The organism is Natrialba aegyptia DSM 13077 (assembly GCF_000337535.1).
In the GTDB taxonomy this organism is placed as follows: domain Archaea; phylum Halobacteriota; class Halobacteria; order Halobacteriales; family Natrialbaceae; genus Natrialba; species Natrialba aegyptia.
Genome location: NZ_AOIP01000053.1, coordinates 1 through 56621 on the forward strand (window position 1 = coordinate 1; position 56621 = coordinate 56621).

General features: G+C 60.4%; 59 protein-coding genes and 3 pseudogenes. 35 read left to right on the forward strand and 27 right to left on the reverse strand.

What is annotated here, in order from left to right; genetic code table 11:
- Positions 1–968, forward strand: a 968-nt coding sequence (locus C480_RS18480; protein ID WP_006667155.1) for an FAD-dependent oxidoreductase, incomplete at its 5' end; no start/stop codon positions are given.
- Between the two features lie 174 nt (positions 969–1142).
- Complete coding sequence (locus C480_RS18485; RefSeq protein ID WP_006667156.1) at positions 1143–2927, forward strand: carbamoyltransferase family protein; 1785 nt, start codon at positions 1143–1145, stop codon at positions 2925–2927.
- 38 nt (positions 2928–2965) lie between these two features.
- Here the strand turns inward: C480_RS18485 and C480_RS18490 are convergent, their stop codons facing one another.
- Positions 2966–3334, reverse strand: coding sequence for a thioredoxin family protein (locus C480_RS18490; protein ID WP_006667157.1), 369 nt, complete (start codon positions 3332–3334; stop codon positions 2966–2968).
- A gap of 128 nt (positions 3335–3462) precedes the next feature.
- Between C480_RS18490 and C480_RS18495 the strand changes: the two genes are divergently transcribed.
- Together C480_RS18495 and C480_RS18500 are read left to right on the forward strand one after the other, a co-directional pair.
- Entirely contained in the window at positions 3463–3954 is a 492-nt protein-coding gene (locus C480_RS18495) for a nucleoside deaminase (protein ID WP_049903993.1), read from the forward strand.
- 341 nt (positions 3955–4295) lie between these two features.
- Positions 4296–5219 carry a sulfite exporter TauE/SafE family protein gene (locus C480_RS18500; RefSeq protein ID WP_006667159.1) on the forward strand — a complete coding sequence of 308 codons (924 nt, stop codon included), beginning with the start codon at positions 4296–4298 and terminating at the stop codon, positions 5217–5219.
- On the opposite strand, the gene C480_RS18505 is transcribed toward C480_RS18500, so the two are convergent.
- From C480_RS18505 to C480_RS18540, 8 genes are all read right to left on the reverse strand, one after another.
- Positions 5216–5881, reverse strand: coding sequence for a cytochrome c biogenesis CcdA family protein (locus C480_RS18505; RefSeq protein ID WP_006667160.1), 666 nt, complete (start codon positions 5879–5881; stop codon positions 5216–5218). The genes C480_RS18500 and C480_RS18505 overlap by 4 nt on opposite strands.
- Positions 5878–6456: a TlpA family protein disulfide reductase gene (locus C480_RS18510; RefSeq protein ID WP_006667161.1), complete on the reverse strand. Its 579-nt coding sequence runs from the start codon at positions 6454–6456 to the stop codon at positions 5878–5880. Before C480_RS18510 ends, C480_RS18505 begins: the two co-directional genes overlap by 4 nt.
- Positions 6457–7143 carry an SCO family protein gene (locus C480_RS18515; RefSeq protein ID WP_006667162.1) on the reverse strand — a complete coding sequence of 229 codons (687 nt, stop codon included), beginning with the start codon at positions 7141–7143 and terminating at the stop codon, positions 6457–6459. It lies immediately after the preceding gene.
- 113 nt (positions 7144–7256) lie between these two features.
- Positions 7257–7520, reverse strand: a complete 264-nt coding sequence (locus tag C480_RS18520) for a DUF7521 family protein (protein ID WP_006667163.1) — start codon at positions 7518–7520, stop codon at positions 7257–7259.
- Positions 7520–7882: a winged helix-turn-helix domain-containing protein gene (locus C480_RS18525; RefSeq protein WP_006667164.1), complete on the reverse strand. Its 363-nt coding sequence runs from the start codon at positions 7880–7882 to the stop codon at positions 7520–7522. The genes C480_RS18520 and C480_RS18525 overlap by 1 nt, the downstream gene beginning before the upstream one ends.
- Positions 7883–8022: 140 nt before the next feature.
- Positions 8023–8517, reverse strand: a complete 495-nt coding sequence (locus C480_RS18530) for a hypothetical protein (protein WP_006667165.1) — start codon at positions 8515–8517, stop codon at positions 8023–8025.
- The gene (locus C480_RS18535; RefSeq protein ID WP_006667166.1) at positions 8514–9062 is read right to left on the reverse strand and encodes a hypothetical protein; all 549 of its coding nucleotides are present in this window, start codon (positions 9060–9062) and stop codon (positions 8514–8516) included. The genes C480_RS18530 and C480_RS18535 overlap by 4 nt, the downstream gene beginning before the upstream one ends.
- 220 nt (positions 9063–9282) lie before the next feature.
- Positions 9283–10011 (reverse strand): HAD family hydrolase, encoded by a 729-nt coding sequence (locus tag C480_RS18540; RefSeq protein WP_006667168.1) that lies wholly within the window; start codon positions 10009–10011, stop codon positions 9283–9285.
- Positions 10012–10549: 538 nt separating this feature from the next.
- On the opposite strand from C480_RS18540, the gene C480_RS18545 reads away from it, so the two are divergent.
- A complete protein-coding gene (locus tag C480_RS18545; protein ID WP_006667169.1) occupies positions 10550–12334 on the forward strand; it encodes a bifunctional metallophosphatase/5'-nucleotidase in 1785 nt (594 codons plus the stop codon).
- A 375-nt stretch (positions 12335–12709) separates the two neighbouring features.
- Here the strand turns inward: C480_RS18545 and C480_RS23220 are convergent, their stop codons facing one another.
- Positions 12710–13078, reverse strand: a complete 369-nt coding sequence (locus C480_RS23220) for a DUF7344 domain-containing protein (RefSeq protein ID WP_152424099.1) — start codon at positions 13076–13078, stop codon at positions 12710–12712.
- Between the two features lie 206 nt (positions 13079–13284).
- On the opposite strand from C480_RS23220, the gene sugE (C480_RS18550) reads away from it, so the two are divergent.
- A complete protein-coding gene (sugE, locus tag C480_RS18550; RefSeq protein ID WP_006667170.1) occupies positions 13285–13608 on the forward strand; it encodes a quaternary ammonium compound efflux SMR transporter SugE in 324 nt (107 codons plus the stop codon).
- Here sugE (C480_RS18550) and C480_RS18555 read toward each other — a convergent pair whose 3' ends face one another.
- Complete coding sequence (locus C480_RS18555; protein WP_006667171.1) at positions 13609–14466, reverse strand: MBL fold metallo-hydrolase; 858 nt, start codon at positions 14464–14466, stop codon at positions 13609–13611.
- 505 nt (positions 14467–14971) lie between these two features.
- Between C480_RS18555 and C480_RS18560 the strand changes: the two genes are divergently transcribed.
- Both C480_RS18560 and C480_RS18565 read left to right on the forward strand, forming a co-directional pair.
- A complete protein-coding gene (locus C480_RS18560; RefSeq protein ID WP_006667172.1) occupies positions 14972–15697 on the forward strand; it encodes a DsbA family protein in 726 nt (241 codons plus the stop codon).
- Positions 15698–15854: 157 nt separating this feature from the next.
- Positions 15855–16397 carry a DUF2243 domain-containing protein gene (locus C480_RS18565; RefSeq protein ID WP_006667173.1) on the forward strand — a complete coding sequence of 181 codons (543 nt, stop codon included), beginning with the start codon at positions 15855–15857 and terminating at the stop codon, positions 16395–16397.
- A gap of 37 nt (positions 16398–16434) precedes the next feature.
- Here the strand turns inward: C480_RS18565 and C480_RS24600 are convergent, their stop codons facing one another.
- From C480_RS24600 to C480_RS18575, 3 genes are read right to left on the reverse strand one after another with little or no spacing between them, the layout of a single operon-like run.
- Positions 16435–16635, reverse strand: coding sequence for a multicopper oxidase domain-containing protein (locus C480_RS24600; RefSeq protein ID WP_083873415.1), 201 nt, complete (start codon positions 16633–16635; stop codon positions 16435–16437).
- The gene (locus tag C480_RS18570) at positions 16565–17122 is read right to left on the reverse strand and encodes a class I SAM-dependent methyltransferase (RefSeq protein WP_006667175.1); all 558 of its coding nucleotides are present in this window, start codon (positions 17120–17122) and stop codon (positions 16565–16567) included. Before C480_RS18570 ends, C480_RS24600 begins: the two co-directional genes overlap by 71 nt.
- A 2-nt stretch (positions 17123–17124) precedes the next feature.
- On the reverse strand, positions 17125–17562 hold the full coding sequence (locus C480_RS18575) for a DUF302 domain-containing protein (RefSeq protein WP_006667176.1): 438 nt from the start codon (positions 17560–17562) through the stop codon (positions 17125–17127).
- Between the two features lie 116 nt (positions 17563–17678).
- On the opposite strand from C480_RS18575, the gene C480_RS18580 reads away from it, so the two are divergent.
- From C480_RS18580 to C480_RS18615, 8 genes and pseudogenes are all read left to right on the forward strand, one after another.
- Positions 17679–17891, forward strand: a complete 213-nt coding sequence (locus tag C480_RS18580; RefSeq protein WP_006667177.1) for a hypothetical protein — start codon at positions 17679–17681, stop codon at positions 17889–17891.
- Positions 17892–18095: 204 nt separating this feature from the next.
- On the forward strand, positions 18096–19442 hold the full coding sequence (locus C480_RS18585; RefSeq protein ID WP_006667178.1) for an FAD-dependent oxidoreductase: 1347 nt from the start codon (positions 18096–18098) through the stop codon (positions 19440–19442).
- 5 nt (positions 19443–19447) lie between these two features.
- Positions 19448–20740, forward strand: a complete 1293-nt coding sequence (locus C480_RS18590; RefSeq protein WP_006667179.1) for a M20 family metallopeptidase — start codon at positions 19448–19450, stop codon at positions 20738–20740.
- 19 nt (positions 20741–20759) lie between these two features.
- Complete coding sequence (locus C480_RS18595; protein WP_006667180.1) at positions 20760–20978, forward strand: YgaP-like transmembrane domain; 219 nt, start codon at positions 20760–20762, stop codon at positions 20976–20978.
- A 7-nt stretch (positions 20979–20985) separates the two neighbouring features.
- Positions 20986–21615 (forward strand): annotated as a pseudogene (locus tag C480_RS24805) (class I SAM-dependent methyltransferase).
- Between the two features lie 101 nt (positions 21616–21716).
- Positions 21717–22873: pseudogene (locus C480_RS18605) on the forward strand (aminotransferase class V-fold PLP-dependent enzyme).
- Between the two features lie 42 nt (positions 22874–22915).
- Entirely contained in the window at positions 22916–24709 is a 1794-nt protein-coding gene (locus C480_RS18610) for a bifunctional metallophosphatase/5'-nucleotidase (protein WP_006667182.1), read from the forward strand.
- Positions 24710–24779: 70 nt separating this feature from the next.
- The gene (locus tag C480_RS18615) at positions 24780–25928 is read left to right on the forward strand and encodes an MBL fold metallo-hydrolase (RefSeq protein WP_049903984.1); all 1149 of its coding nucleotides are present in this window, start codon (positions 24780–24782) and stop codon (positions 25926–25928) included.
- Positions 25929–26094: 166 nt separating this feature from the next.
- Here C480_RS18615 and C480_RS18620 read toward each other — a convergent pair whose 3' ends face one another.
- Positions 26095–26478: a DUF302 domain-containing protein gene (locus C480_RS18620; RefSeq protein WP_006667184.1), complete on the reverse strand. Its 384-nt coding sequence runs from the start codon at positions 26476–26478 to the stop codon at positions 26095–26097.
- 110 nt (positions 26479–26588) lie between these two features.
- Here C480_RS18620 and C480_RS18625 point away from each other — a divergent pair, with 110 nt between their 5' ends.
- From C480_RS18625 to C480_RS18675, 11 genes and pseudogenes are all read left to right on the forward strand, one after another.
- Complete coding sequence (locus tag C480_RS18625) at positions 26589–27251, forward strand: class I SAM-dependent methyltransferase (RefSeq protein WP_006667185.1); 663 nt, start codon at positions 26589–26591, stop codon at positions 27249–27251.
- Between the two features lie 218 nt (positions 27252–27469).
- Positions 27470–27826, forward strand: a complete 357-nt coding sequence (trxA, locus tag C480_RS18630; protein WP_006667186.1) for a thioredoxin — start codon at positions 27470–27472, stop codon at positions 27824–27826.
- Positions 27823–28866 carry an NAD(P)/FAD-dependent oxidoreductase gene (locus tag C480_RS18635; protein ID WP_006667187.1) on the forward strand — a complete coding sequence of 348 codons (1044 nt, stop codon included), beginning with the start codon at positions 27823–27825 and terminating at the stop codon, positions 28864–28866. Before trxA ends, C480_RS18635 begins: the two co-directional genes overlap by 4 nt.
- Before the next feature lie 161 nt (positions 28867–29027).
- The gene (locus C480_RS18640) at positions 29028–30047 is read left to right on the forward strand and encodes an NAD(P)/FAD-dependent oxidoreductase (RefSeq protein ID WP_193787815.1); all 1020 of its coding nucleotides are present in this window, start codon (positions 29028–29030) and stop codon (positions 30045–30047) included.
- Positions 30048–30118: 71 nt separating this feature from the next.
- Positions 30119–30605: pseudogene (locus C480_RS22480) on the forward strand (transposase); the annotation flags it as partial.
- A gap of 140 nt (positions 30606–30745) precedes the next feature.
- Entirely contained in the window at positions 30746–32356 is a 1611-nt protein-coding gene (locus tag C480_RS18650; protein ID WP_006667191.1) for a transposase, read from the forward strand.
- 489 nt (positions 32357–32845) lie between these two features.
- Positions 32846–33427: a DUF7342 family protein gene (locus tag C480_RS18655; protein WP_006667193.1), complete on the forward strand. Its 582-nt coding sequence runs from the start codon at positions 32846–32848 to the stop codon at positions 33425–33427.
- Positions 33428–33430: 3 nt separating this feature from the next.
- A complete protein-coding gene (locus C480_RS18660) occupies positions 33431–33889 on the forward strand; it encodes a hypothetical protein (protein ID WP_006667194.1) in 459 nt (152 codons plus the stop codon).
- On the forward strand, positions 33886–35127 hold the full coding sequence (locus C480_RS18665) for a phage integrase SAM-like domain-containing protein (RefSeq protein WP_006667195.1): 1242 nt from the start codon (positions 33886–33888) through the stop codon (positions 35125–35127). Before C480_RS18660 ends, C480_RS18665 begins: the two co-directional genes overlap by 4 nt.
- 68 nt (positions 35128–35195) lie before the next feature.
- Positions 35196–35624: a universal stress protein gene (locus C480_RS18670; protein WP_006667196.1), complete on the forward strand. Its 429-nt coding sequence runs from the start codon at positions 35196–35198 to the stop codon at positions 35622–35624.
- Between the two features lie 84 nt (positions 35625–35708).
- Entirely contained in the window at positions 35709–37898 is a 2190-nt protein-coding gene (locus C480_RS18675; RefSeq protein WP_006667197.1) for a heavy metal translocating P-type ATPase, read from the forward strand.
- A 14-nt stretch (positions 37899–37912) separates the two neighbouring features.
- Here C480_RS18675 and C480_RS18680 read toward each other — a convergent pair whose 3' ends face one another.
- The 3 genes from C480_RS18680 to C480_RS18690 are packed head-to-tail and all read right to left on the reverse strand — an operon-like array spanning position 37913 to position 40718.
- Complete coding sequence (locus C480_RS18680; protein WP_006667199.1) at positions 37913–38566, reverse strand: FmdE family protein; 654 nt, start codon at positions 38564–38566, stop codon at positions 37913–37915.
- Positions 38567–38578: 12 nt separating this feature from the next.
- Positions 38579–40498 (reverse strand): heavy metal translocating P-type ATPase, encoded by a 1920-nt coding sequence (locus C480_RS18685; RefSeq protein WP_006667200.1) that lies wholly within the window; start codon positions 40496–40498, stop codon positions 38579–38581.
- A 4-nt stretch (positions 40499–40502) separates the two neighbouring features.
- On the reverse strand, positions 40503–40718 hold the full coding sequence (locus C480_RS18690; protein ID WP_006667201.1) for a heavy-metal-associated domain-containing protein: 216 nt from the start codon (positions 40716–40718) through the stop codon (positions 40503–40505).
- 197 nt (positions 40719–40915) lie between these two features.
- Here C480_RS18690 and C480_RS18695 point away from each other — a divergent pair, with 197 nt between their 5' ends.
- Positions 40916–41440 (forward strand): winged helix-turn-helix domain-containing protein, encoded by a 525-nt coding sequence (locus C480_RS18695; protein WP_006667203.1) that lies wholly within the window; start codon positions 40916–40918, stop codon positions 41438–41440.
- A gap of 104 nt (positions 41441–41544) precedes the next feature.
- On the opposite strand, the gene C480_RS18700 is transcribed toward C480_RS18695, so the two are convergent.
- Positions 41545–43848 (reverse strand): nitric-oxide reductase large subunit, encoded by a 2304-nt coding sequence (locus tag C480_RS18700; protein WP_006667204.1) that lies wholly within the window; start codon positions 43846–43848, stop codon positions 41545–41547.
- Between the two features lie 311 nt (positions 43849–44159).
- Between C480_RS18700 and sugE (C480_RS18705) the strand changes: the two genes are divergently transcribed.
- From sugE (C480_RS18705) to C480_RS18715, 3 genes are all read left to right on the forward strand, one after another.
- Positions 44160–44483, forward strand: a complete 324-nt coding sequence (sugE, locus tag C480_RS18705; RefSeq protein WP_006667205.1) for a quaternary ammonium compound efflux SMR transporter SugE — start codon at positions 44160–44162, stop codon at positions 44481–44483.
- A gap of 116 nt (positions 44484–44599) precedes the next feature.
- Positions 44600–45055: a ferritin-like domain-containing protein gene (locus tag C480_RS18710; protein ID WP_006667206.1), complete on the forward strand. Its 456-nt coding sequence runs from the start codon at positions 44600–44602 to the stop codon at positions 45053–45055.
- 416 nt (positions 45056–45471) lie between these two features.
- Positions 45472–46530 (forward strand): CNNM domain-containing protein, encoded by a 1059-nt coding sequence (locus tag C480_RS18715; RefSeq protein WP_006667207.1) that lies wholly within the window; start codon positions 45472–45474, stop codon positions 46528–46530.
- Between the two features lie 247 nt (positions 46531–46777).
- Here the strand turns inward: C480_RS18715 and C480_RS18720 are convergent, their stop codons facing one another.
- The 6 genes from C480_RS18720 to C480_RS18745 all read right to left on the reverse strand — a co-directional run bounded on the left by C480_RS18720 (position 46778) and on the right by C480_RS18745 (position 51146).
- Positions 46778–47170, reverse strand: coding sequence for a hypothetical protein (locus tag C480_RS18720; protein WP_006667208.1), 393 nt, complete (start codon positions 47168–47170; stop codon positions 46778–46780).
- A gap of 263 nt (positions 47171–47433) precedes the next feature.
- Complete coding sequence (locus tag C480_RS18725) at positions 47434–48291, reverse strand: MBL fold metallo-hydrolase (protein WP_006667209.1); 858 nt, start codon at positions 48289–48291, stop codon at positions 47434–47436.
- A gap of 92 nt (positions 48292–48383) precedes the next feature.
- On the reverse strand, positions 48384–49232 hold the full coding sequence (locus tag C480_RS18730) for a bile acid:sodium symporter family protein (RefSeq protein ID WP_006667210.1): 849 nt from the start codon (positions 49230–49232) through the stop codon (positions 48384–48386).
- Between the two features lie 290 nt (positions 49233–49522).
- The gene (locus C480_RS18735) at positions 49523–49996 is read right to left on the reverse strand and encodes a redoxin domain-containing protein (protein WP_006667211.1); all 474 of its coding nucleotides are present in this window, start codon (positions 49994–49996) and stop codon (positions 49523–49525) included.
- A 123-nt stretch (positions 49997–50119) separates the two neighbouring features.
- On the reverse strand, positions 50120–50581 hold the full coding sequence (locus tag C480_RS18740) for a helix-turn-helix domain-containing protein (RefSeq protein WP_161607023.1): 462 nt from the start codon (positions 50579–50581) through the stop codon (positions 50120–50122).
- A 304-nt stretch (positions 50582–50885) separates the two neighbouring features.
- Entirely contained in the window at positions 50886–51146 is a 261-nt protein-coding gene (locus C480_RS18745; RefSeq protein WP_006667213.1) for a DUF2249 domain-containing protein, read from the reverse strand.
- Positions 51147–51295: 149 nt separating this feature from the next.
- Here C480_RS18745 and C480_RS18750 point away from each other — a divergent pair, with 149 nt between their 5' ends.
- The 4 genes from C480_RS18750 (at position 51296) to C480_RS18765 (ending at position 54281) form a co-directional block, all read left to right on the forward strand.
- Entirely contained in the window at positions 51296–51616 is a 321-nt protein-coding gene (locus C480_RS18750; RefSeq protein WP_049904002.1) for a CGCGG family putative rSAM-modified RiPP protein, read from the forward strand.
- 141 nt (positions 51617–51757) lie between these two features.
- A complete protein-coding gene (locus C480_RS18755; protein WP_006667215.1) occupies positions 51758–52378 on the forward strand; it encodes a hypothetical protein in 621 nt (206 codons plus the stop codon).
- 93 nt (positions 52379–52471) lie between these two features.
- Positions 52472–52735 (forward strand): hypothetical protein, encoded by a 264-nt coding sequence (locus C480_RS18760; protein WP_006667216.1) that lies wholly within the window; start codon positions 52472–52474, stop codon positions 52733–52735.
- Between the two features lie 184 nt (positions 52736–52919).
- Positions 52920–54281 (forward strand): heme-copper oxidase family protein, encoded by a 1362-nt coding sequence (locus C480_RS18765; protein WP_006667217.1) that lies wholly within the window; start codon positions 52920–52922, stop codon positions 54279–54281.
- A 220-nt stretch (positions 54282–54501) separates the two neighbouring features.
- Here C480_RS18765 and C480_RS22485 read toward each other — a convergent pair whose 3' ends face one another.
- Positions 54502–55284: a class I SAM-dependent methyltransferase gene (locus tag C480_RS22485; RefSeq protein WP_083873416.1), complete on the reverse strand. Its 783-nt coding sequence runs from the start codon at positions 55282–55284 to the stop codon at positions 54502–54504.
- Positions 55285–55391: 107 nt separating this feature from the next.
- Entirely contained in the window at positions 55392–56582 is a 1191-nt protein-coding gene (locus tag C480_RS18775) for a hypothetical protein (protein ID WP_152424100.1), read from the reverse strand.
- Positions 56583–56621 lie beyond the last annotated feature (39 nt).

A 56621-nucleotide genomic window follows, 5' to 3' on the forward strand; every position in this document is an offset into this window, starting at 1 on the left:
ATCACCTCGTCATCGTCGGCGGTGGCTTCATCGCGGCCGAACTCGCGCACTTCTTCGGGACGTTCGGCAGCGACGTGACGATCGTGGGCCGTCGGCGACACCTCCTCCCGACGGCCGACGAGGACGTCGCCGCCGCGTTCACCGAGCGCTACGCCGATCGGTTCGACGTCTACACGGGCTACGAGGCCGTCGCGGTCTCGGAGTCCGACGGTGAGGTGGCCGTCGAGGCTCGGTCGTATCCGCCCGCGTGGGATGACGCGTCCGGACGCGGGGACGAGGGTGCGGGTGACGACCTAACCGTGACCGGCGATATCCTGCTCGTCGCGGCGGGCCGGCGACCGAACTCCGATCTCCTGAACCTCGAGGCCACCGGCGTCGAGACCGACGAGCGGGGATTCGTCGAGACCGACGAGTACCTGCGCACGACGGCCGACGGGATCTGGGCGCTCGGGGACATCGTCGGCGAATACCTGCTGAAACACAATGCGAACCACGAGGCGCGAACCGTCGTCCGGAACCTGCTCGGCGACGACCTCGAACCGGTCGACTACACCGCGATGCCGTTCGCCGTTTTCGGGTCGCCGGAGGTCGCCGGCGTCGGCACGCGGGAACAAGAACTCCGCGAAACGGATCGGGAGTACGCCACGGCGACCTACCGGTACGAGGACACGGCTCGCGGCAAGGCGATGAAAGCGGAGGGGTTCGTGAAGGTCATCATCGAACCGGACGGCGAGATTCTCGGCTGTCACATCGTCGGCCCCGACGCGTCGAACCTGATCGAAGAGGTCGTCGTCGCGATGAAGGCGGGCACGGGAACCGTCTGGGACATCCGTGAGTCGGTCCACGTCCATCCCGCGCTGTCGGAGGTGGTCGATCGGGCGTTCTCCGGACAGTTCACGCGCCGCGGCGCGGGTGCACACGAGCATCACCATCATCACGACCACGAGCACGGTCACAGCCACGAGTAACGAGAGCGGCGTTCGCTCGATGGTTTCGTCTCCCCTCGGAAACAAATCGCGTTCGGATGCGATGGATCGAGCGGTCGCGCGGTGACGTCGCCGACGATTTGCTGACCCAGCAAATCGTCAGCGTCGTTTTGCCGTCTCCCGGATTCGGATTACGGTACGTTACTTTCACGAGCCATGACTGACTATCGACTCGCGTTCAAACCCGCGATCGGACTCTACGGCCAGCACGATCCGAGCGCCGTCCTCTTCGAAGACGGGACGCCAGTCTTCGGCGTCGAAGAGGAGCGATACACGCGGGAGAAACACGCGACGGACACCTTCCCCGAACGCGCGATTCGAGCCTGTCTCGATCACCGCGACCTGACGCTTTCGGATATCGATCGAGTCCTCCTCCCGTACGAGCCGCGACTGCGAAGCGAGATCGCCTCTCACTACGTCACCGACGCGCTCCGGGCGCCCGGCGTCGCGCGGAAACTCTCCGCGCTCGAGAACGCGCTCGTCACGCAGGTCCGGAGTCGGGTCGTCCCGACCCGACAGATCGAGCACCGCCTCGAGTCGATCGGCGCGCCGGTGCCGCCGATCGAGACGATTCCCCACCACCGCTGTCACGCCGCGAGTGCGTTCCACCCGTCGGGGTTCGACGAGGGTATCGTCCTCACGGTCGACGCGAAAGGCGAGTATGATTCGACGGTCGTCTGGCGCGCCGACGAGGACGGGCTGACGCGGGCGCACACGTACGAACACCCGAACAGTCTCGGCCTCTTTTTCGCGGTCGTCACGGAGTACCTCGGCTACCGGATGTTCAACGGCGAGGGGAAGGTGATGGGGCTGGCACCCTACGGCGAGGACAATCCCGAGATCGAGGACGTCCTGCGCGAGTTGATCGACACGGGCGCCGACTACGACGTCACCGAACTGACGAAGCGCTGGGGAACCGGTCACGGCGTCGAAACGCTCGAGGACGCGTTCGGCCGCCCGCGGTCGGAGACGCCCGGCGAGTTCGACCAGTGGGAGAAGGACCTGGCACACACCGCCCAGAAGCTACTCGAGGAGACGGTCGTCGACATCGCGGAGACGGCCGTCGAACGACTGGACACGTCGAACGTCGCGCTCGCGGGCGGCGTCGCGCTGAACTGCAAACTGAACAAGCGCATTCGCGAGTCGCCAGTGGTCGACGACGTCTTCGTCCAGCCGGTGGCCCACGACGCGGGGCTCGCGCTCGGTGCGGGGTGGGCTCAGCAGCGGCCGGCGGCCGTCGATCGCCAGACCGATGTCTACCTCGGCCCCGAGTACGAGACCGACGAGATCCGATCGATTCTCGAGACGAACAAACTCGCGTACGCACAGCCGGACGACCTCGAACGGTACGTGGCCGAACGGCTCGCCGACGGCGACCTGGTGGGCTGGTTCCAAGGACGCATGGAGATGGGGCCGCGGGCGCTCGGGGCCAGGAGCATCCTCGCCGATCCCCGTACCGCCGCGTCCCGCGATCGAGTCAACCGCTTCGTCAAACACCGCGAGGAGTGGCGCCCGTTCGCGCCGTCGATGCTCGAGTCGGCCGCCGAGGAGTACCTGATCGACGGCGGTTCGGCACCGTTCATGATCGACGCCTACGACGTTCGGCCCGAGAAGACCGCGGATCTCGAGGCCGTCCTGCACCCGGCCGACGACTCGACGCGTCCACAGACCGTCCGCGAGGACCAGCACCCGCGTTACCACCGACTCATCTCCGAGTTCGCCGACCTCACCGGCGTCCCCGTCGTGTTGAACACCTCGTTCAACGATCACGCCGAACCGATCGTCCGAACGCCGACGCAGGCGATCAAGGACTTCTACGGGATGGGACTCGACGTGCTCGTGCTCGAGGATCTCGTGCTCGAAAAGGAAGCGACAAAGACCGATCGCGATTCGAAACTGGCGTTCGAAGAGCGCGACGTAGCGGCTGCGGGTCCGCAATAACACCGCGATCCACTACGCTCGGATCGCGAGCGACGACCTTAGCGCGTTGCGTGCGTCTCGAGCGCGTCCACGAGCGTTTCGGCGGGCTGGAAGCCGTCGTCGAAGCGGGCGACCTCCTCGCCGTCTCGCAGGACGACGAGCGTCGGGACGCTCTGGACGTCGAACTCGGCGGCGAGCTCGGGGACGAGACCGGCGTTCACCGTCGCCACGACGCCCGGAGCGCTGCGAGCGACGACGCCGAGTACCGGCTCCATCGACCCGCAGATGCCACAGCCGGACGTGACGAACTCGAGCAGGACGAGGTCGTGGTTCACGATCAGGTCCTCGTAGTCGTCGACATCGTTCAACTGAACGGGTTTTCGCGGCGGCTGGCCGTCGGTCGGCTCCGAAGCGATCGTTTCGGTCATTATCGTCGATAGGGCTCGAGCGCATTTGAGTGTTTTGTGTGGATTGTACAATATTCTCCGTTCGCGGTCGATCGGCGGACGCGATGACGGCTCTCCAGCCGGTCTCACGCGTCGTTGCACCACGGTTTATGAGGCTACTCGAATCACGTACGGACGTGTCCGCACCCACCGTCGACGATTTCGATCACGAGACGCACATGCGACGGGCCGTCGAACTCGCTCGCGAGGCTGCCGACCGCGGTGACCGCCCGTTCGGAACGGTGCTTGTCCGTGACGATACGGACATCATGGCCGATTCGAATCGGGTGATCACGGAGAACGACATCCGTCGCCATCCGGAACTCCACCTCGCGTATCGGGCGTGTCGCGAGCTCGAGCCGGACGATCGCGCTGAGACCGTCATGTACACGAGCACGGAACCGTGTCCGATGTGCGCCGGCGGGATGGTCGAAGCCGGGTTCGAACGGGTCGTCTACGGTGTGGGCAACGACGAACTCGCGGAGTTCACCGGCCGCGAGCCGTCAGTCCGATCGAGGAAGATTCTCGACGGCGTCAGCGATGTCACCGGCCCCGTACTGAACGAGGAGTGTCGGCGGCTCCACCGCGAGTTCGACTGGTAACGCCGACGGGATCCGACTGCGACGGTGACGATTCGAAGCGAAACGCCCGCTGAATACGACTGCTACACCGATCGGGCGACTGCGATCGAATGAAACGTCGTGTACGAACTGCTATCACGTCACTGTGGCGCATACCGGCCGCTATTACTGCTATCTGTGACGTATCTGCTTTACGATCTAAGCCACTCGAGTGTCGTGACCGGTCCTCAATCGCCGATACTCCGACTTACGGGTGACTCGAGCCGGGATGATTCTCGCCGAATCACGTACTGAAATACGGGCGCCGCCACAAGGGCATCGAAACGGCGACGCCCCGTCGCCCCACCTCTCGTTCGAACTACATGAGTGCCCCCGAATCCAGAGTCGATGTCGAACAGTTCCTCACCAACCTCCTCGAGTTTCGCTACCGCGAGGTGACGATGGTCGGCGCGACGCTGGCCGTCCTCGTCGCCTCGATCGCGTTCTTCCCCGGGGTCGAGAACGTCGGAGACGGCGTCCAGTCCGATCTCTCGATCGGCTTGCTCGCCGTGCTGAGCCTGGTCGCGATCGTCGCCGGCGTCGTGAAGGGGATGACTGGCTTCGGCTACTCGCTCATCATGACGCCGATCTTCGCCACGGTAATCGATCCGACCGTCGCCGTCGTCGTCCTGGCGATTCCGCCGTGGATGCTCAACATGTTCCAGATCGCCGAAACCGGGACGGGACGAGCGTTCGTTCGCGAGGAGTGGTCGCTCCTGTTGCTCGCTGTCATCGGGACTGTCATCGGCGTCGCGGCGCTGGCGACGTTCAGCGCCAGCCCGATCGTCGCGTTCGTGATCGGCCTCGTCCTCCTCGGCTACGTGGCCTTCCAGGTCGTCCAGAACTTCGTCACAGTCGAGGAGGCACATCACCCGTTCGCCCTCGGCGCCGCCGGGTTCTCTCAGGGCTTCCTTCTCGCGTTCGCCAATCTCGGACCGCTACTTCCGGCGTACTTCCACACCTTCGAACGGGACACGGAGCGATACATCGGCGGATTGGCGATGGTACTCGGGACGATCTTTACGGTCCGGATCGTGCAGATGGCGCTGTTCACCGACCTCCTGACGACCTACCGGCTCTGGCTCGGTTCGGTCATCGCAGTGGTCACGATCGTCGGCCTGCTACTCGGCACGTACCTCCGGCGCCTCGAGTTCAACGAGCGGACGTTCAACTGGTTCGTCGTCGGACTCCTGTTCGTGATCTCGCTCAATATCTTCCGGAACACCGTGCCGGCGCTGTTCTTCTAGTAGACGATCAGCGCCAGATAGAGCTGTCCGATCCCCGCGAGGAGCATCACGCCGCCGGCGAGTCGCTTCAGGTGTTCCGAGTAGGCCGCGAACCGACCCGCGCTCGCGACCAGCCCCATCCCAGTCGCGACCGTCACCGCGATCATCAGGACGACGACGCTACCGACGTAGGTCGCGAGGACGAGCGCCGCTGCATCGGTCGGCAGGGACAGCGAACGGGCGACGACCGCGAGGAAGACCGGTGCGACGCATCCGGCTCCCGCGAGCGCGTATCCCGCACCGAAGACCCCGAATCCGAGGACGCTCGAGCGCCGCTTGGGAAGCGGAATCGACAGCGAGGGGGCGCGACCGGCGACGACGAGCGCGCCGAAGACCACCAGCAGGCCGCCGACGAGCGACTCGAAAATCGTGAGATTCGACAGCGTCGATCGACCGAGCCAGAACGTCGCGCCAATGAGGGCCGCGAACGTCCCCAGGACGCCGAGACCGGCGACGACGCCCCGGAGAGTCGCCCCGCCGAGCGACGCGTCCGTCCCGTCCGTTCGACTCACGTAGAACCCGACGTATCCCGGCAACAGCGGATACGCGCAGGGGCTGAAGAAGGTCGCGACGCCGGCGGTGAGCGCGAAGCCGACCGTCGACAGGTCCGTCGTCTCGATCACGCGTCGGCCTCCGCCTCGATCGCTCGTTCGATCCCCGCGACGAGCTCGTCGGCGGTCTTGACGCCGGAATCGGACCACTGGACGCGCCCGTCCGCGTCGATCACAACGGCGGAGGGATAGCCGCCCGCGAGGTACCGCGCGGTCAGTTCGGCGGTCGGATCCAGCCCGAGGAGCCAGTTGCCGCCGTGTTCGTCCCACCAGCCGACCAGTTCCTTCTCCGATACTGACGAGCCGACCGCCTCGCTCGTGGCCGAGAGGAACAGCACGTCGTCGCCGATCCGGTCGTTGGCTTCGGCGAGCGCCGGCATCTGTTCGATACACGGCGGACACCACGTGCCGAAGAAATCGACGAACGTCGCCCGGTCGGGCGCCGGAACGCGGACCTCACCGGCCTCGCTCCCCGGCGCGTCGACCGTTTCGATCGTGATCGGATCGGTAGCCGTCGATGCTGAGCCGTTCGAGTTCTTCGGGTCGTCGGTTCCGTCGAACGACGGCGGGCCGCGAATCGCCAGCGCGCCCGCGGTCCCGATGACGCTCAGGCTTCCGATGCCGGCGAGGACGTCCCGTCGCCGCATCTACGCGGTCACCACCGTTTCGAAGTCCTCGACCACTTTCGACGTCGCGATGGTCGCCCCGTCCGGATACACGCGTTCGACCAGCCCGCGCTCGTTGACGAGGAAGATGTACGAGAAATGTGGGAACATGTATTCTAAGTTCTCGTACTCGTCGGCGTCGCGCTTCTCGATCGGGAGTCCGTAACGGCCGTCGACGATCGATTTCGCGTCCTCGTAGCGTTCCGGGCGCAGGAAGTGCCAGTTTCCGGCCTCGAGATCGACGCCCTGCTGGCCGGCGTACGTTCGCAACGCGTCTTCGGTGTCGCGTTCGGGGTCGAACGTCATCGCGAGGAACGCGGCGTCGTCGCCGTATCCCTCCTGGGCCGCGACCTCCTGTGCGCGCCGCAACCGCAGTATCAGCGCGGGACAGACGCCGTCGGGACACGACGTGTAGAAGAACGTCACCAGCATCGCCCGCTCGCCCTCGAACTGGTCGGTCGAAACGGTCTCACCGGTCAGGGGATCCGGGACGCTCGTCGCGAGAAATTCGTCGCCGTAACTCGGATGCGTCGCCTCGCTCAGATCGTTCTCCGGCGGCTCGAGAACCAGTCCGTCGTCGCTACCTTCGAGGGAGAGGACGTCCAGACAGCCCGCAGTAGCGGCGACGCTCGAGGCGGTGAGCGACCGGAGATACAGCCGTCGGTTCATAGATGAGCGTTTCGGTGCCATGCCTATATCCGGGACGGCGATTCCCCGAGTCGGAAAAAGTAACAGCGGCGAAGCAAAAAGCGAAATGGAGGTTGGCTCGAGGGGGCGCGGAATCACTTCGTCAGCGAAATGAGAACGAGCACCATCCCGCTCGAGACGATGGCCGCCTGCACGAGCGCGGCGGACGCGATGGTCGTTCCGAACACATGGTAGATGAGTCCCTCGCAGATCGCGCCGGCGCCGATGAAGATGAACCCGCCCGAGACGTACAGCATCGGCGTCTGTCCGCTCCGGCGATAGCCGTGGTACGCCAGATACGCGACGACGAGACTCAGGACGAGCGTGATTAGTTTGGCGAGCAGAAAGGACGCTTCCATCACTCGTCACCTCGGAGTCCGCTCCAGAGCGCCGTGAAGTTGTCCGCGAGTTCGTCGCGGGTCTCCATCGTCAGCGAGAGCTGACCGTCGGTGATGTCGACGTGGAGCTCCTCGAGCGCCGTCTGGAACTCGCTCCGGTGGGAACCGTCCGAGTCGACGGTTCGACGTTCTTCGATGAGGCCGTGTTCCTGCAGCGTCGAGACGCGACGGTAGATCGTCGTGAGCGAGGCGTCACACTCCTCACTGAGGGTTTTCGCGGTCTTTGGCCCGTCTCGATCCGCGGCGAGGAGAATCTTCCGCGCGTACTCGTCGGCGAGGATCTGGAAGATTTCCGCCGAGTTCGAGGAGCCTCCGTGTTGCACACGATATATCCCGTCGTTGGACGACAAATAGGCCACGATTTGCCAGTCCAGCAAACCACCGTTACTGTCTTGTACCTCTTTCGTGGGCCATCCATCTGCAATCGCTTGACCGTTCTGATGGCAACCAGCAATGGAATTCATCACGTCGCACAAGTCGGACACGATCGGCCGTGACGGACGTAGATTAGCCCCGCCAGAATCGCGACGGAGAGCAGGCCGAGGAGGGGCCGTAGCGGATCGAAGTACGTCATGAGTGCGGACGAACCGAACAGTGTGAGCAGGGCGACGTTACAGACCGGACAGCCGACTGCCAGGAATCCACCGACGAGACCGCCGAGCATCCAGCGGTCCTCGCCCTTTGCGCCGTCTGTACCGCTTCCCTCGGCGTCTCCGATGGCGGGATCGACCACCTCGGTCGCCAGCCGCTGGGCGACGTAGACGCCCGCCAGCAGCGCGGTCAGCGTCAGGAACAGGTAGTCGACGGGCGTCCGCGAGACCATCCGGACGTACAGCGGATTCGGAATGAGGCCGGTGACGAGTCCGAACAGCAGGAACACGCCTATGCCAACAACTGCCCCGTACGCCATCGCCCGTCGATCGGACAGGATCGGCCGGACGAATTCGTTCCCCTTCATTCCGCGCCCTCCGCTGTAATCGCACACCGTTCGGGATGGCCCGCCCGTCCGAGGAAGAACAGCAACAGCACGAGGCCGCCGACGCGAAGCAGCGCGCCGTCGTACGGGAGCGCTGCGAGCCCTCCGGCAAACCCGAGAAAGCCGAGGAGACCGGCGCCACAGCTCGCACACCCCGAGGCGAGGAGCCCGGGAACGACCCCGGAGAGGTCGGTGAGACTCGAGAGACCGACGATTCGCAGTTGTGCGACGACGTTGACGACCGCGATCCCCGACAGCAGCGCGTAGAGAACGATGATTCCGAGTCCGGTCCAGCCGTCGGTGCGGTACACCGTCTCAGTGAGCGAAACGACGACGTACTCGAACCAGTGGAGACTGTCGCCAAGCATCTGGAGCGAGAATCCCGGCATCGTACTCACGATCAGGAGGACGTAGGTGGCGACCGTCACGAGTACCAGTCCGATCGTCCCTCGCCACGTCTCGAACGGGTACGAGGCCGCTTCGAAGAGGTTCGTCAGATACCCCTTGAGCGAGTCGCGAGTAAACATTCAGTCGAACCAACGCGGGGCCGACTCAAATCACCGGCTCCGATTTGCTGACTCAGCAAAACGGGATTGGCGTATCCACGCAATAATGGCGAGGACAACACGGTCACTTCCAGCCGATGGTATCCGGACGTGACGCGGACGACAGTCAGTCTCGACGGCGACTAGACGCTGATCCGTAGCCATCGCGGATGGGCGAACACGAATACCGTCTCGAGCCGAGTCATCGCGTCTCAGCGCCCGATTCCGACGCTCCGTTTGCGTCCGAGCACCACGGTCGATCACGGAGTTCATCGATGGATGCCACTCGGTACGTCGGCTCGTACCCTCGAGCGTCGGACCCGGCCGAAATCCAGACAGAATCGAGGCCGGCAGCGGATGCGCCGGCGATATCCGTCTCTAGCGAATCGCCGACGTGTAGCGCCGTCGCCGGAGTCGAGTCGAGCGCCCGTACCACACGAATAAACGGTTCCGAGTCCGGTTTTGGCGGTGTGTCGTGACCGGCGACGAGCATCGTTTCGATCCATCGCTCGAGGCCAACGGCAGCGGCCTTCGCCCGCTGTGCATCCCGCGCACCATTGGTGACGACTCCTAGCCGGTACTCGCAGCTGAGTTCGTCGAGAACGCGAGCGGCCCCCGGTAGTAGTTCGACGTTCGACTGGTCCCGCTCGTCGCTGAACGCTGCCGCAACGTCTCGACCGAGTAGTCGCGCATATCCATTCTCCGCGGCGAGTGCTGCGAAACAGTCTGCGCGGAGTTCGTCCATCGAATCACATCGCTCGGCGAACTCGTCGTACCGGGCATAGTACTCGTCGACGGAAAAGAGCGGATCGACACCCATGCGCTCGAAGGCTGCCTCGAGAACCGTTCCGGGGGATCGTTCGTATTGGAGAAGCGTTCCGTCGAGATCGAAGGTCACCGTCTCGATCGCACTCAGCGGATCGGTACTCATCTCGATTCGTCTATTTTATCCGTCATGTGGCAGCGATAAAACCGTTTCTGAACAGGTCTCTGCTCTATCGTTCGATGCGGTTAGTATTGTACTATCTTGAATAGAATGAGAAAGGCCCATATGTGTCGGCTCAGATTGCTAATCCGAGTGCGGAGTATATAGAAGCGTAACACACCGCACTCTGTCAGAGGCATATCACCCACCGTTCCGTCCGTAGACGAAGATCGAATGCTCGGACAGCGCACAAATCGACGGCGGCCGATTGGTCGATCGCTACCGGCCGACTGCGCATCTCTTTGACACCCGGGTTCCGGCAGTTCGCGTGCATTATACGATCGGCTGTGATTATTGTTCGATTCCACACGGACTGTTTTCCGTCCGATCCGTGTCTCGTTCGGTGACCCAATGACGCGAATCGCCACAGTCGCCGACACGTACCGACTCGAAAATCAGACCCGAGAGCGATGATCGACGGCGGGGTGAGTAATGCAGGGAAACGACTTGAGCGCCGGCTCGCGTACGACCCGGTAGAATCAGCATGGACCTCGATCCGGAGTACATCGGTGCATGGAAGCGACTCGACGGATCGGACGGTGCCGGTCCGGACGGAGGGACCGACCTCGTCTGTCTCCACGTCAGCGACTTGCACGGCCAGCTCGTCCCCGAACACCACGTCTACTACGACAATCCCGAATCGCGTCCCGACTTCGACTTCGGTGACGACGACCGAATCCTCCGACGCGGCGGCGGAATCGCCCTGCTGGCGGCGAAACTCGAGGAGATTCGCTCGGCCGCCGACGAGACGCTCACGCTGATGAGCGGCGACACGTTCCACGGGAGCGCCGAGACGACGTACACGGAGGGCAGCGCCATGCTCGATCCGGTGAACGCATACGTCGAGCCCGACGTGTACGTCCCCGGAAACTGGGACTTCGGAAACGAGGGCGCCGAGGACGGCAGCTTCCGGGAGCTGATGGACGAACTCGAGGCGCGGGTACTGGCGAACAACCTCTACGAATCGGACGCCGACGAGTTGCTATTCGATCCCTACACGATCGAGCGCGCAGGAGACCTCGATATCGGCATCGTCGGGATGACGAACGTCTACGTCGATCGGATGGCACCGGCGTTCCACGAGGGGAAGTACCGATTCGGAAAGCATCCCACGCTGCTCGAGGAGGCCGCTCGAAACGCACGCGACGACGGCGCCGACGTCGTCCTCGCGATCACCGAAATCGGACTCCAGTGGGCAGTGCAGGCGGCGAAAGACCTCGAGGGTATCGACGTCCTGTTCAGCGCACACACGCACGAGTACACCCACGATCCGATCCTGATCGACGAGACGGAGACGCTCGTCGTCGAGTCGGGGACCGGCGACGGACTCGGACGGGTGGACCTCCGCGTCGACGACGACGGCGTCGCGTTTCGCCATGTCCTCTACTGTCTCGCCGAGGACCACGAGTATACGCCCGCCCCCGATCCGGCGGCCGAACGAACGGTCGAGCGCGTTCGGTCACCGTTCTTCGGCGACGTACACTTCGAGCGAGGGGACGGCACCCTCGAGCGGTCGCTGGATACGGTCGTCGGTCGAACGGAGACGTCGCTCGACCGCCAGTCGTTCCTCGAGAGCGGGTGGAACGTCCTGTTCGCCGACGCGCTGCGAGCGTACTTCGGGACCGAACTGGCCGTCACCCACGGCTTCCGCTACGGACCGGCGATTCCCGCGGGCGAAATCACGCTCGAGCACCTGTACCGAGCGTTCCCGATGACCGCACCGGTGGCCCGCGGCGAAGCGTACGGGCAGCAACTGCTGAATCACATGGAGACCTTCCTCGAGGACAACTTCACGCCGTACGTCTACGAGCAGGAGGACGGCCGCGTCCGGAACTACTCGTCGAACGTTGAGGCGGTCGTCGATCCAACCGCGAAACGCGAGCGCCGGCTCGTCGATATCGTCGTCGATGGAGAGTCAGTCGATCCCGAAGCGCGCTACTCGGTCGCGACGTTCACCCGTCCCGGCGATCCCGAACGGGATCTCGGGAACTGCGGCTTCCCCTTCCGGAACGTCCGCGTCGAGCACGGTGTCGTTCCGGTCGACGTCGTCGTCGACTACCTCAAGGATCACTCGCCGATCGAGTACAGGGAGACGGAACGCATTCGGACGCCTGACGACGGCGGAGACGTTCAGAACACGCCCGCCGATGGACCGTATCCGTTCGTCCAGCCCGGCGTCGATTACGCCGGTGGCGAGGAGTACTGCGAAACGCGATCGATTCCGATCGGGATTCGCTTTCCCGAGGCCGGTCGGAATCGGTTCCGATAGCAGTAGTTGACGACATCGTTTGGTACTCCAAATTTCGGGATGAAACTCGTGATCAGTACAGGTGAACGAGTGACCGGCGCAGAGAACTTCACCCAGATGATCACACAACATTATGCTGAGTGAAGGTGAAGCAATCCCTATGCCTAATGGGGAGCGTAAAAGAGCAATCGCCGTGTGTCGCTCTTGCAATTCTGCTTATGCTGTTGACGTATGGGCTGACGGGACGATTCGACCCATTGGAAGAAGAAGCTGTGATTGTGGCTCAAACGAGTTTCAAATTATAGGGAGGTCTTCTGATACCATGATTCAAGACGATAAAATCGACTAACCGGATTGCTCAATGAACGCCTGTGAGTACTGGTTCACTCAAGTGGATCAATCATCCGTAAGCTCTTCGACCTTCTCGTATGCTTCTTCGAGTCGTTCGTTTTCGTGATATCGAGTTCTCTGACTGCGAACATCGTAATCAACGACACCAGCATCCGCCATCTTTGGAAGTTGATGGTGCTGAAGGTCAACCTGAATATCATCATGATTCGGCTGTACCCCCCGTTTTTCCCCAATTTTCGCTATAGTATATTTGGTAGCTTCTTCGAATGATCCGCTGTTGTCCGGTCTGTTCCACAAATATTCTAGCAGAGCGCGTCGGCGTTCACTTGCCAGAATATCGAGGATAGCATCAAGAGATAATGGAATGTCGCCGAGCGGCTGATTATCGAACGAATTGCCCTCATTGGGTGCCATTCACACTCACATCAATATAGTAATACTCCTTACCAAATAGTTGTAGGGGTGGCAGTTTTGAAGCGTGCAGTTTGCATATGTAGCTGCTGCTCAGTACAGGGTGGGACCGTAACGATAGCATCTACTAGATTCAACCAAAGAGTTTGCCAGTGCGGTTAGTCGATAACAGAAAGCATAGTCCAACAGACTGAGTAGAGACCAATGAAATGTCGTGGTACGTCCTACTACTCGCCGGTCTGTTCGAAATCGGGTGGGCAATCGGTCTCGAATACTCTGACGGACTCACAAAGCCAGTACCCACGGTCGCCACCGCTGTTTCACTTATTATCAGCATGATCCTGTTGGCACAGGCAGTCAAAGACCTCCCTGTGGGGACAGCGTACGCAGTCTGGACTGGGATCGGGGCTGTTGGGACTGCCTCCCTTGGTATTTTCCTGTTCGACGAACCAGCGACTCTCGTTCGAATCGCATGCATCGGCGTGATTGTCGTCGGTATCGTTGGGCTCCACCTCGCATCTGGTGGGCACTGACTACCTACTGTCAGGTACTTCGAACCGATAGGTATCGCCGTGTTCGACGTACGCAACGCGGTCTTCGAGACCTGCCTCCTCGACCGCCTCCTTGAAGTCCGACAGCGGCGACTGAAACACTTCGTAATCGTTGTAATGAATCGGAATATTCGTGTCCGCGTCGAACAGTTCGACGGCTTCGACGCCCTGTTCCGCGTCCATCGTCAAGAGGACGCCGAGTATTTTCGTTCCACCGAGGTGTAAGAGTGCGAGGTCGATCTGGGGGTAGCGTTCGGGAATCTCTTCGAGGTCATCGTACATGACCGTATCACCTGTGATAAACAACTGGATGAGTATCTCTCCCTCCGCTGATTGAAATTCGAGCATACTTCCCATGACGGGTGGGAGTGCCTTTTCAACGACAGGTGGGCCATGTCTGCCGGGCGTCGACGTGATGGTGAGTTCCACGTCTCCTTTGCGGACAGTTATCTCCTCCCACGTATCCAGTGGATACGTTTCGTGGAACCCTTTCTCTGCGAGTTCGTCAGCTGCATGTTGAGTTGTTATAATGGGCAGGCTTTGATCGAGTTTCTCTTCGACGATGTGATCGAAGTGATCGCCGTGATAGTGTGAAAGCAGAACGAAGTCGATATCCGGGGGTAATTCTTCGATCTCGATGGCAGGGTCAGTTTTTCGCTCTGACGTAATACCATACCCGAGGTGTACGTGGTCGCCGCTGTGCAGGAAGTTCGGGTCGGTCAGGATTTTGAACCCGGCGTAGCGAATAATTACAGTCGCCGTCCCGACGAAGAAGATCGAACCACTCTCATGGTCAATGTCGTCGGACTCTGGAGCGGGAAGTTCAAGCATCTGACTCATTGTCTGTTAGTTGGTCGTCTCTGCGTTCTGTGGACGGAGCCATTTCTGGAGACGGTCAGAACGAACACCGAATCCGAGTCCTGTAAGGAACGACAGGATACTCGGGATGAATATCCATAATAGGTTTGGATGCTCTGTACCGGTGTGAAGGACGATTTCCAGCATACACGTTCTCTGTGCAGGTTGTATGAACACAAAGTTTTTTTACGATAGGGAAGAAATACCATATTTGTCTACCGAAGAATATAATTTAGACCCTATTTAGATTAATGATATAGGAAGATTAGCACTGAAGTCGCACAACGAAAATTGATAAATAAGTATACGTAGTTATCGAACCATATAATTCCAGAATTATTCGGAAGTAAACAAATCCCCATCACCTACTGATAAGTAAATCGTATTTGACGATCGCGTAGTGCAGTCGTCGAGGCCCGATTTGTTGGTCCAGCAAATCACCGATTCCATTTCAGACGCGGACCGGAAACGTTCGCGGCAACAGCCAATGTCGATCGATCAGCCATCCCGTCGCGCTTTCCTCGCCGGCTCAGTCGTGACGGTCGGCGCCGGCGGCGCGTACGTTCTCACGCGATCCGACGAGACCGCCCACGACGTCTCCCCCTCGTTTCACTCGAGCGACGAGACGACCGCGTTCGGCGTCGACCTCGCCGGAAAGCCGATCGTGGGCTCACCCGAGGCGCCGCTCGAGATCTACTACTGGACGGACTTCCAGTGTCCGTTCTGTGAGCGGTTCGAGCGGGAGACGTTCCCCGAGCTGGTCCGGAACTACGTCGAACCGGGCGACGTTCGCGTCGTGTTGATCGCGCTCCCGTACTTCGGCGCGGACTCGATGACCGCCGCGGTGGCGAGCAAGTGCGTCTGGGAGCAGGTCCGCGACGACGACCCGTTCGCCTACTGGGACTGGCACGCCGCTGTGTTCGACGAACAGGGCGAGAAGAATTCGGGCTGGGCGTCGACCGAGAACCTCCTCGAGTACACCCGCTCCGTCGACGCCGTCGACGCGGACGCCCTCGAGTTGTGTCTCGAGGACCGACGGCCGGAACTCGAGGACGCGGTCGAGACCGACGCGGATCGAGCGCGCTCGATCGGCGTGACGGGGACGCCGACGTTCGTCGTCTTCGATCCGGACTCCGAGGCCGCCGGATCGCTCGTCGGCGCACAGCCACTGGAACGGTTCGACAAGGCGATCGATCGGATCAAGAACGCGTAACTGCACGAGTGTCTCGAGGCTGCCCGGTACTTCGAATGAGATGGCCTGCCGGACTAACTCGGAGCGGCGACCCCGATCGCCGGCAGCGACGGTTCCGTCGGATAGCGCTTGCACCAGACAGCAGTGTTTGCTTTTCTCTCAGCCGCGAAGATCCGGTATGGCCAGCGACGGAGAGACGTGGATCGGGTTACACGAGCGAGTGAAACCGCTCGTTCGAGCGGGTATCGTCCTCGGAATCGGTCTTGGAGGTTTCTTCGACGGAATCGTGCTCCACCAGCTCCTGCAGTGGCATCACATGCTGTCGGCCCGGACGGATCCGACGGTCCTTGCAGACCTGCGGCTGAACGTGGTCGCCGACGGCCTCTTCCACGTCGGCACCTACCTCTTCACGATTGCGGGGATCGTCCTCCTGGTTCGCGCGTGGCGACGGACCGACGTTCCTCCTTCGGGACGAGCGCTCGTCGGGTCGACGATCGTGGGCTGGGGCGTCTTCAATCTCCTCGAGGGACTCGTGAACCACCACCTTCTCGGGATCCACCACGTCTGGCCGGCGGGGCCGGGGAGCGTCCTCCTCTGGGACGCCGGTTTTCTCCTTTCAGGCGTGGTCTTCATCGTCGGCGGGTACGCCCTGATCCGGCTCGACGAGCGGGTTGTCTCCGGAACTCGAGGCGAGCCCACCACGGACGACCGCCCCGCGTGATCGGGTAATCGGCTACCGATCGCGCCGACGGTGTCTCTCACTCGTATTCGAACGCGCGGGCCGTCCCCCGTTCGAGGTGGTAGACGGTGTGGCAGTGGAACAGCCAGTCGCCAGGATCGCCCGCCAAGAAGTCGAAGGTCAACCGCCCCGCGGGAATGCGAGTCCGATTACTCGAGCGTCGCGATGAGCAGGAACGTCTCGGGTCGAACGGCCTCGTGTTCGATAGTGAATCCGGCATCGCGGAGGGCAGCTGTCGCCTCGTCGGCGCTGTACCGTTCGTCGACTGGCGGCCCGTCCTCGCCGGAGCCGGTCGCCGCCCAGTCGATGATCACGAGTCGGCCGTCCGGAGCGAGGACCCGCCGGATCTCGGCGATCGCCTCGTCGCTCGCGAACTCGTGGTAGGTCATCGTCGAGAACACGGCGTCGAGTGCGTCGTCGAACGGCAGGTCACTCACGTCGCTGGTCACGAGGTCGACGTTCTCCGGGACGCCCTTCTCACGGTAGTACTCGTGCATCTCCTCCTGAACGTCGACCGCGAAGACCTCGCCGGCGTGGGGCGCGACGTCGTCGGTGAAGAAGCCGGTCCCGCTGCCCAGGTCGGCGACGGTGTCGTTCGGCGAGAGCGACAGCGCCCACAGCAGTTCCTCGGCCGAGACGAACCGGTATCGCTGCCCGGCGTCCTCTAACTTGTCCGCTCGCTCGGCATCGAACGTGTGGTATCCCATGGTTACAGTTCCTCGAAGGCGGTATCGACGAGTTCGCCGGTCTCGGCGACGATCTCCGCCATCTCGTCGTCGTCCGGTGCCATCCCGACGAGCCGTGCGATCCGCATGATCGAGACGTGGTAGACGCGCTGTCGACCGGGTTCCTCCTCCCAGACGACGACGTTACACGGGAACAGCGCGCCGAGTTTCCCGTCAGTAGCCTCGAGGGCTCGGTCAGCGACCGCCGGGTTACACGCGCCGAGTACGTAGTAGGGGTCGCGGTCGGCGTCGACTTTCTCGTTAAGCAGGTCCGAGGGAGAGAACTCGACGGGGACGCCGAATCCGGCGTCGGTGAACACCTCGCGAACGTGTTCGATCGCCTTCTCGTGGTCCATCTCGAGGGTCGTCTGTTTCGCACCGATATCGTTAGGATCGATCTTCGCGGGATCGATAGGTAGCATTGTTCGTGAGTAGTATTGGGACGCATACGAAAGTCACTTCGGATCTCACCGTTACCGTTTCGCCGACTCGGAAAATCGGCCGAACACATAACCGTCTCGTTTACGGAAATTCACCCATGGATTCGGACGCTGCCTCTCGACGGTCGCTCCTGGGCGTCGCGGGGCTTGCGAGTCTCTGCTGCGTCGGACCTGGAACGATGGCGGTCACCGGTGGTACTACCGTCGGACTGGTCGCAGGTCTCGTAGAGGGACTCGTCGTACTCACCGTGCTCGGTATCCTCGCGCTGTTGTTCCAACTGCGGTCCGGCTGCTCGGCTTGCGATACGTGACTGCGCTAGACGGCCGTGGAGAACGTTCCGTCCGTCGTGTCGCCAGTCGACAACGACGCGAGGAACTGGCTGTATCGAGTTCGGCGAAACACGTCGAATAGCGTTTGTTGTCGGCCGGCGAAGCGTTCTTCATGGCCGTTTTTGAATGTGCAATATTGGGAATTGTAAGAAATACTTTAGGCGAGAGCGTGCCAATCTACACGTATGACCGATACGTTCGTCATCATCGGCGGTGACGCCGCGGGAATGAGCGCCGCGAGCAAGGCGAAACGCGAGGACCCGGACCGGAACGTGATCGTCTTCGAGAAGGGCGAGTGGGTGTCCTACGCCGCCTGTGGGATGCCCTACTACGTCAAAGGCGAGGTCGACGAACTAGACGATCTCGTAGCCGTAACGCCCGAAGAGTTCAGAGAAGAGCGCGACGTCGACCTGCGTACGGGCGCAGAGGTTGTCGACATCGACCGTGAGGCGAACCTGGTGACGGTCGAGACCGACGACGAAACGTACGAACAGCCCTACGACGACCTGCTCGTCGCGACCGGCGCGAGCGCGATCAAACCGCCGTTCGAAGGGCTCGACCTCGAGGGTGTATTCACCATTCACGACATGGACGAAGCCGACGCCATCGAGGACTACGTCACTGCCCACGGACCCGAGACGGCCGCGATCGTCGGCGGGGGCTACGTCGGCATCGAGATGGCCGAGGCGCTGTCGGCCCGCGGAATCGACGTGCACCTCTACGAAATGCTGCCTCACGTCCTCCAGCCGTTCGGCGAGGCCGTCGCCGAGGTCGTCGAGGATCACCTCCGCGAGCAGGGGATCGAACTGCACCTCGAGACCCCTGTGTCGGGCTTCGACGGCGCTGATCGGGTCGAAACCGTCGAACTCGAGGACGGGACCGTCGACGCCGACGTCGCGATCGTCGGCGTCGGCGTCGCGCCCAACACCGACCTCGCCGAGGAGGCCGGAATCGAACTCGGACCGACCGAAGCCATCGAGACCGACGAGTACGGGCGTACGAACGACGAGAACGTCTACGCGGCAGGTGACTGCGCCGAGGCAACTAACGTCGTGACCGGCGAACCGGATCACGTCCCGCTGGCGCTGACCGCCAACCGCGCGGGCCGGGCGATTGGACAGACCGTCACCGGCGATCCCACGCCGACCGGCGGTACCGCCGGAACCGCGATCGTGAAGGCGTTCGACCTCGGGGCCGCTCGGACCGGTATCATCGACGAAGACCGAGCGCACGAGGCTGGGTTCGATCCCGTTTCCGTGACGGTTTCGGCGTCGACCCGCGCTCACTACTATCCCGACGGCGCGGAACTCACCGTCACGCTGGTCGCCGACCGCGAGAGCGGGAAGCTGCTCGGCGGCACCGTCGTCGGCCGCGAGGGTGCGAAGCGCATCGACACGGTCGCGACGGCGCTGACGAGCGGAATGACCGTCTCCGAACTGCAGAACGCGGACCTGGCGTACGCGCCGCCCTTCAGCCCCGTCTGGGATCCGATCCTCACGGCGGCGAAAGTCCTCTCGGGGAAACTCGAGTGACGGCGATGACCGACGAACTCGAGACCTACGTCGCCGATCACCGCGCGGACCTGATCGACCTCGCGCTCGAGCTGTTGGCGATCGATACCGCGAACCCGCCGGGCGACACGCGCGAGATCGTCTCGCTGCTCGAGGAGTCCCTGTCGCAGCTCCCGGTCGACGTCGAGCGGTTCGCGGTCGATCCCGCGAAGCCGAACCTCCTCGTGACGCTGCCGGGCGCGAGCGACCGAACGCTGCTGTACAACGGGCACCTCGATACGGTGCCGTTCGACCGCGACGCCTGGTTGCACGATCCCCTCGGCGAGCGCGTCGACAACCGGGTCTACGGGCGCGGCGCGACGGACATGAAGGGTGCGATCGCCGCGATGCTGTTCGCAATCCGCGCGTTCACTGAGACCGACACCGAACCGCCCGTCGACCTCGCGTTCGCGTTCGTCAGCGATGAGGAGGTCGGCGGCGCAGGGCTCCCCGCGTTGCTCGAGGCCGACCGGCTCGACGCCGACGCCTGCGTCATCGGCGAGCCGACCTGCGAGAGCGACCGCCACTCCGTAACGGTCGCCGATCGGGGCAGCATCTGGCTGACACTCGAGGCGACTGGCGAGAGCGCGCACGGCTCGCGGCCGGTACTGGGCGAAAACGCGATCGACCGGCTCTACGACGCAGTCACGACGCTACGAGAACGGTTCGGCGTGCGGCGGCTCGAACTCGAACCCGCGCTCGAGCCGGTCGTCGACGAATCGATCGCGTTCTACGAGCCGATGATGGGCGCCGAGACCGCCCGCGAACTGTTCGAAACGCCGACGATCAACCTCGGCGTCCTCGAGGGCGGGGACGCGATCAATAGCGTTCCGCGGGCCGCCCGGGCGGAGATCGATATTCGATTGACCGCCAGCGTCCGGACATCCGACATCCTCTCAGAGATCCGAGAGTGTGTCGCCGACTGCGAGGGAATCACAGTCGCCGACGTCTCCTGGAGCGTCGGCACTGCCGAACCGATCGACAGTCCGCTCGTCGAGGCCGTCGCCTCGAGCGCCGAAGCAACGACCAGCGAACGGGTGTACCGCCGGAGCGCGACCGGCGGTGGCGACGCGAAGAAACTTCGCAACGCCGGCGTCCCGACAGTGGAGTTCGCGCTCGGGACGGATACCGTGCACGCGGTCGACGAGTACACGACCGTCAACGCGCTCGTCGGAAACGCGACGGTGTACGCGCGCCTGCCCGAAGTATGGGCGTCCGCAGTCGACGGGACGGGTCCGTCCGATCCCCATGCCTCAGCGTGGGATTCGGGAAACGCTTAACCCACGATAGTTCTTATTTGTGGGTATAAAGCACAATATTGGATGGAGAGATCAGATCGCCCGCGCGGTCGGCGGTGCGGGACTGGCTGCCATCGCTATTGCAGCGCTCAGCGGCGCGCTTGATGTCGGAACAACGCTCAGTGCCGTCACGCTGATGATTGGGGGCATCCTCCTCGGGACAGCGCTGACTCAAACCTGCCTCCTGTACCGAATTCTGGGATTCGACACTGCCGCATAACCGAACCATGGATACAGAACGATTCCAGAACACGGGACAACCCGATTGGGACTGGTGGGGAAGACTGTGGCCGACGCCGGGGGCGACACTCCGCCGCCTGGGAATCACCCCTGATCAGACGGTCGCGGAGGTCGCCTGCGGGAACGGCTACTTCGCGCTTCCCGCGGCCCAGATCACGGATCCCAACCCAGTCTACGCGCTTGACCTTGAGGAATCCCTACTCGAGGAGTGTACCCACCTCGCCGAGCGACAAGAGATAGAGAACGTCGTCCCCATTCACGGCGACGCGTGACGGATGTCTCAGTTACTCCCGGAGCGAGTCGACGTCGTCCTGGTCGCGAACACGTTCCACGGCATCGATGACAAACGGGCGTTCGTCGAGGAAGCAGCAGAATCACTCCGACTGGGCGGGCGATTCGTCGTCGTTAACTGGTACGATCGGCCGTGCGAGACGACCACCGTCGCGGGTGAGCCGCGGGGACCGCCGACCGACCTTCGGTTGTCGCCCGACGACGCAGCGGCCGCCGTGCTAGAGTGCGAGACGTTTTCCCTCAAGGAGCGGATCGAACTTCCGCCCTATCACTACGGGCTGCTGTTCGAACGAACGACGAGTGATTCGCCGGACGACGATAGATAACTGTTATCCGTCGACCGGTAGCGAAATTCGCGTTCGGCCGCTCGGGACAGTATTTCATAGTATACCCAAGATTATTACCATCTGATTCCGTAGGAAGAGGTATGAAGCCGAGCACGACGATGACGCCGACCGAACTCAGGGCGGATATCCCCGCCTTACAGAAAGGGGCCTATCTCAACTTCGGCGCTCACGGTCCCAGTCCGAAATACGTCGTCGACGCCGCCGACGAGTTCGTCCGCGAGCACGAGTACGAGTCGCCGGTCGGGGACCACCCCTACGAGACGGCGTTTCGAGCCTTCGACCGCACTCGAGAGCGAGTCGCGTCGTTCGTCGGCTCCGACCCGGACGAAATAGCGCTCACCGAAAGCACGACGGCCGGGATCAACGCCGTCGCCAACGCGATCGACTGGCAGCCCGGCGACGTCGTCGTGCGGACGGACCTCGAGCACCCCGCCGGAATCCTCCCGTGGCAACGCCTCGAGCGAGAAGACGTCGAGGTCCGAGTCGTCGAGACCGAAGCTGGTCGCGTCGATCTCGAGCGCTTCGCCGAGGCCGTCTCGGATGCCAGACTCGTCTGCTTCAGCGCGGTCACGTGGACCCGCGGGACGCGGCTGCCGGTGACGGAACTGGTCGATATCGCCCACGACGCGGGTGCGCTCGCGCTCGTCGACGCCGTGCAGGTCCCCGGACAACTACCAATGAACGTCGCGGAGTGGGGTGCTGATGCGGTCGCTGCTGCCGGCCATAAGTGGCTACTCGGGCTGTGGGGCGGCGGCTTCCTCTACGTCGACCGTGACGTCGCTGAGGGTTTCGATCCGCGAACGGTCGGCTATCGAAGCGTCGAGACGCCATCCGACGATCCCTACAAGTACGCAGCCGGCGCACGTCGGTTCGAAGTTGGGTCAGCGAACCCGGCACCCCACGTCGCGCTCCGGGAAGCAATCAACGTGATCGATGAAGTCGGGATCGACCGGATCGAAGACCGCGTCCGCCGTCTCGCCGGTCGACTAGTAGACGGTGTCCCCGCTGACCGTCTTCTCAGCCCCTCAGTGCCGGAGTCGGGGCTCGTGACCATCGATGTTGACGATCCGGCGACGACGGTCGAACGGCTGGCTGCCGACGGGATCGTCGTCGAGCACTGCCATCTCCGACCGCCGTTCGAGCGTCCGTCCACGCAGTCAATACTGCAAACGACATCGATCGACTGCTCGACGGACTGGAGCAAGAGTGGGAATCGCGGGAGCACAATGCAGGGTAACGACTTGAGTACATGCTCTCGTAGGACGTGAAAGAGCATCGCATGGATCTCGACACGGAATACATGGAGGAGTGGAAACGGCTCGACGGATCGGACGCGGCTGACCGCGATCAGGGACAAGCACCGGATGTGGTCTGTCTCCACGTCAGCGACCTTCACGGCCAGCTCGTTCCCGAATATCACGTCTACTACGATAATCCCGAATCGAACCCCGATTTCGACTTCGGTGGCGACGACCGGATCCTCCGGCGCGGCGGCGGGATCCCGCTGTTGGCCGGCAAACTCAAAGAGATCCGCTCGGCTACCGATGAGACGCTTACGCTGATGAGCGGCGACACGTTCCACGGCACCGCGGTGACGACGTACACGAAGGGCAGGGCGATGCTAGAGCCGATAGCCGAGCACGTCGATCCGGACGTGTACGTTCCGGGGAACTGGGACTTCGGGAACGAGGCCGCCGAGGACGGGAACCTGCGGGACCTGATGGACGAACTCGAGGCGCAGGTGTTAGCGAACAACCTCTACGGGCCAGATGCGGACGGGTTGCTGTTCGACCCCTACACGATTGAACGTGCGAACGGCGTCGACGTCGGAATCGTCGGGATGACGAACGTCTACGTCGACCGTATGGCGCCGGCGTTCCATGAGGGAAAGTACCGGTTCGGAAAACACCCAGCGTTGCTCGAGGAAGCCGCAGAATCCGTACGCAACGAGGGTGCCGATGTCGTCCTCGCGGTCACCGAGATCGGACTGCCGTGGGCCGTCCAAGCGGCGAAGGACATCGAGAGTATCGATGTTCTGTTCAGTGCGCATACTCACGAGTACACTCACGATCCGATCCTGATCGATAAGACGGAGACGCTCGTCGTCGAATCAGGAACGGGCGACGGACTCGGCCGCGTGGACCTCCACATCGATGACGACGGCGTCGCATTTCGCCACATCCTCTATTGTCTCGCCGAAGACCACGACTACACATCCGACCCGGCACCGGTGGCCGAACGGACGGTTGCGGATATTCGATCGCCGTTCTTCGACGACGAAACTTCCTACGAGCGAGGAGACGGAACCCTCGAGCGGCCGCTGGACACAGTCGTCGGGAGGACGGAGGGGTCACTCGATCGACAATCGTTCCTCGAGAGCGACTGGAACGCGCTGTTCGCCGACGCACTACGAACGTACTTCGGCACCGAATTAGCGGTCACCCACGGCTTCCGTTACGGTCCGGCAGTTCCCGCCGGCAAGATAACGCTTGAGCACCTATATCAAGCGTTTCCGATGACCGCACCAGTGGCCCGCGGCGAGGCGTACGGTCAGCAACTGCTGAACCACATGGAGGCGTTCCTCACTGACAACTTCACACCGTACGTTTACGAGCAAGAGGACGGTCGTGTCCGGAACTACTCTTCGAACGTGGAGGTGATCATCGATCCGACCGCGAAACGCGAACGCAGACTCGTCGGTCTCGTCGTCGACGGAGAACCGGTCGATCCCGAAGCGCACTACTCGATTGCGACGTTTACCCGCCCCGGTGATCCCGAACGGGATCTCGGAAACTGTGGCTTCCCGTTCCAAGATATCGACATTGAAGACGGCGTCGTTCCGGTTGACGTTGTCGTCGACTACCTCAAGGACTACTCGCCGATCGATTATGAGGAGACGACGCTCGTCCAGACGCCCGACAACGGCGGATGGGTCCAGAATACGCCCGCTGACGGACCGTACCCGTACGTCCAACCGGGAGTTGATTACGCCGGCGGAGATGAGTACTGCGAGACGCGGTTAATCCCAACCGGGACCCGCTTCCCCGAGAGCGGACGAAATCCGTACCGGTAGCCGAGGATGCCTATGCAGGGATGAGAACTATCGGCGGCCTCGCACCAGATAGTATTGTAAGGTGATTCCAATGGTGAACCAAATTTCCCCTGAACGGCTCGCGGATATGATTGACTCAAACGAGTCGTTCACGCTCGTCGATACGCGCCCTGAAGATAGTTACGACGGCTGGCGTATTCACGGCGCCGAGAACATCCCGTTCGGTCCGGGCAACGAGTTCGGGGACGAGGAACTCGAGCGCGTTGAGGAGGCCAAAGACGGAGATACAGTAGTCGCGATCTGTGGAAAGGGGCTTACATCGACGCCGTTCAGCTTCGAACTCGAACAACACGGCTACGACGACGTGTCCGTCGTGAAGGGCGGCATGGAGGATTGGAGCAAAGTCTACGAGGTCGTTCCCGTCGAGACCGAAAACGACGACCTCGTCGTCCTGCAACTACAGCGACGGGCGAAGGGCTGTCTCGGCTACGTCGTCGGCTCGAGAGACGCCGAGTCGGCCGTCGTCGTCGATCCGACGCGACAGACGGACCAGTTCAAAATCGTCGCCGAGGAGGCCGGGCTGACGATCGAACGCGTCCTCGACACCCACGTCCACGCCGACCACATCTCGGGTGGATCGAAACTGGCGGCGGAGCTGGACGTCCCCTACCATCTCGGAGAACACGCGAGCGAGCGGGGCGTCGAGTACGACTATGAACCTCTTGCCGACGGCGAGGCGATCGAACTCGGCGAGATCGAGATCGAAACGCTACACACGCCGGGGCATACGACCGAGATGGTCAACTACCTCGTCGACGGCGAGGCGCTGCTGACCGGCGACACGCTATTCGTCGAGTCCGTCGGCCGGACGGAGCTTCAATTCGGCGACGAAGACGCGTCCCGCGGTGCCAAACTGCTGTACGAATCGATTCACGACACCATCCTCGAGTTACCGGATAAGACGCGGATCCTTCCGGGCCACGTTTCGGTCACGGAGGACAACCAATACGAGGTCGGCTCGCCTGGCGAACTGATCGGCGCTCGACTAGGTGACCTCCGCGACAACCTCGACCTACTGGGACTGGACGAGGACGAGTTCGTGGACCGATTGGTCGACAATGCGCCCGACAAGCCACCGAACTACGAACGCGTGATCGAGATCAACACGGGTTCGGAGCCACCCGAGGACGAGTCCGAGGCGACGGAACTCGAGTTAGGGCCAAATAACTGCGCGGCCTAGTTCGCGCAGTCAGACTCGAATCGGTTCTATACGGTCGATCATCGGTTCCGTGGCACGTCTTCTACATTAGAATCCTTCCAGTCACCTCCTGCCTTGTTCTCTTTGCGAAATTCGCCCTTCGCTTGGGACGACAGGAGCGACCATGAACGGCTGCACCGGACCCGAACTATAACGACTCGAGAACGCGTTCGAAGCGCTCGTAAGCATCGTCACCGATCGGGTCGAGTTCGTCGTCGTCAGTGACACCGATCAGACGCTGCGGGTCGACCGCGCTAACGACGATGCCGTCGTCATCGTTGTACACGACGACGTTACACGGGAGCAACGTCCCGAGTTCGAGATCGTGCTCGAGTCCCTGATGGGCCAACTGCGGATTGCACGCACCCAGGATTCTATACTGCCGAAAGTCCTCGTCGAGTTTCTTTTTCAGCGTTTCCCGGACGTCGATATCGCAGAGCACGCCGAACCCCTCGTCCTCAAGGGCGTCGATCGTTTTCTCGACGATGTCGTCAAACTCGCCGTCGACTTGTGTACGAAGCGTATAGGACATACTGTACGACTGATTTCGAGAACGGTCGTAGTTGGGGTAGCAACAGCAAGCCTGCAGCACGTGCGTCAGTTTGAGGAAGACTGTAGTCCGTCCACGATGAAGGGCTTACTATGGTTTCTCGTCGTACCGTACGAGCGATCGCTGCCCTGCTCGGACTCACGCTGCTAGCCGGACTCGGATACGCCCTTCGGTGGCGATCGAACCCATCACCGTGCCCGTACGCCCAGCGCCACGCGATCGACTTCCCGCGTCCGGTCATTACTCGCTCCCGGCTGCGCGACGTACTCAAGCCCCAGCCCAGTGAACGTCTTCTCGAGGTCGGACCGGGAACCGGCTACTATACCGGGATGGTCGCACGGGCAATCGAACCGTCGGGGACACTGCACGCCGTGGACGTCCAATCGGAGATGGTCGAACACGTCCGAACGCGAATGCGACAGGAAGGGAACCCGAACGTCGAACCGATCCGCGGCGACGCACGATCGCTTCCGTATCCGGACGACACGTTCGACGCTGCGTATCTGATCTTAGTCCTCGGGGAAATTCCTGACCAAGAGCGAGCCCTCGACGAACTCGAGCGGGTTTTGAAACCCGACGGTCGACTCGTCATCGGTGAGTCTCTCCCCGACCCGCACTTCGTCGGGTTCGAAGGGCTGCGACGCCGTGTCGAACAGCGGGGACTGACGTTCGACGCGCGCGTCGGAACGCGAGTTGGGTATTTCACCCGCTTTGACGCGGGTATTTCAGATCGGTCGGCCGACTCTGTCGAATGAGCGGTTGTTAGGTTACTGTGCAAAACCGATCGGGACGGTTCGACCGACGAAAGCGTTGTCACGTCTCTTCAATCATCCTCACCGAACCTCTACTTAGCGCGGTCCACGGATCGGTTCGTTCGTCGTAGTGTGGAGAATGAAGACAGCCTCGACTATGGCTCTTATATTGTGCAATTCTCACAAAACCTTTAAACGCTATCAGTCCATACGTAGTGGTGATGGCAACTGATGCACGCGGTGCCTCCGGAGAATCGCTCGACGAACCGATCTACATCGACGGGAGAAGCCACCTCGAGGACGTCACGACGGCGCACGACGTCGTTCTCGTGGACTTCTACGCCGACTGGTGTGGCCCCTGTCAGATGCTCAATCCCGTCCTCGAACAGCTCGCGGACACGACCGAGGCCGTAATCGCCAAGGTCGATGTCGACGAACACCAGCAACTCGCGGGCTCGTTCGGCGTTCGGGGTGTGCCAACGCTAGCCCTCTTCGCTGACGGCGAGCAGGTCGAACAGCAGTCCGGCGCGCTGCCGGAAGACCGACTCCGTAGCCTGATCGAGAGATACACCGAATGAACAAGGAAACAGACACGACCGCGGATGTTCGCAACGTAGTGATCGTCGGTTCCGGCGTCGCCGGCCTCTCCGCGGCCGTCTACGCCGCGCGGGCCGACCTCGAGCCGCTGGTGTTCGAGGGTCCCGAACCGGGCGGCCAACTGACGCTGACGACCGACGTCGAGAACTACCTCGGCTTCCCTGAGGGCGTCGGTGGGATGGAGCTGATCCAAAACGGGAAGGACCAGGCCGAGCGCTTCAGCGCTAAGTTCACTCACGGCACTGTCGAAAACGCGACGCTCGCGGAGCGGCCGTTCGAACTCGAACTCTCGAACGGCGACACGTTGCAAACGCGTGCGCTGATCGTCGCGAGCGGCGCGAGCGCTCGCTGGGTCGGCGCCGAGAACGAAGACGAACTGATGGGCTACGGGCTCTCCACGTGTGCGACCTGCGACGGCGCGTTCCACCGCGGTGACGACGTCCTCGTGATCGGCGGCGGCGATTCGGCGATGGAAGAGGCGCTCTTCCTCGCGAAGTTCGCCGATAATGTGACGATCGTTCACCGTCGCGAGGAACTGCGCGCCTCCGAGATCATGGCCGACCGCGCCCGCGACAACGAGACCATCGAGTTCCGCTGGAATACGGAACTCGAGGCGATACACGGCTCGCAGGAGGAGGGCGTCACCAGCGCGACGCTCGTCTCGCATCCCGACGGCTATCCCGCGGAGAAGGCCGCGACCGGCGTCGACGTCGACCGAGAGACCGTCGATGTCGGCGGCGTGTTCTACGCCATCGGCCACACACCGAACACCGAATTCCTCGAGGGGACCGCCGTCGACCGCGACGAGAGCGGCTATCTCCGCACCCGTACGGACGACGCCGGCCGCGCGACGACCGAGACGGCGGTCGAGGGCGTCTTCGCCGCCGGCGACGTCGCTGATCCGCACTATCAACAGGCGGTCACCGCTGCCGGAACCGGCAGCATGGCAGCACTCGATGCCGAAGCGCACCTCGAGACGCTCGAGCGAACGGAAGAGGCCGCATTTGAGATTCCTCTGTAGCTGGAAACATGCATTCTACGAATTATTAGATTAGGAACGGCTGCTCAGTAAGTCTATAGAATTCAAGAACGAGAGCTCACTCGCTGGCTTTGTCACTGTATCCACAATATCACGCCGATTTCGAACCACCATTTTATGTGTCGATATCGGACGAAGAGACGATGGCTACTGATTCAACTGTTCACGATTACGAAGTTCTCGTCGTCGGAGGCGGTCCGGCTGGAATGACCGCAGCGCTGTATACGACGCGACTCGGTCATCGAACGGCCGTCGTCGATCGAGGTGGTGGACGCGCAGCGATGATGCAAGAAGTCCACAATTTACTGGGTGTCACGGAGGAGACATCCGGGAACGAATTTCTCTCGGTCGGGAGAGACCAACTTCGAGAGTACGGGTGCGATATCCACAATGATCTACTCGTCTCCTGCGACAGTACTGAGGATGGTTCGATCCGTCTCTGCGGGAATAATGCTGACTATCGCGCAGAGTACGTTGTTCTCGCGACGGGATTCAACGATGTCCGCCCAGAACCGCCACTACCGCGGACCGGTCGTGGACTCCACTACTGCTTGCACTGTGATGCCTACATGTTCGTCGATGAACCCGTCTACGTCATGGGATACGGGGAGAGCGCTGCACACGTAGCTGCGATCATGCTGAACTTCACCGACGATGTTGATCTACTCACTCGCAATGATAGCCCTGAATGGAGCGACGAGACGGCAACGATGCTCTCGAACCATCCGATCGATATCATTCACGAGGACATCGCTGGCGTTCAAAACGACAAAGATGGCTGGTTAGCAGCCCTTGAGTTCGAAGATGGCATGGTTCGCGAGTATAAGGGTGGCTTCGCCATGTATGGTGCCGAATACAACAACGGTCTGGCCCGCAACCTCGGCTGTGGTATCAATGATGATGGGACGGTCGTCGTCGATGATCACGGGCAGACAACAGTCGATCGCGTCTATGCAGTGGGAGACTTGACACCTGGGCACAATCAACTCCCGATTGCATTGGGCGAAGGAGCAAAGGCTGGTATTTCATTGCATTTTGAGTTACGTGAATTTCCCCGTGATCTCGACGTCATCGAGAAACAGGGTCCAGTCCGTTCCGATGAAGTTCCTGGGATTCCCGACGAACTTCTCGAGCAAGAAGTCGACTTCCACACATATGACTGAATGACTGTAGAATTGTTCTATAAGCACTATTGTCGGATTGGGATATATTAAATATACTTACATATTTGGTGGCTGGGCACGACGCCATGCTATTCCACCGTGAGAACGGCAGCAAGCACTACTACCGCCGGACAAACTATCGCGCTCAAACACTGAAAGCGACCACTCTCGTTGACACGGCGATGCAAGCTATCCTCGACGTTCACTGTACGACCGGGAAACCGCATGATACACAGTTCGGCTGGCGGGTCGCCTGCCGCAACACAGGCGATCTGCACAGCCTCGCCAAAGGCTACGACTGGATGCAATTACGCGAAAACTCAGAGACGAGGGCATAAGACCACTGATCAAGCATTGAATCTTCCGGCCCATCGACCCGCGCGTTGTGCGCGTGGTCGATGGGCCTCGTTACCGCCAGCGATCGATGTGTGAGGCCCCTTCTCGGCGATCAAGCGCACGCACGGCGTCGCTGTGCGTGCGCAAACCTGGTATCAAGAATTTCGAGAACTCGTCATGAAATGTGTCGTCAACAACATCAAGCGAGCGGTGACACAGTGAAATCAAGCATTGCATGGCGATTCACCAGAACCCGTCGTTCCATTTCCAGAATACGTCTTGAGTCAACAAATTCATGAGGAACGGGACACGACAGGTAGGATCCTCAACTACTTCTACCACCCCGATACAATCGTGAATCGATGGCTGACTCGCTGGATCAGCTCTCGGACCATGCCTGCCGAATGACTGATACCTGTACGGGAATCGAAATTACTGAACAGCTTCAAGCAGGCAACTCGCTGCAATCGAGCATCGCTGAGAGTACGATTCGAACCGAATATCTCGATGACAGTTATCCAGAGTGGCACCCTGCCCCGGACTCGTTTCTCGGGATGGTTCGACTCCTCATCTACCGGGAAATCACGGGTGAGAGCTATCGAGCGCTGGCTCGGTATCAAGAACTTGCCGAACTATTCGGGCTGGATCACATCCCTGATGAATCTGTGCTGTCTCGAACATGGCGCAATCGCTTCAACGACGGTGTCCGAGAGTTCGTTCGGAGTGCTTCCCACTTCGTCGTCAAAGAGGTCCACGACCGGGAGTTCTCAGCTCCTGCTGTCCGGCCGAAAAGTGAGGTTGTCGACGAGAAAAATCGTTCTCCCAAGGACGATGGGGCAGCTGGTCGAGGATTCACTGACAAACAAATCCACCGAACCACGCGCCTCGCACGAGACCACGGCTTCAACGAGTTCGACTCGGGTCGCGCCGCGAATGCTACGTATGGGGACACGCAGTTCTTCGAGTTGCAAACGTTCATGGGGATGGTCGGCTGTGGGACATCACAGGGCGCAGCACGCTTCCAATATCGGCGTGGGACCGACTACGGTCCACACGGGGATACTCACCTCCGAGCAATCAAGCAATTTGATTTGGAGACACTCATCGACGGATTCGATGAGGCGACTGACCGGCTGGTTTCGGTCATCGCATCTGAAGCGTCGTTTCGCCGGCCGGTAGCAGCCGCGATCGACATCACGACCATTCCATACTACGGCGACGTTGAGGGGATGTCGATGGTTAGCGGGACGAAAGAGCAGGAGCGTCGGGCGTTCAAATTCGCGACTTTGTCGATCGTTGGGCAGAACATCCCGCTGGTACTCGGTGTAGAACCGATTCGAGAGAGTTCGGAATGGGACAGAAATCCACCGAACAAGATTCACCGTGTCGTCCGACGCCTGGTGAAGCGAGCACAGGAACACGTCCCCATCGAGACGGTACTCTGTGACCGCGAGTTCGATTCCCAGCAGGTCTTACAGACGTGTTCGAATCTCGGAGTGAACTACCTGATCCCGAAACGGATCAACAGCACGGAGCGGGAGGTCATTGAGACGATGGACGACGACGAACAGGAAGTCGCCGTGGAATCGGCCTCCGTCAGCGTCGAAACAGGAAGCCACTCGATGCGGTTCGTGTATGTACCGTCGACGAAAGGCGATGGAACAGCTGTCTTCGCGACGAATCTTAAGGTTGAACCGGACGAGGCAGAGACGTTCTGTCGACGGTACAGCCGCCGCTGGCAGATCGAGAACGAATACAAGAGTATCAAGCATGACTTCCTCGCGAAGACCTCGTCGAAGGACTATCGGGTACGGCTGTTCTACTTCGTGTTTGCCGTGCTGCTGTACAATATCTGGCGGCTCACCGACTTCCTGCTGAAAGCCGGTGTTGACGGAGAGATGGACTACGCACCGATCTTGACCGCCGGCGAGTGTGTAGAGCTAATCGTCTCGGCGTTGATTCCGCCTGACTAATCGGCTGCATTCTCACCGAGGTAGCTGTATGGGAGTGGAAACGCTATTCAGCAACTCCAAAATTCGAGCTTCATCTTGCCAATTCGCCCATATGCATTCAAGACTGTCTCATATTGGCGAATAATCTCGATGATTGGGGAAAATTCAATCTAAAGCTGACCTATCCTCCGAAACTCTGCAGAATGAGGAACGAGATTTTGTATAGCGATATATGATATATATTCTCCTGTAGTGCGGAATTCCGGCGCTAAGAGACTTCAGTTCCACGAATTCTCCCGATGGGCCGAATACAGAATTTGGTCCTGATTATGCCCGTAATCACGACCACTTTGAAGTACCCCGACGCCGTCTGTGAAGCACGAATGCTGCAACCGCCTCACGACGCCGCTTCCCCGGGGTAGAGCCGTCGAGACCAGGGTTCGAGTTTGCTCTGGCTCTCCTCAGCCAAGGTAGAAGCGATGGCGAAGGATGCAATTCGATATAGAACTAATGACCTCAACCTATATTAAGGCAAAGCCCGAACTGTGTTGTATGACCGAAGACGAATCGAACTCCGAGGGCCTGATGGAACGCCAGACCACGGGTGAAGACCGCGTGCGGATGACCGCCCGGCAGCTGTCGGAGCCGCGGACGGCAAACTGGATCGCCTCCGAAGCGGGCTGGTCACACGAACCAACTATGCGCGTCCTCGAGCGACTCGTCGACGACGGCATCCTCCACCGTGACGAAAGCGGTACTCACACGACGTATTACCCTGATTACCGCCGCCAAGCGATGCAGGAGGCGATGCGCCTCCGAGATAGCGGACACACTGTCGAGGAGCTTACGGACCGGCTCGCCAATATGAAGACGCAGATTCGCGACTGGGAGGACGAATTCGGCGTTGAATCACCGAATCAGCTTCGTGGGACGCTCGCTGACGAGTCCCTTGCCGGTGACGAGGAAGACCGTCGCCGTGAGATTGCCCGCGAGTGGGAGCACCTTCAACGGCGTATCCAGATCGTTGGCTTCGCCATCCGCGAATGGGACTTCCTCGCTCCGACAACAGAGCCTGCCGAGGCCAGCAGCTAACGGATGTCGGTCCCGCATCCAGGTGGTGGCCCGAACGCGAACCTATACGCCCAGCTGAAGCGAGATGTCCTCGACCGTGTGCCACAGATTTCGGCGGTCGAGTTCGTACCTGACGATATCGAGGCCAAGGAGCTGCGGGCGGTTTTTGATCCAGCCCGCTTTGATCCCCCAACGGGCCCTGATTCGCCGGAACTGACCGTCAAGTGGTATCGACAGGACCCACACGATTGGTTCCGTATCAACTACACAGACCCGAACACGAGCTTTCACGCCGGCTGGCACCAGGACGAAGACCATCCCGATCTCGGACAGACGCATTTCCAGTACTCAGCTGCCGATACGGAGGACCGCTGGGGGATCACATTTGAACACGAGACTCCTTCCCTGATCCTCTGGGAAATCGTCGAAGCCCTCCTCGAGGATGTTCGTCCGACTTACCAGTACGCGAACGAGGAACCATGACTCCCGATAAGACATCCCGAGAGCGCGCTGAGCAGTCACTTGCGAACTCTTTCGAGCGCTACCTCCAGGACAAGGGGAAAGGCCGCGGTGGGGACGGTGGGAACTATCGACGAAACGCTGCACGCGAGCTCGAGCGGTTCGCCGAGTGGGCCGCCGGCGACCGCGGCGCCGACGACTGGACCGGGATCGTCCCCGACGATGTCGACCGGGAGCCGACCTTCGAAGACCTCGACGAGCGAGTGTTCCGCGAGTACGCGCGGCATCTCGGGGGAGATCGGGGACTCAAGCAGAACACCGTACAAACCTATTACCGCTATATCTCTGCGTGGTGCGGGTGGTGCGTCAACGAAGGGTATCTCGAAGCGCATTTCGCGCAGCGGGCGAGTGCGATGGCGCCGCTGCCGGAGGACGACGGCCGCAAGCCCGGCGACCAGCAGGCCTGGACGTCCGAACAGCGCCACGCCCTCACCCGCCACGTCGACGAACGGGCCCGCGACGCCGTCGAGGCGTACACGACACTCCCGGAGGATACTGGCCCCATCGACAAGCAACGAGCGCGCTACGCGGCGCTGAAGGCGGCTCGTGACCGGGCGCTCGTGTTCGTCCTCGCGTACACAGCTGTCCGCGTCGGCGAACTCCTCCGGGACCCGAACGACCCGCGCCGACGCGGCGTTCGCTGGGAGGATCTCTCGCTCGACGACGGCAGTATGGACGTCTACCGGAAGAAACAGCAGTGGGACGCCGCGAGTCTCCCCGACCCGGTGATCTCGCCGCTGCGGAGTTACCGCCAGCTGATGGACCCGCCGACGGAGCGCTGGCCGGTGTTTCCGACGTTCGACCAACGGACGCTCGCAGGACTTATTCAGGAAGAGCTAGCCGAACGAGGGGAACGCCCGGAGGCGATTACTGAGTACCGTGACGAATACGCTCGCGACCTGCTGCTGGCACTCGATGAGGACATTCGGCCGCCGTCGATCACGACGGACGGCGCACGGTCGATTCTCCAACGGCTCTCGGAGGCCGCGGAGATCGACATCGACCATCCGAAACACGATTATCTTGCTCCGCACGGTGGACGACGTGGCATGGGTGAGGTGCTTGTCCGCGCGTTCGGGTACACGGTCGCAGCCCGGTATCTCGATAACTCGGAGGAGATGGTTCGGGAGCGATATTCGCACATCGAGGCCGGAGAACTCGGCGACGTCGCAACAGAGGCGCTCTCAGAGATTGATGGGTAATTAACGGTACTCCCAGGCACCGAGTTTTCGGCACTACACTCTTGTCAGTACCTCTCGAACTATTTCGTATGCCTGACAACGTTCTCGTCCCCTTGGACGGCTCCCCGCTTGCCGAGCGTGCACTCATGTACGCACTCGAGACCTTTCCGAACGCCACGATCACCACAATTTACGTCATCAACCCGATCGACTCGGTAATCGATGTAGAGGCCGGTGGCTTGCCAGTCGCAGAGGACTGGTACGATGCCGCCCAGGACCGGGCGACCGAGATTCACACGACCGCGACGGATCTTGCGGCAGAACACGATATTGTGCTCGATACTGTCACTGAAGTCGGGAAACCAGCGCGTGAGATTCTCGACTACGTTGCCGACAACGGCATCGATCAGATCGTTATGGGTAGCCACGGTCGGTCAGGCCTAGACCGGACGTTCCTCGGAAGTGTCGCCGAGACAGTCACCCGCCGAGCACAGATCCCGGTAACAATCATTGGATGAGATTCTCGACCCGGATACCGAAATCGGGATCGGACGAAGACTCGCGGCCACACCTAAAACGTGAAATCAAACCAAATCATAGGTATGGAGAACGTGTCTGTTACTGAATCACCATCCCTCTCGACGTACACTATCCATATTGAACGACGAGGTGGTCGTGGGGATACGGGAGCTCGGGCACTCGAAAGCCACCTCAAGCGTCTCTCCGGCGTCCACGATGTCGATGTCTCGTTTCGAACAGGGGACGCCCGGATCACCTACGATGGGAGCGTCATCTCGGAAGAAACGATTCGAGACGCTGTCCGCGACCGGAACGTGACGATTCAGGAGGAATCTGAGACGGTCACGGATGACGTGAGCACCCGCTCGGAACTTCGGCGGGAGGCCGTGTTCGTCGGCCTGACGCTCCTTGGGATGGTGACTGGTCTCGTGACGGGATGGCTCGAAGGACCACAGCTCCTCATGTGGGCTGGCTACGGCGTTGCATACGTCTTCGGCGGGGGGTACGGGCTTAAAGGCGCGATCGAGACGCTGCGTCACCGTGCGGTCGACATCGATCTGTTGATGATCGTTGCCGCGCTCGGCGCCCTCTCGATTGGTGCCCCGTTCGAGGGCGCAATGCTGCTATTCCTATTCTCGCTGTCGAACACGCTCCAGCACTACGCCATCGGCCGCTCGCGCCGGGCGATAAAGTCGCTCGTCGAGATGCGACCGGACGAGGCGCGTGTCCTCCGCGACGGTGAGGAGGTCACCATGCCTATCGACGAGGTTGCCGTCGGTGACGTGTTCGTTGTTCGGCCCGGCGACAAAATTCCGCTCGACGGCGTCGTCACGTCCGGCGAGGGAACCGTCGACCAGGCGTCGCTCACTGGTGAATCAGTCCCCGTACCGAAGGAACCCGGTGACGAGGTGTTCGGTGGGACGATCAACGAGAGCGGCAGCCTCGAGATAGAGGTCACACGACAGGCCCACGAGTCGGCGATCAGCCGCCTCATCACCATGGTCGAAGAGGCTCAGAGCGAGAAAGCACCGACACAGCGCCTCATCGACCACCTCGAACAGCCGTACGTCCTCGGCGTGTTCGCACTCACGATCGCGGCGATCGTGATTCCGCTCACGCTCGGAAGCGAGTTCACCAGCACGTTCTACCGCGCGATGACGCTGATGGTCGCTGCCTCGCCGTGTGCCGTCATCATTTCCACGCCAGCAGCAGTGTTATCGGCGATCGCCTCCGGCGGGAGGCAGGGCGTTTTGTTCAAGGGTGGCGAACACGTCGAGACCGCCGCGAACATCGATGCGGTCGCGTTCGACAAGACGGGCACGCTCACGCGGGGTGAGACAGAGTTGACGGACGTGTTCGTCCGGGACGACCTTGCAGATGAGTCTCTGACACCGGACGAACTGCTTTCGCTTGCGGCCGCCGTACAGGCCCGCTCGGAGCACCACCTCGCCCGTGCGACCGTAGCGGAAGCCGAAGACCGTGCACTCGACGTTCCCGACGCGCGGCGGTTTCAGTCAAACGCCGGGAAAGGCGTCCGTGCCGACGTCGATGACGGGATCATCCACATCGGGAATCGAAGTTACGTCGACACGGTTCTCGAAGACGCTACGATCGAGGGGATCGAACCGGGTCTTGACCAGCTCCTGTCCTTGGAGGCAGAAGGAAAAACGAGCGTCGTCGTCGTCCGCGAACATGGAAATGACGTCACGGTGTTGGGGTGGCTGGCGTTCACCGACACAGTCCGCCCTGGGGCTGCAGAGATGATCGAGGACCTCCGATCGCTCGGCGTGGAGCACATCGTCATGCTGACCGGCGACAACGAACGTGTCGCACAGCAGATCGCCGACGAGGTTGGCATCGACGAGGTGCAGGCAGAACTGCTTCCGGAGGAGAAGGTGGCTACCATCGAAGAGCTGGTCGAGCGGTACGAGAACGTGGCGATGGTCGGTGACGGGGTGAACGACGCACCTGCACTGGCCACGGCGACGCTCGGCATCGCGATGGGTGGCGCCGGGACCGACGTCGCGCTCGAGACCGCTGACGTGGTCTTGATGGGTGACGACATCGGGAAGATCCCCTACGTGCTCGGACTTGGTCGCCGGACGCGCCGGACGTTGACTGTCAATCTCGCAATCGCCTTCGGTGCGATCGCGTTGATGGTCGGCACGATTCTGTGGCGGGGGATCCCATTACCGCTGGCCGTGATCGGCCACGAGGGGTCGACGGTCCTCGTGTCTCTGAATGGCCTTCGGTTACTTGGCTTCCGCGAGTAGGATGTCAGGGGCAGTCACACTGTCTCGACGGTGAAAAGCGAGTCGTCACTAAGGACGGCCTGCACGCGGCGGTGCCAGTCCTCCGCGAACGCCTTGCGCTGCTCGTCGCTTGCGGACCCGGCGAGAATCGTCTGAAGATTCCCAACTGCGGGACCGCCGTCAGGAACATCGCTAACGTGGTAGGTCACTTCAACAGTCTCGTCCGTGTCGGTCCGCCGAAACTGGAATGTCGGCTCCGGGGTGGCTGCCTCGAACCCATCGAAGTGTAGGAGTCCCTGTCGGCCACCGTAGCCGCCAGTGAGTCCGCTAAATCCGTCATCTTGGGTTGCACCGGTGACGTACGAGATGATACGACTCATCACGCCGTACGTCGCGTCCTCCCGAGAGCCTGCCGCCTGGACCTCGATTTCGCTTCGGATTGGATAGTCGTCGGGATACAGGGCATCGAGCCCGAGCTGGACGATCCGGTAGGCGCCCGAGGCAGTCGGACAGGAGTGACCGGCCTCTTTCACCGCGTCCGTGTAGGTGACGACGAACGGATCGCCTGGTGTGAGGACGCCGAGGGCCTCCGCGACGGGGTCGCGGATTTCGATCGGGTCGGCGTCGTAGTCGACCTGCCAGTCGGTGCTAGTGTGCGTCGCGTCAGTCGCAGGTGAATTTGTTGTCATTGGTTGTGGAGATTAGTGTCGCAGCAGTCGCATCCCGTTGAGGATGACGAGGAGAACGCTGGCTTCGTGGACGAGCATCCCGGCGGCGAGCGTGACGTAACTCGTGAGCACGCCCGCCAGCAGGACGGTCACGGTCAGTACCGCGAGCCCGACGTTCTCGAGGACGTTCCAGCGGGTCGCCTTGCTCAGCGTGACGGCGTAGGGGATGCGTTCGAGATCGTCGGCCATCAGCGCCATGTCAGCCGTCTCGATGGCGGTGTCCGTGCCGGCAGCGCCCATCGCGATACCGACGTCGGCGGTCGCCAGCGACGGCGCGTCGTTGATGCCATCGCCGACCATCGCAACGACGTGGCCGTCGGCCTGGTATTCTTCGATGACGGTCTGTTTTTCCTCGGGGAGGAGTTCGGCGCGGTACTCGTCGATGCCCACTTCCCCTGCGACGGCACTTGCCGTCCGCTCGTTGTCGCCGGTGAGCATCACCGTCTCGATGCCGGCATCCTGAAGCGCCGCTACGACGCCAGGAGCGGCCTCTCGAAGTTCGTCTCGCATGGCGATCACGCCGATGACGCTGCCGTCTCGCACGACGTGGACGACCGTCTCACCGCGTTCCTCGCGGCCACGGACGTACTCGGCGATGTGATCCGGGATGTCGATGCTGCGGTCGTCGAGCAGCGCCCGGTTCCCAACGACGACCTCGTGGCCGTCCGTATGGGCGACGACACCCATTCCGGCGACCACGTCGAAATCATCCGGATCCGGAACCGACCGGTGTTCGGCGCTCGTGGCATCGGAATGGGCGACCGCAGTTCCGCCATCGGTTGCGGCGGTCGGACGGTCGCGTGCTGCGTCGACGATGGCGTCGGCGAGGTGGTGTTCGCTTTTCTTCTCGGCGGTCGCCGCGAGCGAGATTACCTCGTCGTCGTCGATGTCGAACCCCTCGACGTCGGCGACGGTGGTCCCACCTTTCGTGAGGGTGCCAGTCTTGTCGAAGGTAACGAGGTCGGTCTTGCCGGCACGTTCGAGGTGTTCGCCACCCTTCATCAGGACGCCCGAGCGGGCGGCGTTCCCGATGGCCGAGACGATACTGACCGGCGGTCCGATGACCAGCGCACCGGGACAGCCGATGACCAACAGCGTCAGCGACAGGATTGCGTTCTGCGTGACCGCGTACGCGCTGATAGCGAGCACGATGACGGCCGGGGTGTAGTACTTCGCGAACCGGTCGATGAGGCTCTCCGTGGGCGACTGGGCCTCCTGGGCCTCCTCGACGCGGCGGATGATGCGTTCGAGCGTCGTATCCGAGCCCGCACCCGTCGTCCGGACCTCTAGTGCGCCTTCCTGGTTGACCGTCCCCGCGTAGACTTCGTCGCCGTCGGCCTTGTGAACGGGCGCGCTCTCGCCGGTGACCGGGGCCTGATTGACGGCACTCTCGCCGTCGACGACGCTCCCGTCGACCGGGATCTTCCCGCCCGGCTTCACGAGGACAACTTCACCCTCCTCGACGTCGCGGGCAGGTACTTCTTGGAGGTCTCCGTCGCGACGGACGGTCGCCGTGTCGGGCGTCATCTCCAGAAGTTCTTGGAGGGCCGTCCGGGTCTTCCGCATCGTCCGGCCTTCTAGGTAGCTGCCGAGGCTGAACAGGAAGACGACGGCGGCGGCCTCCCAATATTCGCCGATGACGATGGCACCAATGGCCGCCAAGGTCACGAGCGTCTTGATGCCGAGCGTTCGGTTGGTGACCTCGTAGTAGGCGGTTTTGGCGATGTCGTAGCCGCCGATGATCGCCGCGAGGATGAGAATACCGGCACTCGCTGTATCGAAGCCGGTGAAGTGGCCGAGGCTCCAGCCGCCACCGTAGAGCAGGCCGCTGGACGCCGTGACGATGGCTTTCCGGTTCTTCCGGTAGTACTGTGTGATCGGTTGTGCGTTCATTGATCTAGGCGGGCTGGGGCGTGTAGCCCTGGTTTTCGATGGCTTGTGCGAAGGCGTCGGGGTCAGCGACGTCGTCGTCGTACTCGATCTCGACTCGGCCGGTCGTGTAGTGGACTTTCACATTCTGGACGCCGTCGACGTTCGAGAGGGCGCGTTCAACGGTGCTCGCGCATGTCGGGCAGTCGAAGTCCATCACACGGAGTTGGGTCGTTTCGTTCATCACAGTTCTACGTAGCACCCGGACCGCCATATATATTTTTTAAATGATATGTTTGAATAGGGATATAGGTCGTTGGAACAGTCCAATCGGTCGTCTAGGGCTTCGACTCGATCCGATCGCAGGCCAGTCGTCCGGTCGAAGCGCTCGACAGCAGTGTTCGCCGCTACCTTTTCCCGCACGTGTCTCGCAGTCCCATTATGAGCAGTTCCGGTGCCGACCACTATCTCGACGACATCGCGATCAGGGATACTCGCGTCTCGGACGCCATCGACGAACCAATGCGAGCGATGATCCTCGACATACTGGCCGACGAGGCACGGACGGCAGGCGAGGTTCACGACCGACTCACCGACCGAGGGATCGAGCGGACCGAAAACACCGTTCGACACCACATAAACGAACTCCGTGATTCAGGGCTAGTGGACGTCGTCCGCTTCGAGGAGGGACGTGGCGGCACGACGAAGTACTACCACGCGAACACGATCGTCCTCTCGTACTCCCTGCCCGACACCGCTGATGCCGCCGTCGAGGAGATGACCGACGCTATCCAGCCAGAGATTACAGAGGCGCTGAACCAGCTTACGGGGGAGTACGAGGAGTCTATCAAGGAGATAACGAGGGAGATGCAACCGTGCGATCACTGTCGGAACCAGAAGTACGAGACGTACGTCCTGCTGACCGTCCTGCGGCGAGCGTTCGTCCGCGCTCAGCGGGAATCGTAAGCGAAGACGGGACCACCACGGCGGCGATATCCGCTATCTCGGTCTTCGGAGAGATGATTTCGTACGGAAGATTAGCGTACTGGAATTGACGCTGTGGACGGCCGCTAGTCGTCGTCCTCCGCCATCACCCGATTGGGAATCGTCCCCTCCTCTAGGGACTCCGCCGGGTCCGAGACGTCCCGCAGCGTGAACCGCTTTTTCACCATGTCGTAGGCGAACACGAGCGTCCCGATGATGATGAGAGTGTCACCCGGGAGACGCGCCCAGAACAGGAGTTGGATGATCTCGCTGTTGTAGAAGGCGAGACTCCGAGCGGCACCATAGGTCTGCGTGAACGCCGTCTCGAGCTGGAGGAACCCGACTGGGAGCACCGAGACGAACACCATGACCGCGAGGCCAACGTTCCAGAGCCAGAACGACCAGCGAAGTCGACGCTCCGTCCACTGAGAGGGAATCGTCGAAATGCGGAGCATGTACGTAGCCATCCCCAGTGCAAGGAGGCCGAACGCGCCGAACATCGCGGCGTGCGCGTGTCCAACGGTAAGATACGTCCCGTGCTCGTAGTAGTTGACGATGGGGAGGTTGATGAAGAACCCGAGCACGCCGGCGCCGACGAAGTTCCAGAACCCGCTCGCGATGATGAACATGAACGGGAGCGTGTACGGGAACGATTCGTCGCTCGTCGCGAGCGCCCGGTACTGCCCCATCGCCTCGAACAGGATGAGGATGAGGGGAATGAGTTCCAGCGTCGAGAAGATCGTTCCCAACGGGAGCCACATATCGGGTTGGCCGATCCACCAGTAGTGATGGGATGCGCCGATGACGCCCGATCCCATCACGAACAGGGCCTGGAACGCGACGGCTTTCTCGGCCGAGCGCTTCCTGAGTAGCCCCATTGAGACGAGCGTGAGTCCGATGACGGCGACGATGAAGAACTCGAAGGCGCCCTCGACCCACATGTGAACCACCCACCAGCGCCAGAACTCCGTCATCACGATGTTCGTCTCCGGCGTATAGAACATCCCTGCGGTGAAGAGGAGGCCGATGGACCCACCGGCGTAGATGATCATGTGGGCGAGCCCGAACCGCGATTCGCGTTCGAGCATCGGTTTGAACCCGCGGTACACGAGGCCAGTCCACAGCACGAATCCGACGAGCAGGCCGACCTGCCAGAGCCGGCCCACTTCGAGGTACTCGAGCCCTTCGTTCCCGATGATCCACCAGAGTTCGCCGTCGATGTAGCCATGGGACCCGAGCCAGACGCCGGCGAGACCCCCGACTGCAACGACGATGAGCGCTCCGAGCAGGACGTGGATGAAGGTTCGTTGTCGCTTGGGTTCGTGGTTAGTGAGAAGGGGCGGGAGGAACAGTCCCGCGCCGAGCCACAGCGCCGCAATCCAGAGGATCCCAAGGTCAAGGTGGAACGTCTTGGCGAGCGCGAACGGGAATACCTCGACGATATGGATACCAAACACTTCCTCGATCCCGAAGAACGCGTGTCGCTCGATGTAGTAGTGTGCGAGAAGTCCGCCCAAGAAGACCTGTAAGGTGAATAGTAACCCCGCGAGCGGGATGAAGCGGGTTGCTGCGCGTTGACTAGGAGTTAGATTGATTTCGTCTGGCGGTGGGATTTCGATGCCCTTGATTTTCGGTTCTGGGAGTTCGACGGATTTGTAGAGGAAGACGCCGAGGCCGACGGCACCGACGAGCAGGACCATACTGATGACGCTCCATATCATCGTCGCACCAGTCGGTGTGTTACCGGCGGCGGGGTTGTACGGCCATTCGTTCGTGAAGCTCGTGTCGCCACCCGGTCGGTCGGTGTGGGATATCCACGCAGTCCAGAGCGCGAAGTCGGCGAACTGACTCGCTTCTTCTTCGGAACCGATGAAGCCGGCGGCGACGCCGCGGTCGAGTGCGCCCTCGTGGTATCGTTGGACGTACTCGTCGCGGACCTGCTCGTGGGCGTACATCTCCGCTTCGGAGTATTCAATTGTCTCTGCGCCTTCGGTGAACTGTTCGTCGAGGTCGTCCTGGACGAGGCGGTCGACACTCCCCTGCTCAGCCGATTCTAGGCCCGAATACGCTGTATCGTACCGGTCCTGTGCGTAGTAGTCCCGCATGTACTCGACTTTCAGGTCGAGCGTGTCGGCGGTGTAGTCGACCCCATAATATGCGCCATTGCCGAGGATTGACCCGTGGTTCATCAGACTGTTCTTCTGAAACGCGATTTTCCCGGCCTGAACCTGAGATTGCGTGGCGACGGTTTCGCCATCAGGACCGACTACCTCCTGAGGTATTGGAGGGACTTCTTGTGCGGAATAAATCGCACCCCCGCCCATCACGATCAGATTAAATACAAAAACCGTGATTAGGGCTTTTGCGATAGTTTGTCTCGTGATCTGCATAGAAATGCCAATACATTATGGGGACTTGAAACTGCGGGGGTAGCGAATATTCTAGTTCACCGGATATTACTACCCCCTGACGAGCCCTGTAAAAAGTATGAACGCTCACTGCTACGTCAGGCCCAGCCATAAACCCGCTTCTAATAAGCCAATACTGTCTCTGTTGGATTCGGTAAAGTAGGACATCCGGGTTCAGATGAGATTAAAACCGAGCGTCGCACCATCGGTAAAACGGATAGATATGGCTAAATCTGTCTTGTCTGATGGATAGCAGAAGCTATAGACTGATTGGATAGGTAGGCGAAGCTGTAATGTCGTGGTATATTCTCATACTCGCAGGCCTGTTCGAAATCGGCTGGGCAATCGGGCTTGAATATTCGGACGGACTCACGAAACCAGTGCCAACGGTCGGCACTATTGTCGCCCTCGTCATCAGTATGGTACTGTTGGCACAAGCCGTCAAAGATCTCCCAATCGGGACAGCATATGCTGTCTGGACAGGTATTGGTGCTGTCGGGACAGCCACGCTTGGAATCGTTCTCTTTGATGAACCCGCCGCTCTAGCCCGCATCTTATTCATCGGTGTGATTGTCGTCGGGATCGTTGGTCTACACGCTGTCTCGGGCGGGCACTAAACAGCTAATTATCACCACTCACACCTGAATCTACACGTATTGTAGTCAGTCTTCAAATCTCCTCTTGGACTTGACCACCCACAGCCATAAACGGATAGGGAGCGTATTTTCGTTGTATGACAAGTGAACGAGTAACCGAGCTCCTCCAGCGGGCATATAGTGACGAGATCGAGACCGTGATGAACTACTTGACGAACTCCATTGTCCTCGACGGAGTCAGTGCCGAAGAGGTAAAACAGAGTCTCGAAGCCGATGTTCAGGAGGAACTTAATCACGCCCAATTGTTGGGCAATCGGCTCAAGCAACTCGACGAGCGCCCGCCCGCGTCAGCTGATTTCGAAGCTCGTCAGGAGAGTCTTCAGCCGCCGGAGGACAGTACCGACGTCGTGTCGGTCATCGACGGAGTCTTAGACGCCGAAGAAGACGCCATCCAGATGTATCGCGACCTCATTACAGCCGCGACTGATGCCGATGACCCAGTCACCGAAGATCTCGCAGTCACAATTCTGAGCGACGAAGAGGCCCACCGTACGGAGTTCCGCGGCTTCAGACGCGAATACAAACAGGACTGAAGTGGTAACGACTACCCTCGTCGGTCTTTGCAGCGCTGTCAAAGGTCGAAATCGGCCGTCTAGGCCCTATTTATTCCCTCTCATCTCGTAACTGAGCCCCTTCTACAAAAGAGATACCTTACAATATATGAAATAAAAATCCCCATTTCAAAAATAAATTTTATTTCCTGACGTGGCCAGTCCCCGATAGGATCATCTCCTGCATTCTCAGAGTCGACGAATACGCTGGCGAAGGGAGGTATCGACCTCCGGTCCCCTAACCACATGCAGTTCCCTACCACAATGTGGTCGGAATCGGTCAATCACCTAATTCCATTTACACGGGGACGTCACAGACGTCAGGCGGAGTTCGGTCGGCTCCTGGGATTCCTTTGTTTCCACCACCTATTTGCAATGAGAGTCGGTACCAACGCTCGATGACCCCTCTTGAGATCAGCCTCCGCATCGGTGCGGGACTGTTCTTGATCCTGATCAACGCGTATTTCGTCGCCATCGAATTCGCGTTGACACGAGTCAGGCAGTACCCCAAATCGGAGTTCGATACACCTGGTCTGCGACGCGCGTGGGAGATGACCAACGACCTCGAATTGTACCTCACCACCTGCCAGATCTGGATTTCCGGAACTAGTATCGCGCTGGGGATCGTCGCTGAACCCGGCTTAGCTGCGCTCTTCGAGCCACTCTTTCAGGACACGTTCCTGGCATCCGTCGGTGCTGGTTCGCTGCTGGGCTTTTTCCTCATCAACATGGTCCACCTGACTCACGGCGAGCAGACGCCGACCTACCTCGGCGTCGAGCGGTCGAAGCAGGTCGCTCGGTACGGGGCTCGACCGCTGTACTGGTTCGCGTGGCTGATTTCACCCCTCATCAAGTTCGGTGACTGGGTTGCGAAAGGCACGCTCCGGCTGTTCGGTGTCGAAATGACCGGTGCGTGGCTCGAAACCGAGGAAGAAGTCCTGGAGACCAGGGCACAACTCCGAAGCCGACTCGGTGATATGCTCGAAGAAATCGAGGTTCCGGAAGAACGCCGTGACGAGGTTCTCAATGCGCTCGACATCGACGAGATCTCAGTCGAGGAAATTATGGTCTCGACCGAGGACATCGTCGCACTCTCTACGACAGTATCCATCGAGGAAAACTTCGATCGCATCCAACACACACCACATACTCGATTCCCGCTCGTGGGCGAGGAGTTGACTGACTTCCACGGTATCGTCTACGCCCCGTCGATCATCAACAACTTCGACGACCTCCAGGAGGGCGCAGTGACGTTCGAGGAGGTTGCAGCCCCGCCAATGACGCTGTCAGCGGATACGACTGTGAGCGACGCCTTCGATCAGTTCCAGGCACAGGGACAGGAGTTGGCACTCGTTGTCAGCGATGGTGAGGTGGTCGGATTACTCACTGCCACGGACACGCTCGAAGCCGTAATGGGACAGTTGGAAGACCCGCTCGATGACGAATATTTAGAGTAGAAACCTCTGACAGGCTCGACGGGAAAGTGGCAGATGATTCGGCGAATGTCCGGCCCCTGGTGGGAGTATTCGTCTGAATGGGTCGATATCTGTCGAATCGTGCCGGATACTACGTGTATAGAGCATACGGGCCAGCGAGAGAATACGATTTCTGGAAGTCGTACCTGTATTCGGCCTGTGAACGGGACTAGTCGTTCTGAACCCGAAGACGAGTCCACCTAAAACCGTGGCTGCTGCTACAGATCGTTCATGAGTTCGCCGTGCGTGTTTCGCGGACGAACTGTACCATTGCCACGAACAGGACGAGACAGATACCGATCATCAAACCCTGCGAGACCGTGGCGATAGTCGATTCGACCGGTTCACCCGTTAGCAACGAAATCACATCGGGGATGCCGCGCGTCGATCCGAGAGCCCCGACCACTGCCAGGAGGCCGATTCCATAGGCAGCAAGCCGTTGCCGTTCCGGGTTCTGGTGTCCCACCACCCCCAGGATAGCGACAAGAACTCCGAAGAAGGTTGGAATGAGCGCTGTGATACTCGCGAAGTCCGAGAGCACGTATGCGCCGATCCCTACGATGACGAGTACGACTCCGAGCGCGATTCCGAGCACGAACGTGGACGGGCTTGAACTCACCATATACGATATCCGTGTGAAGCAGGTGTATGCGTTTCTATACTGAGTTAACCGTTAGATGATTCGATCCAACTCGTGAGGGACACACGCAATGGCATCTCGAAAAAGCCATCCCTCCGAACGTCGGAACCGGGTATCTCACCATGGTATAGGAAGACAGACCTTCACCGTATTCCACTATACGGCCGTAGCACTGGAAAATCAACATTCTGCTGTTTTCTGAGGACCGTGCTACCCGATACGTGTTTGATCCAAAGAATCGATCGCTATGGAGAGAGGGTAAACCCATCCTCAGCCACGATCACGTCGCCGTCGAATACTGCCTCGGCATCTCGCCGCATCGATTCGAGATCACGGTACGGCATGATGTGCGTGAGAACGAGCGTCTGGACGCCAGCGTCCTGGGCGAGTTCTCCCGCGTCTGTGGCATCACAGTGATTGGCCGTCAGTGTCGACTGGTCCAGGTCTCGTTCTCCCTCGGCATACCGTTGCCAGACGAACTGGTCGTCCTCGTCCGGCACACGGTCCTTGTCGACCGGGGCAGTGTTACAGTCCTGCACGAGGACGTCTGCATCAGAAGCGAACTCTGCGAGCGACGGGATCTTCCGCGTGTCGCCGGAGAAGACGAACGACGAACCGGTTTCGTGTTCCTCGAAGCGGAATGCGTACGTCTCGATGGAATGTTCGACCGGGAGTGCGTCGACCTTCCAGCCGTTCATTTCTTGACTGAACTCCTCTGTCACAAGTTCGGTTTCGATGTTCGAGATGCCGTCAGTCGGATAGATGTCCTTGCGGTACTCGATGTCTTCCGCGTAGACGTCGTACAGCGCGTCGACGAGCCGGTCGGTGCCGTCGGGTCCGTACACGGTGAGCGATTCGCGGCCACCCTCGGTCCAACTCGTGAACGCGAAGTGGAAGAACGACGCGTTGTGGTCCAGGTGATGGTGGGTGAAGAACATCGTCTCGATCTCTCCAAATGGAATTCGCGCATCCATGAGGCCGTAGACGGTGTTTGGCCCACAGTCAATCAGAACGCGTTCGTCTGCGATGTCAACGACGATGCTCGTGCCACCACGCTCGGGAATTGGGATGGGACTTCCCGTACCGACGAGGGTGATTTCCATAGTTTTTCTACGGGACAAAGCCGTTTGTACGTTCGCACCGTCGCTTGGATCACAGGGTTCCTTCGACGGATAGGTACCACTGCTGTAGTGGGTCACGCTTCGCCGGGTCGGCCCCAGAAACTCGCAACTGGGCCCGAGATGACGAGACTGAGGAGTCCGAACGCAACGATGATGGTGAGCACGCCTGGGTCGCGGAAACTCGTCGTGGCGATGAGCAACGCGATGGCAACGTTTCGCGCGGCAGTCGTCGTGGCGAGGACTTCCCGCGTGCCTTTACCTGGTCCACCGAGGGCGTATCCGAGGAGTAACGCAGCGCCGACGACAGCGACCGAGATGAACAGTGTCCCGGTACCGACGAGTTGGCGCATTTCGCCGGCATAGACGAGCGTCAAGAGGATAATCAGGAGAACGAGCAAGACGGTTGAGAGTCCCTGGATCGGTGGATGCAATCGCGTTGCAATTGACTGAAAGCGCGCCTTGACGCCGAGGCCACCGATCAGAGGGATCAGCTGCGTCACGACAACGATTCGGGCGATTCCGAGCGGGTCAGCTGAGACATCGCCGGGCATGAGGAGTGCCACCGTAATCGGTATCGTCGCGACGGAGACGACACCCAGAGCAGCCATCAGCCCGCTCGCGAACGCGACGTCGCTGTTCGAGATCTCGGCTAGTTTCGGACCAAAGGGTGCTCCCGGGGCCATGGCGATCAACAGGAGTCCGACGACGTGACCGGTCTCCATCGGAACAGCAAGGACGAATGCGAACGCCAGCAGCGGAACGAGGACGAGATTCACGAGCAGTGATTTCGCCAGCAGCCACCGTTGTCCGAGTGATATGAGGATCTCGTCGGTCGTCAACGCAAGCCCCATCGAAAGCATCGTCGCGAGCACGAAGACGACTGTCACAAAATCGATGACTGCGGTGACTGTTATCGGTCCCATTTGTCTATGAACTCGTTTCTCGATTTGGAGAGAAAAGTGGCCTGTATATCGATTTCACCGCTTTTTATCGATGGTCTACGCGTTCACTCATATCTGCTGGGATACCTTATTTGCCGAATAGGAAACCATCGATTTTCGAATTCGCCCGTCCGGATTGCAGTCGGCGTCTAGCATATGAACGACCTACTCGGTGACCTTGATCAGACATAGGTACTCGAGAATTTGTGAGTCCATTTCTGAGGACTGTAACCGTGAGTGGAAATCAGAATTTGTCCAGATTCATCCGAACACTACGCGGCTCTTACAGCCTCGGTCAGTTCGTCGTAGTCGGGTTCGTTCGTCGGATCGTCGGCAACCCAATCGTAGGTAATCGTCCTGTCCTCGTCGACGACGAACACCGCCCGATTTGCGACGTCGTAGAGCCCGAGCGGCTCGATGTTGATTTCGAGATCGTATGCCCGGATGGCGTCGCCGGCCATGTCGCTGACGAGGTCGAATTCGATCCCGTGTTCCTCGCGGAACGCACCCTGAGAGAACGGGGAGTCGGCGCTCACGCCGAAGACAGTTGCGCCACCCTCCCCGAACTCATCGATTCGCTCCTGGAGCGCGACCATCTCGTTCGTACACGGAGGTGTGAACGCCCCAGGGAAGAAGGCGAGAACGACTGGATCAGTACCGATGTGATCTTCGAAGTTGAACGGTTCGTGGTCGCTCGTGCCGAGCGTTGCAGTGAACGTCGGTGCAGTGTCTCCTTGGGAAACCATCGAGATTCACTTCGAGCCGTCGGGTGAAAAATGCCGGCCCGAACATACTCTGTGTGAGTTCCTCACGAGGAGTACATCTGCTGCCAGCACGGGTCAGAAAAGCAGATGTCTGTGAGGTGGCCGTTAGGCGGTCTGTCGGGGCGCAGTACGGTCTGATTCGGTTCCGCGCTCGAACGACTTGACAATTCGTTCCTCGGCGCGGTGCAGAATCTCTGAACACGTCGACTTCGCCATGTCCAGTGACGCTGCGAGGTCCTCCTGCGTACACTGTCGTGGGGAGTCGTAGTATCCCCGTCTCAAGGCAGCTTCGATCAGTCGTTGCTGCTTGTTGGTCAGGATTCGATCGAACTCAGGCTTGGCGTGGATGTGCTCGACGACGTATCCGACCTCCGACTCATCCAGCGCCGACCCAAGCGTCGATAACCTGTTTCGCGTCGTGGTCAGTTTCCATTCGACCTGGCCGTTCTGGATTTCGAAGGGCATCTCCACTGGGACGCCCGCTTTGTCGAGAACGTCCAAGAGAATCGGTTTGTCCGCCTCGATCTGGAGGAGAGCTCGATTCGGCTCTTGGTGGAACACCTCCACAGTGTGTACAGGGTCGAACGACCGGATCGATTCGATAATCTCCGTTGGCTTCTCTGCCAGTAGCTCGACGAATCCAACGCCGACGGCGTCGGCAGACTGAGCAGATCGAACACGAAATTCTGCTGAAGGATGGTTTCGTGAGACGGTACCAATCCAAGTTCGCTTCGGGATCGTCAGGGTCAGTGAAGCACACACCATTTTAGGTAAACCTAAAATCGGTTAGCTATTAAAAGCATCTCCGAACATGTGCGAGTGACTGTGCGACCAAAATCGATCCCGAGGAGATTCCTCTGAACAAACGCTACTATCGCCAGATAACGGTGACGACCTGCTCGTCGCCTTCGATCGTCTCGTACGTGTAGCCCCGGTCGTCCAGTTGCGGATAGAGGTGCTGGGGTGCGCGGTCGTTCCGCTGGACGAGTACCACCTCGTCGTCGAGGTCAGCAAGCCGTTCGAGCGTGTTCTTCAGTGGTTGTGGCGGCGGTAGCTCTCTGGCATCGATGGTTTCAGTCGGTCGGTCAGTTGGTGCTCCGACTTCCTCCACGTACGAAGCAATCTCTGGCATAACTGCTCGTCAGGGCGAGATAGGCAAACACCTTAACCCGAATCTATTCAGGAGGTCCGATGGACGAGGGAAGATCACGTCCTGGTATTGATACGTGGGAATCGGCCTGGTATTTATCGCATTTGCCCCCGTATATCGGAATGGAAACTATGTCTAGTACCCACGACGACCACGACCACGACCACGACGCACAGCCCGTCACTGACCGAATTCACGACAACTCGTGGTCAGCGAACCTCGAGAAACCGGAACACGCCGACGATAGGCAACTGGTGGTCGACCAGGCCCTTTCGGCGATCGAACACACCGCCCCCGGCAACCACGTGAACCTCGTCACACACGCCAACCACGGTCATCCAGAGGGCTACCTCTACGACGTATTAGAGAGCGAAGGTGGTGACGACGTGGAGTGGGAATACATAGAACAGTGTGGTTGCGGGGGACACGTCGTCAGAGTTCACGTTTCGTAGCGGTCGTCAGCAGGGATCTTTCGACCGGCTCAATTTCTCTGGAAACGAAGACTAAGTGACTCCCCATTTCCTGTCCGAATCCATACTCGCTTGAATATATTCGGAGAACCAACCACGCTCCCCGGGACCGTACGATTACCTATGCCTGGGTTCCCATCTCCGTTCGGCGGCGAGGACGACGAGCTCTTCGATCCCTACGATGAGTTCGTCTCCGATAACGTCCCGATGCCAGGGCCGTTTCTCGACGAACACAATATCCTGGCTGGGTTGGACCACGTCATCTTCCACAGATTGACGCGTGAACTCTTTGAGGAGCGGAAGGTATACGACATGACGTTCAACTATAACCTCGCACGGTTGAACCTCGATACGCGCCATCCCGGCGCAGGGTATCGGTATGCGGTGGAATCACCCGATGTTGACGACGCCATCGACGCCGACGACATCGATAGCGTCTTGCGGGCTGAATTCACCCCCACGACGCCATTTTGTCCGCAGACGCACACGCTGACAATCGGATCGTTCAGGGCCTGGAACGGCCTGTCTGATCGTCACGAGTACGACCTCGTTCGCGTCCGGGCGGCGCCGATGCACCACCAGAGCGAAGCGATCAACGAACAACTCGCAGAACTCGAAACGACGTTCCTTGAGGAGGGCGACCCCGAAGCCGAACCGACCGAAGCCCGTGAAGTCGGCTCAAACCCGATGGAGCGCGCGATGAAGGAGGAGGGGACCAGCCGCGGTCCTCAGGCACCGTTCTGAGACGAAGGCGGGGGTAACGGTACCCACATCGGGGGCAGTAGCATGAACATTTTCGCATCGACACTGACCTCCCCACCCAACCAATGATTCAACATGGCAGTGACGAAAACGCTCCCCAAAGGATGGCAACTTCGACACAAACAGCAGTATCGTGATTCGTTCATCGAGCGCGACTACACTCGGATCGCGTATTCGGACGGCGATCGGACCATCTACATCAACGACATCCAAAAACCCAATTCGTTCGAAGGCTGGCGGTTTCTGGTTCGGGTCCAGGGTACTGACAACCGGCAACTCGGTATTACCGAGGATCTCTCGGAGGCCGAGACGATCGCACGCGAGTATATGAGGGAGTGATCGAATGCGACACCATCTCTCGAACGCAACGGCGACGTATACAGCGATAGCAGGCGACGACCAGTAGGATGCTCGCCGCTAGCGAAGCGACGGATGGCGTTGGTCCGTACGACCGCCGATACGCAGCTGTGACTGAATATATTCGGAGGCATCGACTCACAGGTCCATCACGAAAGCGTAGACGATGAGTGTCGTTCCTGGGAACCTGGAGACGGAGAAGCAGCCCCCGATGACCGTCCCGTTACGACACTTCGTCGTGGCTATCGGGTTCTTGTTTCTCGGGGGAGTTGCCGGCCTAGCAAACGCCTTCGGAATAGGATCGGGGCTCCTCCCGCTCGCTCACATTCACCTGCTGCTGGCGGGGTGGGTCTGTATCACGATTATGGGTGCGATGACCCAGTTCGTGCCCGTTTGGTCCGGCGTCACGCTCCACAGTCGCCGGCTCGCGACCGTCCAACTGTGGATTGTCGGTATCGGACTGGTTGGTTTTGCGGTCGCACTGACCGGCGGCTGGCTTCGGCTCACGCCGGTCTTCGGTACCTTGATGGCCATCGGTTTCTGGGTGTTCGTCTACAACATCGCCCGGACGCTGGTCACCATCGACGGTCGGTACGACGTGACCGAACGACACTTTGCGTTCGCACTCGCGTTCTTCGTGGCGCTCACGCTTCTCGGCGTGGCACTTGCGGTCGATTTCGTTCGACCGCTGTTCGTCCCAGTTGGACTTTCACGCGTCGATGTCGTCTCGGCCCACGCCACGCTTGCTATTTACGGCGCCGTTCTGACGACGGTCCTCGGTGCGCTCTATCAGTTGGGAACGATGTTCACCCAGACTGACCTCCACGGAATCGACACGTACCTCCAGGGCTTCGAGGAGGTATTCTACCCGATCGGCGTGGTCGCTCTGGCGACCGGTCGGCTGGTCGGTCACGTTGCGCTCGCCCGCGTGGGGGCGCTCCTGATTCTCGGTGGAATCGGGTGTATGAGCGTCGTCCTTGCCCGTCGTCTCTACGAAACCCAGGTCCCGTGGACGCCGATGCTCTCACGGTACACTGTCGCGGCAGCGGCGATGGCTGCGTGGGTCCTCGCGACTGTTCCGGTATGGATCGTCGATCCGGTCGCGCCGACAACCCGATTCGGCGCCCCGGGAGCCACACACCTGCTCGGACTCGGCGTAATCGGCTTCGTCGTCCTCGGAACGATCTACCATATCGTTCCCTTCATCGTCTGGGTGCACCACTACAGCGATCGCCTCGGCTACGAGGCCGTGCCGATGATCGACGACCTCTACGACGACAGGCTGGCAGCCCTCGACCTCGGTCTGTTCACGATCGGCGGCCTCGCGCTCATTGTCGCGGATTGGACGACTCTCTCGTCACTCCTCGCAGGGGTTGGCGGTCTCTTGATCGTTGCTGGCATTCTTGTGTTCAGCTGGAACATGGGTTCCGTGATTCGAACCCACAGTCCGAACGGGCTCGTGGGTGTACTCGTTCCTGACGTGTCACGGGGCTCGTCGACCGACACCACGTCGGAGGACCCACGGTGAGTGGCACGAAGATTCCTCGGACTACATCGATGCACTCGACCGAGACTCGTACTTGCCCGGGAGTACTCGAAAGTGTACAGCAAATTGTACCGCTCATCAGAGCTAACATCCCGCTTCATTCAGAGGCAAGGTTCATGTAGTTCGTCCGTCACTTATACTGAATATCTTGGATGTGGACCACTTACCAGTAATCTCAACGAGGCTTTTTTTGTGATTGACTTCACTCCAACAGGTGGCCTGCGACGATACCGTTTAGCTGTCTGAAATAAAGTTCGTCGTCGTGCCAGAATGGTTGAGTCCCACTTAGGTCTTCCTCGGCATCCTTCCGAATCATTTCTCTGGCTTCCGTAGCCCGCGGTTCGGGCGTCTGTGCGTTGGATAACCAGCTCTCGACGTTTTGTACCACTGAGTCCGTCCGTAGATGATCTATTTCTATTCTCTGTTCAGTAAATACGTGTATCAATTCACTAATCGAAAGGGCCCGGACGTGTGAGGGATCGCGGAGACGCTCGAATGTATTGTGGTATTCAGCCCGGTCCGAATGTTCGCTGACAACCAGATCTCCGACGGCGAGAGTTCCATTCGGTCGACAGACACGAGCCATCTCCTGAACGACATAGTCGGGATGCTCGACGTGATGGAGCGCCAAACGGCAAACAACAACGTCAAACGAGTTAGCAGGACACGGAATAGCCTCAGCATCACCCCTGATGAAGGCGACGTTCTCTGTTTCGCTATCTCGCTTCTTCTCTTGAGCGATCTCGAGTGGGGCTTTTGTTAGATCTAATCCAACCACCTCTGCACAGTGATCACCGAAGCTGAATGCTACGTGGCCGGGACCGGTGGCAACTTCGAGCACGCGATCACTCGAGTCAACTCCAGTTGCTTCGACTAATCGGGCAATCCACTCTGGATCAGTTACCGACGCGTTCTCCGCGTATGCAGCAGCCTGTTTCGTGAACGCACGACGAACAGTACGCTTATGCTCGGATGGGTTAGGCATTCTGATTCACCGTCACTGGTTCCAGAGATAGTTGGGACGCTATAATAACCTGTACAGTAGTAGTTGTCAGACTTATATGGACGGTTGAGGAAACCGGTCACTCCCGCTCAGCCGGCGTGGATACCAACGAGTCGTCTCGTCAGTACGTAAGCGTAGATACTCGTGCCCACGATACCGAGCGTGGCACCGACGTCTCCTACCACCGGTGCGCCGAGTAGTGGTTCTACCGCTCGCAGTACGACTCCGAACCCGAGTGTGACGAGTGTCGCGAGACCGATACGGTCGCTCGCACCAGTGAACTGGCCCGTTCCGATCGGGAAGAACTCGTATGCATAGCCGATGATCGTCAACAGGAGAAACCCGTCGAGTACGAGTGGGACGTGTGCTTCGAGCAGCCAGGCGTCCTCCCCACTGATTGCAACCGTCGCGGCGACGAATACACCCCCAGCCCCTGCGAAAGCGCCTGCCAGGACGCCGAGGAGACCAACGCGTCGGCGGTCAGTCCGAACTGCGACGATAGCCACCATCCCGAGATAGCATATCACGCTGAACGATAGAACGACGGCACCCACCTGGAACAGTGGCCCCCTCCAGAAGCTACCGGCGATGAGGGCGGGAGCGACGACACCTCCACCGAGGGCACCCCACGTGAGTGGCCGTGGCGGGACGACGTGGAAGAAACCGACGAGGAGTCGCGTGCCCAGGCTGATGATCAACAGTGCCGCGAAGCCAACAGCGTAGAAGTGCACGACGCCGGGAATAGATGTGGCGGGAATCACCGGAATGCTTGACGCCCTCGCGAGGAGTGCGATGGTACCGATAGCTAGGTATAGAATCGCGAACGGGACTGTCGCGGTGGCGGCACGCGTCGAACGTTGCGGGCGGTCCCTGCTGCGGATCACCACGCTCGGATCCGCCCGAAGGACAGGAACGATTGTCGCACCCAGTACGGCCAGGAAACAAGCGACACCGAGACTCCAGAGGCTAGCACCAGCTGTGACGAGTGGTCGGGGAAGGGTCGTCAGCTGTCCGGCCACGAGTACGGCAGCGCCGGCGTACGAGATGACGAGGTGGACGCCGGGAAGCCGGGGTGTTGCGAGGGTCGTTCCGACGTACGCCGGGAGCAACAGGTACGCCATACCGAAGGTCATCGGCAGGACGGCCCCCAGCAGCCCAAACAACCCGATCGATCGAATTGGCCAATCGAGCAGATACGTCGTCTGGAGGCCGACCATCCCGAGAGCGCTGGCGACGGCAAACGCATGCGTCCAGCGACTGACGCCACCAGCTCGGTTCACGAGCGTTGCCGACGAGGCCGATCACAATAAGCTAATTGC

Coding starts and splice junctions, on each gene's coding strand:
- C480_RS18615 (WP_049903984.1), top strand. CDS start 24,780: ATGGTGAACCAAATTTCCCCTGAACGGCTCGCGGATATGATTGACTCA.
- C480_RS18515 (WP_006667162.1), bottom strand. CDS start 7,143: ATGAACCGACGGCTGTATCTCCGGTCGCTCACCGCCTCGAGCGTCGCC.
- C480_RS18610 (WP_006667182.1), top strand. CDS start 22,916: ATGGATCTCGACACGGAATACATGGAGGAGTGGAAACGGCTCGACGGA.
- C480_RS18575 (WP_006667176.1), bottom strand. CDS start 17,562: ATGCTACCTATCGATCCCGCGAAGATCGATCCTAACGATATCGGTGCG.
- C480_RS18580 (WP_006667177.1), top strand. CDS start 17,679: ATGGATTCGGACGCTGCCTCTCGACGGTCGCTCCTGGGCGTCGCGGGG.
- C480_RS18760 (WP_006667216.1), top strand. CDS start 52,472: ATGGCAGTGACGAAAACGCTCCCCAAAGGATGGCAACTTCGACACAAA.
- C480_RS18695 (WP_006667203.1), top strand. CDS start 40,916: ATGAGCAGTTCCGGTGCCGACCACTATCTCGACGACATCGCGATCAGG.
- C480_RS18700 (WP_006667204.1), bottom strand. CDS start 43,848: ATGCAGATCACGAGACAAACTATCGCAAAAGCCCTAATCACGGTTTTT.
- trxA (WP_006667186.1), top strand. CDS start 27,470: ATGGCAACTGATGCACGCGGTGCCTCCGGAGAATCGCTCGACGAACCG.
- C480_RS23220 (WP_152424099.1), bottom strand. CDS start 13,078: ATGGCACCCAATGAGGGCAATTCGTTCGATAATCAGCCGCTCGGCGAC.
- C480_RS18690 (WP_006667201.1), bottom strand. CDS start 40,718: ATGAACGAAACGACCCAACTCCGTGTGATGGACTTCGACTGCCCGACA.
- C480_RS22485 (WP_083873416.1), bottom strand. CDS start 55,284: ATGCCTAACCCATCCGAGCATAAGCGTACTGTTCGTCGTGCGTTCACG.
- C480_RS18545 (WP_006667169.1), top strand. CDS start 10,550: ATGGACCTCGATCCGGAGTACATCGGTGCATGGAAGCGACTCGACGGA.
- C480_RS18555 (WP_006667171.1), bottom strand. CDS start 14,466: ATGAGTCAGATGCTTGAACTTCCCGCTCCAGAGTCCGACGACATTGAC.
- C480_RS18590 (WP_006667179.1), top strand. CDS start 19,448: ATGACCGACGAACTCGAGACCTACGTCGCCGATCACCGCGCGGACCTG.
- C480_RS18560 (WP_006667172.1), top strand. CDS start 14,972: ATGTCGATCGATCAGCCATCCCGTCGCGCTTTCCTCGCCGGCTCAGTC.
- C480_RS18715 (WP_006667207.1), top strand. CDS start 45,472: ATGACCCCTCTTGAGATCAGCCTCCGCATCGGTGCGGGACTGTTCTTG.
- C480_RS18495 (WP_049903993.1), top strand. CDS start 3,463: ATGAGGCTACTCGAATCACGTACGGACGTGTCCGCACCCACCGTCGAC.
- C480_RS18540 (WP_006667168.1), bottom strand. CDS start 10,011: ATGAGTACCGATCCGCTGAGTGCGATCGAGACGGTGACCTTCGATCTC.
- C480_RS18750 (WP_049904002.1), top strand. CDS start 51,296: ATGTCTAGTACCCACGACGACCACGACCACGACCACGACGCACAGCCC.
- C480_RS18670 (WP_006667196.1), top strand. CDS start 35,196: ATGCCTGACAACGTTCTCGTCCCCTTGGACGGCTCCCCGCTTGCCGAG.
- C480_RS18685 (WP_006667200.1), bottom strand. CDS start 40,498: ATGAACGCACAACCGATCACACAGTACTACCGGAAGAACCGGAAAGCC.
- C480_RS18680 (WP_006667199.1), bottom strand. CDS start 38,566: ATGACAACAAATTCACCTGCGACTGACGCGACGCACACTAGCACCGAC.
- C480_RS18500 (WP_006667159.1), top strand. CDS start 4,296: ATGAGTGCCCCCGAATCCAGAGTCGATGTCGAACAGTTCCTCACCAAC.
- C480_RS18640 (WP_193787815.1), top strand. CDS start 29,028: ATGGCTACTGATTCAACTGTTCACGATTACGAAGTTCTCGTCGTCGGA.
- C480_RS18710 (WP_006667206.1), top strand. CDS start 44,600: ATGACAAGTGAACGAGTAACCGAGCTCCTCCAGCGGGCATATAGTGAC.
- sugE (WP_006667205.1), top strand. CDS start 44,160: ATGTCGTGGTATATTCTCATACTCGCAGGCCTGTTCGAAATCGGCTGG.
- C480_RS18565 (WP_006667173.1), top strand. CDS start 15,855: ATGGCCAGCGACGGAGAGACGTGGATCGGGTTACACGAGCGAGTGAAA.
- C480_RS18730 (WP_006667210.1), bottom strand. CDS start 49,232: ATGGGACCGATAACAGTCACCGCAGTCATCGATTTTGTGACAGTCGTC.
- sugE (WP_006667170.1), top strand. CDS start 13,285: ATGTCGTGGTACGTCCTACTACTCGCCGGTCTGTTCGAAATCGGGTGG.
- C480_RS18625 (WP_006667185.1), top strand. CDS start 26,589: ATGGTTTCTCGTCGTACCGTACGAGCGATCGCTGCCCTGCTCGGACTC.
- C480_RS18735 (WP_006667211.1), bottom strand. CDS start 49,996: ATGGTTTCCCAAGGAGACACTGCACCGACGTTCACTGCAACGCTCGGC.
- C480_RS18490 (WP_006667157.1), bottom strand. CDS start 3,334: ATGACCGAAACGATCGCTTCGGAGCCGACCGACGGCCAGCCGCCGCGA.
- C480_RS18485 (WP_006667156.1), top strand. CDS start 1,143: ATGACTGACTATCGACTCGCGTTCAAACCCGCGATCGGACTCTACGGC.
- C480_RS18520 (WP_006667163.1), bottom strand. CDS start 7,520: ATGGAAGCGTCCTTTCTGCTCGCCAAACTAATCACGCTCGTCCTGAGT.
- C480_RS18535 (WP_006667166.1), bottom strand. CDS start 9,062: ATGTTTACTCGCGACTCGCTCAAGGGGTATCTGACGAACCTCTTCGAA.
- C480_RS18570 (WP_006667175.1), bottom strand. CDS start 17,122: ATGGGATACCACACGTTCGATGCCGAGCGAGCGGACAAGTTAGAGGAC.
- C480_RS18755 (WP_006667215.1), top strand. CDS start 51,758: ATGCCTGGGTTCCCATCTCCGTTCGGCGGCGAGGACGACGAGCTCTTC.
- C480_RS18530 (WP_006667165.1), bottom strand. CDS start 8,517: ATGAAGGGGAACGAATTCGTCCGGCCGATCCTGTCCGATCGACGGGCG.
- C480_RS18675 (WP_006667197.1), top strand. CDS start 35,709: ATGGAGAACGTGTCTGTTACTGAATCACCATCCCTCTCGACGTACACT.
- C480_RS18510 (WP_006667161.1), bottom strand. CDS start 6,456: ATGCGGCGACGGGACGTCCTCGCCGGCATCGGAAGCCTGAGCGTCATC.
- C480_RS18660 (WP_006667194.1), top strand. CDS start 33,431: ATGTCGGTCCCGCATCCAGGTGGTGGCCCGAACGCGAACCTATACGCC.
- C480_RS24600 (WP_083873415.1), bottom strand. CDS start 16,635: ATGCCGGATTCACTATCGAACACGAGGCCGTTCGACCCGAGACGTTCC.
- C480_RS18620 (WP_006667184.1), bottom strand. CDS start 26,478: ATGTCCTATACGCTTCGTACACAAGTCGACGGCGAGTTTGACGACATC.
- C480_RS18665 (WP_006667195.1), top strand. CDS start 33,886: ATGACTCCCGATAAGACATCCCGAGAGCGCGCTGAGCAGTCACTTGCG.
- C480_RS18725 (WP_006667209.1), bottom strand. CDS start 48,291: ATGGAAATCACCCTCGTCGGTACGGGAAGTCCCATCCCAATTCCCGAG.
- C480_RS18655 (WP_006667193.1), top strand. CDS start 32,846: ATGACCTCAACCTATATTAAGGCAAAGCCCGAACTGTGTTGTATGACC.
- C480_RS18585 (WP_006667178.1), top strand. CDS start 18,096: ATGACCGATACGTTCGTCATCATCGGCGGTGACGCCGCGGGAATGAGC.
- C480_RS18650 (WP_006667191.1), top strand. CDS start 30,746: ATGGCTGACTCGCTGGATCAGCTCTCGGACCATGCCTGCCGAATGACT.
- C480_RS18635 (WP_006667187.1), top strand. CDS start 27,823: ATGAACAAGGAAACAGACACGACCGCGGATGTTCGCAACGTAGTGATC.
- C480_RS18720 (WP_006667208.1), bottom strand. CDS start 47,170: ATGGTGAGTTCAAGCCCGTCCACGTTCGTGCTCGGAATCGCGCTCGGA.
- C480_RS18745 (WP_006667213.1), bottom strand. CDS start 51,146: ATGCCAGAGATTGCTTCGTACGTGGAGGAAGTCGGAGCACCAACTGAC.
- C480_RS18765 (WP_006667217.1), top strand. CDS start 52,920: ATGAGTGTCGTTCCTGGGAACCTGGAGACGGAGAAGCAGCCCCCGATG.